Origin of the sequence: Pseudarthrobacter sp. lyk4-40-TYG-27, from assembly GCF_030209295.1 — a bacterium.
GTDB lineage: Bacteria > Actinomycetota > Actinomycetes > Actinomycetales > Micrococcaceae > Arthrobacter.
Genome location: NZ_JARVSH010000015.1, coordinates 1 through 57,671 on the forward strand (window position 1 = coordinate 1; position 57,671 = coordinate 57,671).

Sequence of the window (57,671 nt, forward strand, 5' to 3'; positions counted from 1 at the left end):
ACCTGAAGCGGCGGCGGTTGCCTGGGTTTCTACTGTCATGATGACTCCTTTGTCTGCGTGCGTGTGATCTAGCGCGTGAACTGCCGGCGGAGGAAGGCCACGGCTGCGTCATGGATTTCGCTGCTGCGCGGCACTGCCCCGGACATCCAGTACGCGCCGTGGATGAGTCCTTCGATCCGGCGTGTTTCCGTTTCGGTGCCCGCTTCGGCCATGGCGGCTGCATAGGCTTCGGCCTCGTCGCGGGCCACCTCGTATTCGGTGGTGACCACGAGCGCCGGCGGCAGGCCCGCCAGTGATTCGGCCTTGGATGGCGTGGCCAGCGGGTTCTCAGCATCCTGCGGGGTGGAGAGGTAGCTCCCCCAGAACGAATCGAGGTCCGCGGCGGTGACGATGTAGCCCTCACCAAACTCGGCGCGAGAGCCGAGCCTTGCGTTGGCATCGATGATCGGGTAGATCAGGATTTGCCCGCTCAGGTGGGGGCCGCCGTCGTTCTTTGCGCGCTGAGCCGCCACGGCGGCGAGGTTCCCGCCCGCGCTGTCCCCCATCACCACAATCTTCGATGCATCACCGCCGTACTGTCCGATGTTGTCCGCAGCCCAATGGAGGGCGGCGTACGTGTCATTCGTCGCTGCCGGGAAAGGGTGCTCGGGTGCGAGCCGGTAGCTGGCGGCGACCACGATGACTCCGGCATCATTGGCCAGTGCCCGCATCGGTTCTTGCGCCACTGCAAGGTCGCCGCCAATGAAGCCGCCACCGTGGAAGTAGACCACCACCGGCAGCACCTCATCGGTCCGCGGGATGTAGATCCGGAGGGGCTGGTTGCCGCCGGGGCCCTCATAGGCCTCGTCTATCACCTTGGCGATGTCCTGGTGCGGCTTCTGAAGCCCCACGAAGGAACCCACTGCGCCACGTACCTGCTCCGGGGTCATGGAAGCGAAGGCCGGTGAACCCTGGAGTGCGTCGATGACTCCCTGTGCTGCTGCATCTACACTCATGTCAAAAGTCCTTTATATGGAGGCGGCTAGTTGGCGGTCGCGGGGACTTTGGCACCGTCCAGGACGAAACCTTCGTACCCGCCCTCGACGACGTCGGCGCAGATCTTCCGGTAGGTTGGCGCACCGCCGAGATAAACCAGGCATTTGCGCGGCTTCCCGGGGATGTTGGCGCCCATGTACCAGGAATCCGTGCCCGGCAGCAGGGTGGCTGCGGCCAGTTCGTTGGCGTGCTGCACCCACTGCGCTTCGGAGGTTTCGTCCGGCTCGATCGCGTCGAGGTTGCGGTCCCGCAGGTACTGGATGGCATCGGTGGCGAAGTCCACGTGGTCCTCGATGGCGAGCGGCATGTTATACAGCACCGACGGGCTCTGCGGGCCGGTGATGAGGAAGAGGTTCGGGAACTCGCTGACTGAAATGCCCAAATAGGTCTGCGGGCCGTGGGCCCACTTCTCCTGCAGGGTGCGCCCGTTCCGGCCGACAATCCCCAAAGCCATCAGCGGCCCCGTCATGGCGTCGAACCCGGTGGCCAGGATGAGAACGTCGAATTCGTACTCGCCCTCAGAGGTCTTGACCCCGGTCCGGGTGACACTGTCGATCGGAGCCCGGCGGACATCAACCAGTGTGACGTTGTCCTGGTTGTAGACCTCGTAATAGTTTGTCTCCAGCGGCGGACGTTTTGTGCCGTAGGCGTAGCCCTTGGGTGCCAGGAGTTCGGCGACGGCGGGGTCGTTGACCCGTTCGTGGATACGTTCGCGGATGTAGTCCGAGATGGTGTCGTTGGCGTCCTTGTTGACCAGGATGTCCTGGTAGCTGTCGATGAACAGCCGGAACCCGCCGCGGTCCCACCGGTTGTCGAAGGTGGCTCGGCGTTCATCCGCCGTGACCGCCAGTGCGGAGGGCTGGACGTCGCTGTAGGGAACGCCGAGAAAGTGGTTGCGCGAGGCCTCACGGATGGCCGGGTAATTGGCCTTCACTTCGCTGATCTCCTGTGGATCGGCCGGACCGTTGCCGATGGGGGTGGCGTAGTTCGGCGTTCGCTGGAAGACGGTGAGGCTGCCTGCTTCCTTCGCGATTGCGGAGATGGCCTGGATCCCGGTGGACCCGGTTCCGACGATGCCCACCCGCTTGCCGGCAAAGTCAACCGGGGTGTGCGGCCAGTTACCGGTCAGGTAGACCTCGCCCTGAAAATCATCGATGCCCTGGAACTCCGGGGTCTTGGGCACGGACAGGTTACCGGCACCGGAAATGATGAAGCGGGCGCTAATGCTGGCGCCATCTTCAAACCCGACCTGCCAGTGCTTCTGCTGCTCGGACCAGACCATCGACGTGATCCGGGTGTTGAACTGGATGTCGCGGCGAAGGTCGAACCGGTCCGCGACGTGGTTAAGGTACCGCAGGATCTCAGGCTGCGCCGCGAACTTCTCGCTCCATTCCCACTCCTGCTGGAGTTCATCAGAGAAAGAGTACGAGTAGTGGATGCTTTCGATATCGCAACGGGCCCCCGGGTACCTGTTCCAGTACCAGGTGCCGCCGACGTCGGACGCAATGTCGAAGGCACGGACGGTGAGGCCCATCTGGTCACGGACTTTATGCAAGGCGTATAGGCCGGCGAAGCCCGCCCCCACGATGAGGACGTCGAGAACAGCATCGCCGGGAAAAGCCTCGGTCATGCTGCTGCCGGAAGTAGTTTGATTCTCCCTTGAATCCGCCATGAGTAGCTCCTGCTTGTATCGAATGGGACCTAATAGCTGGTGTTGCTCCAGCATGGCTGCGGACACCTACCCGGACACGGGGGAAACCACCCCCCTGACTACCTGTATTGTGTTTGGAGTCACACGGGAATCGCTGCCAACCGTGTATGACGGGCGAAATGGATGAAGTGGACCCCCAATGACTAACGGTATTTTGAGACGCGGTGCCGGAGGCGCGTCTTCCATGACGAGCTTCGTAGGCCGGCGACGCGAGCTCGCCGACGCGAAGGCCCGAATGGCAGAATCCAGGTTGGTCACGCTCACAGGACCGGGCGGAGTGGGGAAAACCAGGCTGGCACTGGAACTGGCGGACCGCTCTCGGAAGGCGTTCCGCGATGGAGTCTGGGACGTTGGGCTGGCGAGCCTCGAGGACGAGGCGAGCGTGGCGTCGGTGATACTCGGAGCCCTTTCGGTGCCGGACCAATCCGCCCGTCCCGCCGTCGAGAAGCTGCTGGACTACCTCCGCGAGCGTGAACTCCTGGTGGTCCTGGACAACTGCGAACACCTCCTCCAGGCCGCCGCCGAACTGACGGCACGGATCCTGCAGGAGGCCCAGGGGGTCCGGATCATCGCCACCAGCCGCGAACCGCTCGGAATCGCCGGGGAACGGGTATGCCTGATTCCGCCGCTGGCTGTCCCGTCACCCGCCGAGGAACACACCCTGGAGAGCCTGGAGCAGTTCGAAGCGGTGAATCTGTTGATTGACCGGGCGCGGAGCATCATTCCGGACTTCGCCGTCACGGCTGAAAATGCCCCGGCCGTGGTCCAGTTGTGCAGCAGCCTGGACGGGATACCGCTGGCCATCGAACTGGCTGCGGCACGGCTGCGTTCCCTCTCGGTGACCCAGATGGTGGAGCGGCTGGAGCGGAGATTCCAGCTGTTCACTGGCGGAGACCGGGCAGGGCTTCCTCGCCAGCAGACCCTGCGGGCGCTCGTGGACTGGAGCTACGAACTCTGCAACCCGGCCGAACAGTTGCTCTGGGCCCGGTTGTCGGTGTTTCCGGGAAGCTTTGACCTGGAAAGCGCCGAGCGGGTGTGCGGCTTCGGCGAGCTAGACCCGTTGGAGGTCATCGACGTGCTGGACAGGCTCGTGGCCAAGTCGATCGTCCTCATCCAGCGCACCGGTGAGCATGTCCGCTACCGCCAGCTGATGACCATGCGAGAATACGGCGGTGAACTGCTGGCCAGGGGAGGCGGGTATCCGCTCCTGAAGCGGCGGCAGCGCGACTACTACCTTCAAAGGTCCGCTGACATGGTGGCCGGCTGGTGTGGTCCGACACAGGCCAGGGCGCTTGCCGCCATGCGGGACGATCACGCGAACCTGATCTCCGCCTTGGAGTGGTCGGTCAACAGTCCGGAAGAGCAGCCCGCCGCGGCCGGACTGGCGTCCCTATTGCGGTACCACTGGATCGCCGGAGGATTCCTCAGCGTGGGACGGCGGTGGCTGGACCGCATCCTGACTCAACCCGGAGATCACAGCCCTGAGCGCGGTGCTGCCCAGTGGGTGGCGGCCTGGGTGGCTCTCATCCAGGGTGACCGTGACGCTGCCGCGGCCTACCTTGACGCCTGTGAGGAGACTGCTGCCGCACTGAACGACGGCGTCCTGGCAGCGCATGCTTCCCACTGGCGCGCCCTTCACCGCTACTTCAGCGGCAACCTGGCAGAGTCTGTACCCCTTTACGAATCAGCCATCGCCGCCCAGCGAAAGGCAGGCGATACAGCCTCCGTCCTGACGGCCCTGTTCCAGCTGGCCCTCGCACAGGCATACGGCGATGTGAACGACGGGTTGGCCACCTGCCGGCAGTCCATGGAGCTCAGCAGCCGCCACGGCGAACGCTGGAGCCATGCCTATTCGCTCTGGGTTTCCGGGCTGTGCCATTGGCGCCTGGGACAGTACGCAGAGGCCAGGCAGGCGGCCCTTGAAGCCCTGCAGATCCAGCAGGAATTCAAGGACGCCATCTGTACTGCCCTGTCCATTGAACTGCTGTCATGGACGGCCGTGTCCGAGTCGCAGTTTGAGCTGGCGGCGGAGTTGGGGAATGCCGCTTCCGGTGTCTGGACCGGCCTGGGCACCACCATCGACGCCTTCGGGCCACACCTGAAAGCCGATTCCCTGCGTGCCAGCGCGGCTGTCCGAAAGCATCTGAGCCCGCGGCGACTGGCGGAACTTGCGGCGACTCGCCCCCGCGTCACCAAAGTGGACGCCATCTCGCTGGCTCTCGGGTCGCCGTCGGCGGCGGCCCCGGACGAAACGAAATCACCCCTCACACCCCGCGAAAGTGAGGTGGCCAGGCTCGTGGGCGAGGGCCTCAGTAACCGGTCAATCGCCCAGACCCTGGTGATTTCCCCCCGCACGGTGGACGGCCATGTCGAAAACATTCTGGGGAAACTGGGTTTCAATTCTCGCGCCCAGATCGCAGCGTGGGAAGCAAGCCAGATGCGTGGCAAGCACCACGCGTCCTGACCGCACCCTGTCCGGATTCCACGGGGAATGCGGCCCCCGCAGGAAGTCAGGTATAGGGCTAGGCAATCCCACCCTCCTTTGCCCGTGCCGCAGACGCCAGCTTTAAAGGGAGAAGTTCCCCACCCATCAAGGACAGCGACATGAAGCGCATATCAGCACCAAGGATCCGGCACGAGAGTGCCCTCGCCCATCTTGCCGGAAGCGGCGCCTTCCGGCCCGCGCATGCTGACAGCCTGGCTGCAGGCTTCTGGCCGGCCAGGGAAGCGCTGCCCTCCGGCACGTCCCGCGTCCATTCTTTGAGCCAACAGCCCGCCATGACCAGCTGGGACGACTGCCAGCTCTGGCCTGATTGCATCGAAATGACCGACCGGCGCCCGGGACCCCGGGCGCCGGTCGGTCATTTCGATGCGGCCACTGCCGGGCTCCTGGGATCCTGGGCCCTGATCGGCGTGCTGGTGGTGTCGCCGGCATGCGGGGCGGTCTGTGACTTCTTCGGCCGCCGCCGGCTGATGCTCGCGGGCATCGCCTGGTTCTCCTTGGGCATGTTCGCCACTGCCCTGGCCACGGACGTCACCGCCTTCGGCGCCCTCCGGTTTGCCGCCGGGCTGGGCCTGGGCGTCGTTATCGCCAGCGCCGGCGCCACGATGACCGAGTTCGCGCCCGCGGGACGGCGGCAGTTCTACAACGCGATCGTGTACTCCGGGGTCCCCGCGGGCGGTGTGCTGGCGTCCGTCCTGGGCATCGCCTTCCTGGAGAGCATCGGCTGGCGCGGTCTCTTCATCATTGGATCCTTGCCCCTCCTGGTCATCCTGCCCATTGCCTGGCGGAAGCTTCCGGAATCCCCGCGGTGGCTGCTGGCCCGGGGCCGGGAAGAGGCCCTGGCCGCCGCCTGGCGCACCGGGGTGCCGCTCGCCCAAGAGCAGGTGATCCGGGAGGCCGGCGCCGCACCACGGAAGTCCGGGTTTGCCGCCGTCTTTTCCCGCCAGTTCGCCGTGGCATCCATCCTGCTGAGCCTGATGTCCTTCTGCGGGCTCCTGCTGACGTACGGGCTCAACACCTGGCTGCCCAAGATCATGGAGGGCCACGGCTACGGCCGGACCTCCGCTCCTGTTCTTCCCGCTGGCCCTGAACCTCGGTGCCGTGGTGGGCGGACTGGTGGCCTCCCGGATGGCCGACCGGAAGGGACCGCAGAGGGTTATCGCTGCCACGTTTGCCCTCGCCACCATTTCCCTGGGATTGATGACGTTCAGCTTTCCCCTGCCGCTGCTCTTCACCTTCATCGCCACCGCGGGGGTGGGAACCCTGGGCACCCAGGTGCTGGTCTACGGTTTTCAGTCCAACTACTTCACCACCAATGCCCGGGCCGCCGGCGTCGCCTGGTGCGCCAGCGTGGGCCGGTTGGGCGGTGGCCCTGCTCGGCGGGGCCGTCACCGTCCTGGTGCCGCGCCAGCACAGGCTGGAGGAAGCCTTGCCCGTCGTTGAAGCGCCGCAAGATTACATCGAAAAAGTATCTAAGTAGGGCTCTTTATGGTTACTCTATGAATCAATGAGGCCGCGCCGCGCCTCCTCCGGCCAGTTGGAAAGGTGGCACCGGATGGATATCCGCCAGCTGAACTACTTTATCGCGGTCGCGGAGGAGCGGCATTTCGGCAGGGCGGCGAAGCGCCTGCACATGGCGCAGCCGCCGCTGTCCCAGCAGATCCGCCAGCTGGAAGACCAGCTGGGCGTCCAGCTCCTCAACCGCACCACCCGCCGGGTGGACCTGACGGCGGCGGGCCAGCTTCTGCTGGACCGGGGCCGCCAGATCGTCAACGACGTCGAGACGCTCCGCGCGGATGTCTACCAGGTGGGCAAGGGCGCCACCGGCGTCCTCCGGGTGGGGTTCTCCGGTTCGGCTACCTACGGTGTCATGCCCCGGATCGCGCGGCTCACCAAGCAGGTCCTTCCCGGCCTGTCGCTGGCGCTGAACGGAGAGATGCTGACGCCGTCCATGGAAGCGGGGCTGCGGAACGGGACCCTGGACGCGGCGCTGCTGCGTCCCCCCGTTGCCTCCGAGGAGATCGACTACCGTGTGGTCACCCAGGAACCACTCGTCGTCGCCCTTCCCTCCTTCAGTGCCCTGGCGGTGGACCGGCCCGTGGCCATGCACGAACTGCAGGACCAGGACTTCATCGCCTACGCACCGGAGTCAGTGCTGAACCGCATCACCTCGGACCTCTGCCGCCAGGCAGGCTTCCAGCCGCGGATCACGCAAGTGGTGGGTGAGACCTCCACCATGCTGGCGTTCGTGGCAGCGGGCGGCGGCATCGCCGTCATGCCCTCCAGTGTGCGCGCCTTCCAGCTCGAAGGCGTCGCATACAGGGAAATCGACAATGCTCCCCCGGTGGAACTCGCCGTCGCCTGGCTGCGCGGCCACCGCTCCGCGCTGCTGCAAAATTTCCTGGACGTCGTGGCCACGGCAACCTCTGACGCCGCCACCCCCGCTCCCGCTGATGAAAGGCACCTCCCATCATGAAGATCGCAGCCATCGAGGCGATCCCCTACTCGATCCCGTACCGCCACCCGCTCCACTTCGCCTCCGGCTCCGTGCACGAGGCCGACCACGTCCTGGTCCGCGTCCACACCGACGACGGTGTGGTGGGAACCGCAGACACCCCGCCCCGCCCGTACACCTACGGTGAGACGCAGAAGTCCATCGTCGCGGTGGTGCAGGACGTCTTCGCCCCGCAGCTGGTGGGCCTTGACGTCTTTGACCGGGAAAAGATCCAGGCCGTGATGGCCCGGACCATCCACAACCAGACGGCCAAGGGGGCGGTGGACATCGCCGTCTGGGACGTCATCGGCAAGACGCTGGGGCAGCCCGTGACCAAGCTGCTGGGCGGCTACACCGACTCGCTGCGCGTCTCCCACATGCTTGGCTTCAAACCCGCCGAGGAACTCCTGGCCTTGGCACTGGAGTTCCGGGAAACGTACGGCATCAACACCTTCAAGCTGAAGACCGGCCGCCGTCCGCTGAACCTGGACATCGAGGCCGCCAGGGTGCTGCGGGAAGGACTGGGCGGGGACGCCGAGCTGTACATGGACGCCAACCGCGGCTGGACAGCCAACGAGGCCGCCGATGTGCTGCGCCGCACCGCCGACCTCGGCCTGCAGTTCCTTGAGGAACCGGACGACGCCCGCGAGGTCCTGGGCCGCCGACGGCTGGTCACCAACTCCCCCATCCCCATTGCCGCGGACGAATCCGCCGCCAACCTCGGCGAGGCGGCCCGCGAAATCCTCACCGGCGGGGCCAACCTGCTGTCCGTCAAGACCGCCCGGTCCGGCTTCACCGAAGCCGCCAAGATCGTTGGCATGGCCGAGGGCATGGGCATCGACGTCTACATCGGCAACCAGATCGACACGCAGGTGGGCACCGTGGCCTCCGTGGTGTTCGGCGCAGCCTTCGCCCACACGGCCAAGCGTGCGGCGGAGCTGTCCAACTACCTCGACATGACCGATGACCTGCTGGCCCAGCCGCTGGCCATCACCGGCGGGCGGATCCACGTTCCCGAAGGCCCCGGCGCCGGCACCGACGTGGACGAGGACAAACTCGCCCACTACCGCACCGACTGACACCCTTCCCTTCCAATTCCACCGAGAGGTCACCATGAAGTACCTGGTCCACATGGACGTCAACCTGCCCGCCGGCATGCCCGCCGAAGAAGCCGCAGCAATCAAGGCCACGGAAAAGGCCTACTCCCAGGAACTGCAGCGCTCCGGCAAATGGCCCGAAATCTGGCGCGTGGTGGGCGAATACGCCAACTACTCCATCTTCGACGTCGAATCGAACGACGAACTGCACGGCATCCTGCAGGGCCTTCCCCTGTTCCCGTACATGGACATCACCGTGGTCCCGCTGGCCAAGCACCCCTCGGACGTGAAGTAGCCGGCTCAGTCCTTGGCCCGGAACGCCGCCGCGAGTTCGCTGCGTGACCGGATTCCCATCTTCCGGTACAGCCGCGTGAGGTGGTACTGCACCGTCTTTTCGGCCCGGAACAGGGCCCGGACCGCCTCCTTGTTGGTTGCCCCCGCAGCCACCAGCTCGGCCACGGCCTGTTCCTGGGCGGTGAGCTGTTGATGGTGGCTTCCCACCGAAGAAAGCACCGGGTCCGCCGGGTCCGGCCCGCGGGCCCCCGCCGGAGCCTTCGCGACCTGGCCTGTCGTATGTCTCCAACGGTGCCATCGGGCTTATTCTCGCGGCGTCCGGGCCCATCGCCGTCACCCTGGCCGTCGGAACGGCCGGTGGCCTGACCCAGGGCCAGCTGTCATCCTGGCTTTTTTTGGCATCCTCCTTTCCGGCGGAGCCGCCACGCGGCTGATGTCGCTGATTTACCGGCAGCCACTGGGCTTCGCGTGGTCCATCCCCGGCACGGTACTCCTGGGACCCTCCCTGCAGCACTTGTCCTTTCCCGAAGTCGTGGGCGCCTTTTTCACCTCCGGCGTGCGGATCCTCGCACTGGGTGCCGCCGGCGTGGTGCGCAAAGCCATGGCGCTGGTGCCCATACCGCTCGTGATGGCCATGGTGGCTGCGGTGTTCCTGAACTTCGGCACGGACATCGTTGCCTCCACCCAGGACAACCCTGCGGTGGCAGCTCCGATGGTGGCTGCGTTCCTGGCCCTCACCGCAATTCCCAGGTTTGGCAGGCTCCTGCCGCCGGTCCTAGGCACCCTGGTGGCGGGCTGCATCGCGGTGGCGGCCAGGGGCCAGTTCAAGCTGCTGCCCGGCGGACCGCTTCTGGCCACCCCAGTGTTCACCGCCCCTGAATTCACGTGGGCCGCCCAGCTTGAACTGGTGGTTCCGCTGGCCATCAGCGTGCTGTTCGTGCAAAACGGCCAGGGCATCGCCGTCCTCCGCGCCGCCGGCCATCAGCCGCCCGTGAACGCCTTCGCCATGGCCTCCGGTGCGTTCTCATGCTGAACGCAGGCGTCGGAGCGGTCTCGGCGTGCGTGACAGGTCCAATGAACGCCCTGTTGACCTCGTCCGGGAAGAGGGAGCGTCAATACACGGCCGCCGTGGCGTACGGCCTGCTGGCCCTGGTGTTCGCAGCGTTTGCCCCCACCCTGACCCGGCTGATGCTGGCCGCTCCCAAGGAATTCGTCCTGGCACTGGGTGGCATCGCGATGCTGCGGGCCCTTCAGCAGGCCTTCGTCACGGCCTTCTCAACCAGCCTCACCCTGGGCTCCCTGGTCACGTTCGTGGTGACCATCTCCGGAATGAACCTCTTGAAAATCCATGCAGCCTTCTGGGGCCTGGTGATTGGCTACGGAGTGTGCAGGCTTCTTGAGCATAGGGACCATTTGGGCCCCTAACTCGGCCAACCTGCAGCATCATCCGCGTACAGGCCCGTCGTCCATCAACTCCTCCTCCCACAAGGCCTGGCCCTGAATGCGGAGCAGCTGGAGCATCGCGGCAAAACGCGGCTAATGTTGATGCCGGGGCACTCACTCAGTTCAATCAACGACTTTGCGCCGCCCGCCGTGACACGGTGATCGAAAAGACCCGGAGGTTCGGCTCCAACACCGTTGGGGCCGAGGCGGCTGCCAGTAGGCCTGGATCTGGGGCGGCAAGAACCGGTGAACAGAAAGCTAATGGAGTTCCGGCGTTAGATGGCGTCGTTTTGTGTCGCTTCGTGTCGGTAGTTCCCGATGACCAACACCCTTGCTGCTGCTTACAGGACATCATCGGTGATGGTTCCGAGCTGGTTGGTTTTGAGGACGCGGATAATCTTCGGCACAAGCCGTTCGGCGATCCGGTAGTAGCCTCCAAAACAAAGAGGGCTCTCCCCGGCTCGAGGGTGCGGCATCGATGCGAGAAGCCGAGACGCGATCGCAGAACGCCGCCGCTTACCGGCAAAATTCACAACACAGAGCGCCCGGTCGTGCCGTTCCGCGGGACATCCGCGGAAGCAAAAGGGCAACCCCGCCCGCAGGCATCAAGGACGACCAGTTTGGGCACACCCCAACCTGACGTCAGGCAACCAAGATATGAGCGTCAGGATAGGACCCTGATGAGACTTTCGACACACCAGGACGAAGGGTTCTTAGAGTCCAACCGGACGGTCGTGCTGTCACCCCTCCTGCCCAGGGCCTGCCCATCCCGGGCCCTCACTCCCCGCCTTCTGCAACTTCCGGTTCCGGTTCCGTCCATTCGAGAGCAGCGACGAGATGCCCCTCGTCAGGAAGCGCCTTCTGTTCGGCTGGCGGTAATTTGTCATAGGTATAGGCGGCTACGGCCATCGGAGAAGTTGATCGTCCGAGGCTGTACCGGACGCTGCGGTCGTTCTTGGTGCCGCAGATGAGAATGCCGATGGTCTCGTTGTGGTGGTCGCGGCGAAGCACGTCATCGACCAGGGCGACGTAGAAGTTCAGTTTGCCGGCGTATTCGGGCTGGAACTTTCCCGTTTTGAGCTCGATGACGACATAGCCCGTTAACCGAACTAACTGTGGGGGAAATAAGCTCCCTCCCTCTTCATCTATTTCTCTTGCCGCCTGGCGAGGTCCTCAACGGGAGTCGCCTGTAAAACCGAGGACGCCGGGTCCGTGGTCGCGTCGTCCTGGTACAAAATCCGCTCGCTGGCACTGAGTGCTTTTATCTCCTCTCGGAAGCTCTCAAAGCGAGGGACGTTGTTTGTGCTGAGGTCCCCGAGCTCGAAATCGCGGGTGATCGTCGATAGTCGAGGGCGGATCTCATCCCCGACTGGCGAGGCGTCGAGAGCGGAGTCGAGTTCACGGATCAACTTCTTGGCGTCATGCTTCCTCATACCTTGCGGATGATTGCGCAGGAAGTTGTTCACTGCCCGCTTCATTCGATCATCGCTGCGGTTTCTGTCTTCTTCGGCCGACGCATCATCTAGACGCTCAGCAAGGAAGCTCAGAAGGGCCGCGAATCGCTTCCGGAGTTCCTCCGCGCCTTGAGCATTGGGAGAGACCGCTAGGAGCGAGATAACTTCTCGCGCTAGCCCAGCCTTCTCTATGTGTTCTTCTGGGAATGCACCTGTATATGCCTCTTCCAACGCGTCCCAGAGGCGGCCGCCGGTCTCCAAAAGATTCTTCCGGATGCCTTCTGGCGTGAAGGACTGCGCGTCCTGCTCCTGAAGATCCTCGAAACGAGCCAGGTAGTTCAGCGCAGCCCGGTGTGCTATTTCAACCGGAAGAAGATCTTCGATCTCCAGAACACCTACCCCGTCCTCGAACTCCAAGCCAGACTGCGCTGCCCACGTATCGAGGCGAACTATGTATTCATCGCGAAGCACGCGCTTCCGTCGTGCTTCCCCGCGTCGAAGCACGTTCTCGGCTATCAGGCCTGATTTGTCACCGTCCAGGAGCGCAACACAAGGGGGTTTGATCACATCCCGTCCCCTCGCCAAATAGGCCATGTACGGAACACTGTCCGCGCCTCCGCAGGCTACGACCGTGACCTCATTCAAATCCAGAACCCCGGCAGTACTCTGTTCCCTTTTCGCGATGTGCGCTGAAATGCCGGCCAGTAGTATTTGATCCCCTGGGCCTTCAACAAAGAGATTCTTGCCGCCTATGAACGTGGTCTCCGCAAGATTGGTTCCGATTGAAGAACGCAAAGGTTCGTACCGGTTGTTGGCTGCGTCGCGGACCACACGCGTTCCCTCGTCTTCGGAGCCCTTGTCCAGCACTCTGATCCTGTGAGGCGCATTCTTGTCAATCAAGAACGGTGAATGCGTCACGTACACAACTTGACTTTGCTGTCCATCATCCTCGGGCAGAGCGTAGTCGTGCAGCACCCGCAGGAGGTCCTGTTGGCCGACGCTTGATAGGAAAGCATCCGGCTCATCCAAGAGGAGTATGTCTGGTTTGCCGTTCGTCAGCCGGTGGGCAGTGAGCTGCACGAAATAGCTCAGGAAGAAACGAAGTCCTTGGCTCCTTTCTCCAAAGGAATACTTCGACCCGGTCCGGTCCAAAATTGTGAAGGCTAGCTCGTATTCCCGCGCCTCAACGAGAAGCTCGAAGTCGCGGTCCTGTGACCACCAGCGCTGGACGTTGAGGTTCTCCTTGATTGCGGAGTTCATTGCCCCAATGATTGCCTCCACCTGGCCTTCGCGCCCGGACTTGATTGCCTCTTGCAACTCGGCGAACGCCTGTCGATCTATACCGGCGGCATCGATGAGTAACTGGCGTGCCAGCTCAAATTCCGCCCTGCGTCGCACTTCGGCTTCAACACTGGCGGGATCAGTACCTTCAACAAGCGCCGGCTGAACGGCTTCTCCAGCTGCTTGAGCCGTCGGTGCAACGAGGCTTCCCAAGCGTTCCAATATGTCGGTACGGGTTTTTCTGAGGTGTAGCGGACTGTGAGGCTGTCCGGCGAGTTCGGCTATGGAGACACTGTTCGGAATGGCCAGGTCAGTCCTCAGCTCGTGATACGAAGGGAGGACTGCTTCTAGGCGAGCAAGTTCGTCTGCATTTAGCGGAGTCTTCTCACCATTGACTAGCAGGAACGGCTCCCCCGCTCCCGGACGGTAGAAGCTGAATTCTGGGGCTCCGTCGAGGGCGCTGATGTCTGCTCGATCTTCCGTCGGATCGAGTTCGAAAGTACAGCCAAACTCAGGCAACCTGAGCTCGTTGGTCTTCACTGAATACAACTCGCTGTACCGACAAAAGTCTGAGCGATCGATTGGGGTACCAGTCAGGGCAGCCTTTATGGCAGTCAGCAACTGGCTCTTGCCAGACTCGTTGGCACCAACTATTGCCGTAATTTCCGGATCCAAAGGTATCCGAACGAAGGGATACCACGCTGGATCGGTGTCCTCCCACGGTGCTGGCAGGTTTTTGAACCGCGACTTCAGTTCGTAGTCGTAGTTGAACGAGCGAAAGAACCGGACATCCAGCCTCTTTAACTTCATGATCTCCCCCAGACACCGCGTTTTTCGAGTCATTACCTTTAATGGGAGCTTAGGGCATTCGGCCGACAACATCCGGACCATGTTGCTACAGGGCTACCTCCCGGGGGCTGGAGGCGCTGCGCATTATGATGACGCCTATGCCTGAAACAACAGACCGCAAACCAATGAAACTCTGGCTTCTGTTGTGCATAGGCTTCGCGGGATCCCTGCTTCTCATGGGTCTGCTCATGTGGGCTTTCGCGGCATACACCACAGGGAATACAAATCCCTGGAACCATGAACCTCCACTAAACCAAGACGAACAATTCGGTGTCATACGAAATGCCGTGACAGCCGCCGCTGCCCTGGGTATCGGCGTTACGCTCGTCCTGTCCTATCGACGACAGCGAACAGCCGAACGCAACCAAGAGACAGTGACCAATACCCAACGCACGGCGGCGGAGGCCCAAAAGACGGCAGCTGAGGCTCTTGCTTTGAGTACTCGTCAACACGAACTCGAATTGGAGCGGCGAAAGGACGCTTTCGTCTCCGAACTGCGCTCCAGGTACTCAACCGCAGCAGAACAACTGGGGGCTTCTTCAGTCGCAGTTCAACTTGCAGGGGTCTATGCAATGGCAACGCTTGCGGACGAATGGTCAGAGCAGGGATCGCGGTCGGACAGGCAGACCTGCATTGAGTTGCTGACCGGCTACTACAGGATGCTGGACGAAGAAGTTCAAACTCGAGGTGAAGACCTCAGCCGTCCCATCCGAACGGCCATTTGGGAGTCGCTCTCGGAGCGTTTCCACGAGGACTCCGGGCATGGGGGGCCTTGGGCACAGGCATCGCTCACCTTGTCGGGAACAAGACTAACTGGGCGAAAGATCAGCGGGATCGATGTTGATGCTTACTTTGATTTCTCGCATTGCTCTACGGATGAAGCTCGATTCGACATCATCAATACCGCAGTTCACTCAGGCGGGCTCAAATTTGTCGGGCTGAGGGCCGAACTGGTTGAGTTTCGGGACTGCTCATTCCTTGGCGGCACACTAGATATGACTTTCACTTCGGCGAGCAAAGGTATCCGCTTCATCGGATGCGAATTTTCGGGCAGTCACATCATCCTGGACTACGCGGCAGCAGATGCAAATGTCGAATTCGTAAATTGCGTATTCACGGATATGCCGCAACCTTTGCGGCGACTCTTCAGTGCAAAAAAACTCAAGTTCGTTGACTGTCTGATCAGAACGCTCGTTATCGACGACAAGACGTCCCGGACCCTGGCCCGTCACGAACGAATCGTTCGCGGATGCACGTACGAAAACGATGTCCCGAAAATCCAGCCGTATTCGCTGTCAAAGGAAGAACTCATGCATTTGGAGGAACGCGAGAGGGCTGCACGAGAACGCTTCGGTAGGAGCAGCGAACTGGAAGCGCCTGAAGTGAGTACTTGGGCTTGATACTAGGCGTTCCCCAGACGGTGGAGCAGTTCAGCATCATGGCTTAGGACAAAATCGAACCCCTCGGCGATTATCCGACGCCGCGATGCGTGCGATTCTGCGCTCTGCCGGCCTGCATCGTCATGTTGTCTCGGCTGTCCCTCGCAATCCGGGTCGTCGCCTTGAGCGGGATGCTTTATGGCCATTCCTCATGAGTCATCTGTTCCAGCCTGCTGACTGCCAAGTCACTTCGACGTAGCCTGTCGTAGTGGCCAACATTGTCACTCGGCCCCGCTCGGATGGAACCACGGCTTTTACGGTTCGGTGGCGGGACTATAAGACCCATCACCAACATCGCGCGACTCTGAGGTCAGAGGAAGAAGCCCTCAGCCTGGTTCAGTACCTCGATAACGGCGGGCGGATGCCCGCGTTGCCTCAGCCCGCCAACCATCTGGGGAAGCCGGGCATTCCCACGGTAGCTGACGTGGTCCAGGAACACATCGACCTTCTGGTCCGTCCCTCCCCCGGAACTATCGGGACGTACCAGCGAATTCTCGACTTACACATTCGGAACACGATCGGGCACATTCCCGTTGACGAATTCGGATACAGGGAAGTCACGTGCTGGATCAAGGGCCTTATGGTCCATGAAGTCGCGCCTAAAAGCATTCACAACATGCACGGTCTTCTGTCTGCTGCAATGAAGACGGCCGAACTGCTCGAGTACGTCTCCCGCAACCCCTGCCGCGGCGTTCCCCTCCCCACAGTTGAAAGGGCAGAGGACGACGTCATGTTCCTCACTCATGCCGAGTTCGGCCTGCTCATTGAAGGCATCCACGAGCCGTATAAAACCTTTGCTCAATTCCTGGTCATGACAGGGGCGAGATTTGGCGAAGCGACGGCACTCAGGGTCACCGACATCGATCTCCTCTCCAAGCCGGCGACCGCACGAATCAACAAGGCGTGGAAACGCGATGGACAGTCTCGCTACTACATCGGGCCGACCAAGACTTGTGCAGGAAAGCGCACCATCGGGCTCAATCCCACCCTGGTGGAGCTACTCATCCCCCTTGTTGCAGGCCGGTCGGGCGACGGGCTGCTGTTCGCCACGGCCCACGGCCGCCGCATCTCGCACAAACCGTTCTGGCAGCATCATTGGGTTCCAGCAGTCCAAGCCGCCTGCTCCCGGGGCTTGACAAAGTCGCCACGAATCCACGACCTGCGGCATACCCATGCCTCGTGGCTCATCCAGGACGGGGCAATTTCACTTTTCGCAATTTCCCGCCGGTTGGGCCATGCATCCGTGCGAACCACTGAGCAGGTCTACGGGCACCTCATGCCCCAGGCGCTCCAGGATGGCGCAGACGCCACGGAACGGTCCGTCCGGGGATTTATCTCATAGCGTTGGGTTCCCGTTTTGGTCCTCGCTACCGGCGTTCGGTACCGTTCCTTGCTCGAGTGCTGCAGTAATTGCTTCCGGTGATGGCAGTGCCGCCCGCTCCTCCGGTGGAAGGGAGTCGTAGGTGTAGGAACTAACTGCAACGGGCTGGGATGAGCCGTCCAGCGCGTAGCGGACTGTTGGCTCATGTTTGGAGCCGCACACGAGTATGCCCACCGTGGGGGCCATGCCTGGAAACTTCACTAGGTCGTTGACGGCCGCCACGTAGAAGTTCAATTGTCCCAAGTGTTCGGGCCTGAATTTGCCGGACTTCAGCTCCACAACGACAAAACGGTTGGTCGGCACGTGTACAAGGAGAAGGTCGATGTAGAAGTCCTCACCTTGGACATCAAGGTGGAATTGCCGGCCATAGAAGGCGAAGCCTCGGCCGAACTCAGCCAATGTCTGGGACATCCGCTGGGTCATGGCCTCCTCCATGGCAAGTTCTTCGACTTCCTTGGTCAGACCGAGGAAGTCGAAGACCAAGGGATCCTTGGCTACACTGCGCGCCAGTGCTGCCCCATCCTCCGAGAGGCGTTCTTCGAGGTTGTTCGGTGCAGCACCAGCTCTGCGATGAAGTCCTGTCGTGATTTGGTGCTCGAGGACTTCAAGCCTCCAGTTGTGTTCACCTGCTCGTTCCGCGTACCAATTGCGGATCTCGGGGTCTTTCAGTTTGAGCAGTTCGATGATGTGGCCCCAAGGCAGGCCGCCAACCCGAGCCTGGTCTGCAGGGTCGGATAGGTCCCAGGCTGCTGCGAATGCACGCATGTAGAAGAGGTTTGAACGAGAGAATCCACGCATGTGGGGAAACGCTGATTTCAGGTCTGCTGCTAGTCGCTGCAGCACCTTGGTTCCCCAGGGCTGGGCTGCCTGCCGTTGGATGATTGTGGACCCGATTTCCCAGTACATCTGGACCATGGCATTGCTTGCGGCCTGCTGAGCGCGTAACTGTGCCGAGCTGACGAGTTCCTTGAGGGAAACGAGGATGCCGGCATAGCTGTTGGGCAGTTCAGGTTCTATCTGGGGCACGCCCCCACCTTAGTCGTTGGAGCCGACAGGGCCCTCTCAGGACGGCCTTCGCCTTAATAGTCCAAAGAACTTTGGACAATTAAGAACCCGATCCAGCGCGGCTCCCCATCCTTGCAACAAATGGTCCAAAGAACTTTGGACAGTTGGCCGGCAGACAGCGGATCAGTCACCTTTGGCGGGCAGATGGCGGCCCACCCTAGGCGCATGTCGGAGTGTCGTACGGCCGGTGGCCTGCCGTTCTGCAAGGCTCAGCTATGGACTGGACCGATTCCCGTCAGGAGTTCCATTCTCCACGCGTTCTACCGGGGGCGGACTTGCCGAGGATCGGCCGCGTGACCAGGACGGCGGACGGCGCTTTGCCGTGGCGCATCACCGGCCTGACCGCCGATGCCAAGGAGATCGACAACTTCTTGCTCACGCTGGCCACTAATGACTGCAGCCCGCAGACCCTTCGTTCCTACGCATTCGACCTACTGCGCTGGTGGAGGTTCCTGGCCGCCGTCGGGATCCGCTGGAGTACAGCGACGCGGGAGGACGTACGCGACCTGGTCCTCTGGATGAGGCAGCCACGGCAGGAAGGCAGGCGCGCGTACAGTCCCACCTCGATCAACCACATGCTCTCGGTACTTTTTGTTTTCTACGAGCATCACGCCCGGCTAGGTCAGGGGCCGGTTGCGAATCCGGTACCTAGCGCTGCCATGGGCATGCGCCGGTACGAACATCACAACCCGCTGGCCCCTTTCCAGCCGCAGAAGCGGGCGCTTTACCGGCAGCGCGTCGTCACAGGGACACCCAGGGCGCTCTCCCACGACCTCGTAGACCGCGTCTTCACGGCCCTGACCTCTACCCGGGACAAAGCATTGGTGGCCATGTACCTGGCCACAGGTGCCCGGGCCAGCGAACTGCTCGGAATGAAGGCCCGGGACGTCGACTGGGGCAACCAGTCAATCGCGGTTGTATCCAAAGGGACTCGCGCGTACCAATGGGTGCCCACGTCCCCCGACTCATTGACTTGGCTGAGGCTTTACCTTGGCGAGATGCCCTTGGACTCGCCTGAGGATGCCCTGTGGCGTACCCTTCGCCGGCCTTATCGCCCACTGCAATACTCTGCTTTGCGGGCAATGCTGGTGCGAGTAAACAAGGCCCTGGGAACCGGAGTTACGCTGCACGATTTCCGCCATACCTGCGCTTCCCGGCTGGCCAATGACCCGTCCATTCCTCTTACCGATGTGCAGGCCGTTCTCAGGCACAAGCACCTAACCACGACGTCCAAATACATCCACACCAACACCCAGGACATGCTCCAACGCGTCCTGCAGCACCACGAGGCGCCTCCGAATTCAACACCAACACCCGCTTGGGGATACGACCCGTCAGACATGACCGAGCTCTTCGGTACCTTGCCATGACGGCCACCGTGACCGTCCCTGAAGCCGCGACCTCTTGGGAGTCGCGCTCCGCCCCTGAGGGCGCCCGGTGGAGCCTGAACGAAATTACCGCCCGCTCCACCGAGCTGCTCCCAGGGACCAAGAAAAGACAGGTGGAACGGGCAAAAGGTTTGGCCTACCTCTTGGAATGGCTTGGTACTTTCCCCGGCGATAACTGGCAGCAGCGTTGGATTGCGGCAGGTTGTGACCAGGCTGGCACGTCATGGGGGCAACAGGATCTCATTCCGTACAGGAAGTCGCTGCAGGGCAGTGCCGTGATCGCTCTCGTCGTTCTTGGCGTCGTCCGGCCTTCCATGCTTTGGCTGCGGACCGCCACCCCACCGCACATGTTCATCACCTACAGAAGCGTCGTCGACTCCGAAACGTTTGCCCTGTTGGATGAGAAGCTCAGCACTTTCCGCCTGTCGAAAACCTCCAAAATGTTGGCCCTGAACGCAATGACCCTCCTGAGGATCCGTACAGGTGTCCCGTTGCTAAGCGTCACGGCATCACAGTTCCTTCGTGCCGAAGCTGAATGGAAAGCCTTGAGGAGAACCCGGTCGGTCGGCGTGGTCTGGCAAGCCCTCCAGGCTTGCGGGGCTCTATCAGGAGAGCCAGCCGACTACCGCGCACTGCAGCTGGAGGGACGGCGCACTGTCCCACAGCTCGTCGACACGTACGGGGTAAGCAATCCGAGGATCCGCTCGTTGCTCATCGACTACCTTACGGAGAGAGCTGCCGCTCTCGATTACACGTCCTTGGCCGGGCTGACCCGCATGCTGGTCCGGAACTTCTGGACCGACATTGAACGCCATCATCCCGGGCAGGACACCATCAGGCTCCCGCACGACACCGCGACAGCTTGGAAGCAGCGCCTTCGGTACCTGTCTGGAGGGCGGGAACGCCGTGACTACTTTGCGCACCTGACCGCGGTGCGGGCGTTCTACACCGACCTTGCCCAGTGGGCGATCACCGAGCCCGAGCGGTGGGCGCTGTGGGCCTGTCCGTCGCCGGTCAGCGCGGCCGAAACCAGCAACCTAGCCAAGCAAAAGCACCAACGGCAGTCGCGCATGCATCAGCGCACCCGAACCCTCGCACCCTGGCTCAATGCCCTCGTCTCGGCGGCTGCGAAGGAGCACGCCGAAACGGCAGCTCTTCTCCAAGCAGCATCCAAGGCAGTGGAAGGTGAACTCCTGACCGTTCACGGGACGACATACCGCCGCGTTGTCCGCGGCTACTACCGGGACAACGGGTGGCCATCGGTTGAGAACCTAGAGACTGGTGCTGTCATACGCTTGCATAGAGCGGAAGAAACGGCGTTCTGGAGCTGGGCGATTCTCGAGGTCCTCCGTCTGACAGGACTGCGTGTTGAGGAACTCGTTGAACTGACCCATACCTCCATCCGGCGTTACGATCCGACTGCCGGAGAAGCGACAGTCCTGCTGCACGTCGCTCCATCGAAAACCGACAGGGAACGTCTCATCCCAGCCTCCCCGGAACTGGCCTCAGTCCTGGCCACGATTATTCGCAGGGTGAAGGGACCGGATGCCACCCTTCCCCTCGTAAGCCGCTTCGACCCCCTGGAACGCAGTTGGGGAGCCAAGCTTCCTCACCTCTTCCAGCTCAGGCTCGGCGGAGTTCCCCGGGTACTTTCCACCGCAGGTGCCCGAAGCCTCCTCGGCGCGTTGGCCGCCAAAGCGGACTGCAAGGACATCGACGGAACCCCGCTAACTTTCACCCCTCACGACCTGCGCCGCATCTTTGCAACGGAGACCGTCAACAGCGGCCTGCCCGTCCACATCGCCCAACACCTACTCGGTCACCTGAACCTCAACACGACCCAGGGGTACATCGCCGTCTACCCCGAACAGGTCATCAGAAACTACCGCAGCTTCATCGACAACCGTCGAGTCTTCCGCCCCGCCCAGGAGTACCGGGATCCCACCTCGGAAGAATGGGCGGAATTCGAGAACCACTTCACTCTCCGAAGGGTTGCCCTCGGAACATGCCACCGCCCCTACGGCACGCCCTGCATCCATGAGCATGCTTGTGTGCGGTGCCCCATGCTCCAAGTCGACCCTGCCCAGCTGCCTAGACTTCACGAGCTGGAGACAAACGCAGTCACGCGACTTGAAGAGGCCAAGCAAAAGACGTGGCTAGGCGAAGTCGCCGCGCTCGAGGAATCACTGCGCCACATCCGGGAGAAACAAGTCCAAGCCACCCAAATCAGCGACCGGGTCAGCAGGGGCGCCGAGCTATACACCGGACACTAAGTCAGGCAGCTAAAGCGAACTGCTCCCCCAGCCGACGCAAACCCTTAGTGCAGTTAAATCGATCGGTTGGTATGTGATACAGCAGAAGGTCGATGTAGAAATCGTCACCGCCGACCTCAAGATGCACTTGGCGGCCAGCGAACGCCATTCCTGTCCCGAACTCCATGAGCGTTTGAGACATGCGCAGAGTCATGGCTTCTTCGATGGCAGCCTCGTCGGCTTCTGCGCTCAGGCCGAGAAAATCCAGTACCAGGGGGTCTTTCGCGACCTCACGTGCCAGCGCCGTGCCCTCCCCCGGAAGACGCGCCTCGAGATTGTTGGGCGCCGAGCCTTCTCGTTCATGTAGTCGGGAAGCTATTTGGTGTTCCAGGACAGCAAGGGACCAGCCATGCCGGAAAGATCGCTTGGCGTACCATTCGCGCAGGTCTTGGTCTTGTAATCGCTCGAGGAGGGCGACGTTGTGACTCCAGGTAATTTGTGCAGACACCGTCTGCACAAACTCATCTGGGGCGCTCCATGCCTCCGCGAAGGCGCGCATGTAGTACAGATTCCTGCGAGAGAAGCCTTTCATGTGCGGGAATTCCCTGCGCAAATCATCGGCCAGGCGCCCCAGCACCTTACTCCCCCATGGTTCAGCCTGCTGCCGCTCCAAGATGGTACAGCCGATCTTCCAGTAGAGCTCGATCATGGCCGCGTTGACGACTCGCTGGGCACGCAGCTGAGCGGAAGCAACCAAAGCCTTCAGCGACTCGAGTGTTACGGCGTAGCCGCTTGGCAGTTCAGGCTCAATCACAGACACGCTTCCACCCTAACTGCCCTTCCCGACACCATACAGATCCACGCGGAGGCCCCAGTCCAAAGAACTTTGGACTACTGAACCAGCCGGATTGCGCCGCCCAGCGGCCATAGAAGCTGCGTCGAGCAGGGCCGCGGGATCCTCCCGCTCGATGGAACCTCCCGACCGGACCGACCGTAATTATCTGGGGCGGATCAGGTTAGCGCCTCCGCTTGCACGCACTCGGGCAGGAACGCTGGCAACGGGCGCACTCTTTGGGATGCTGCGTGAGAAGGTGATCACCCGTCGGCTGACGTCAAGGTTGCCGTAGAGCCGGGACGGCGGAGCTGGACCACGGATTCTGCCTCGCACGCCGGTAACGGGCCGCACCTGCAGAGCGGCATTATGTGCGCGCCATGAGCCAGGATAGTGAAGCCTGTCCGCCATGGGAGACCTGAGCAGCCGCCTCGGGACAACCCACAGGCCCGTTACCAGCCAGCGCGCCTCATCGGAAAGTCCTCCGGCCATCGGTTCGCACAGTACACCGTGCCAGGAATGGGCGTCTTCGTCGCCCGGCAATAGGACTGACTCCGCTTGAACGCCAGCAGCGCGCGGGGCATGAAAGTCCCCATCGCGCGGAAGTGCAGAGGTCCGGTGACCTAGGACATTACGCTGTGGCCGCATGTGGGCTCATTGCGTCCGAGAAGTGCGGAATTCTTCTGTTGTGCTGTATGTTGCAGTCGCCGACAACCCTCATGAGAAAAGAGATGAACTTCCGTGGCCACTGATTACGACGAACTGCGCACCGACGTCAAGGAATCCCAGGACAGCTCCTTGGAGGCGCTCAAGTCCGCCAAGGCGCCCGACGCCAAGTCAGTCGTTCTCGAACTCGACGAAGCCGATGTCCTGGATGGGCTTACCCCTGGCGGGGAGTTTATTTCCGAGGAGTTGACCGTTCAGGTCATCCCGCAGGCCAGCGACGAGTTCACCTGCTACTCCTGCTTCCTCGTACGCCACCGCTCCCAGAAAGTCCGCGAAAAGGACGGCCACGGGTACTGCGTTGAGTGCGAAGGCTGAGCCTTGCCCTTGGGCCTTATCGACCGGCACTGCCGGCCCCGCCGGCTCCACGACACCCAGCAACAGCATGGCGGAAGCCACGCCCTTCTGGATGACGCTTCCGCTGCGAATACGAAAGGGCTTGTCCCCTCTCAACAATGCGGGATTATGATCATTCCAGCCGAAGGGGAATCGGCGTGGGGAAAGTGAAGGGCGCGCTCTGCGAACGGGGTGCGCCTTTCCCTGCCGTGGGGACGGGCCTGGCGTTTCCGGATTGCTGAACATCGGCCAGCATGGTCCTGAACATCGGCCGGCATGGTCACCGCCGCCAGGGTCTTCTCCATTCGCCCAGAGGTAACGACGACCATGGGTAGTGATGGCGGAGCTGGCACCAGCATGAGAACGATGGAATACACCTGGTATGGCGTAAGTACGCCAAGCATCGAGTGCCTCCACCTCACGAAGGAGCGCGGAACACTACGTGCTTTATCCACCGGCGCTAACCACGACGGGCATTACGCCTATGCGGTGACCCTTACCCCCGGGTGGGTCTTCCGTGAGCTTACGCTCCATGGGTACGACGATCGGCAGCTTGAAGTCCGCCGGAACCGCGATGGAACGTGGAGCGTCAATCAGAAGCCACGCCTGGATCTAAAGGGCGCCGTTGACATCGATTTGGCGTTCAGCCCCTTCACGAACACCCTGCCGGTCCGGCGGCTCAGCCTGCCCGTAGGGGGTCGTGCGGAAATCATCACGGCGTACGTTGACGTTCCCTCCTTACGGGTGACGCCCGATCCGCAGGCATATACAAGAACCGCCACCAATCTCTACCTCTACGAGTCACTGGACAGCGACTTCACACGCCAGATCACCGTTGATGCTCACGGGTTCGTCATTGACTACCCCGGCCTGTACTCACGCGATCCCGCGGCCGGAAAGCCGCAGCGCCCAAACGCCTAGCCAAACCCCTGTCGTCGAACACGCCGCGGCACGATAGCTGCACGGTCAGAAACGCTGGAAAAGCAGGGTCTGCGGACGCGGGTGCGCCGGCGTTGCGTCGCGGGGGAACTGGAAGTCGATGACCTCGCCGCCGTCCTCCCATGCGGGCGGAATCCCCTTTGCCTATGGGATCTCCTCCGGCGCCGCTCTTGCCCTCGAACCAGCGGCCGCAGGTGTCCCGATCCGCAAACTCGCCATGTACGAAGCCCCTTGCACAGGAGTCGGGGACGTCAATGGAATGCCCATCGACCACGCGGGCCACCTGAACGCTCTCCTCGCCCAAAACAAACCCGGCGCCATGGTCTCTTACTTCCTGGTTAAAATGATCGGCGTCCCGGCGTTCGTGCCTGATGCTCCGCCTCATACCACGCGCCTAAACTCCTGATCATGATCACAGAGGAAAAGCAGAGCGGAGCGGAGCATCGCTGGCCTGCCGTCATTGGCCTCATCGCCGCGCTGGGTCTGTACGGGACGCTGCCGACGACGTTTCTGCCAGGTGTTCGCTACATCGTCGTCTTCGTCGGGTTGGGCCTCCTGATTCCGCTCGTGGCCTTGAATCCGCGGCGTCTTACCCGCGAAACACGTTGGTCCAGATTTCTTTCCGTTGGCCAGGCACTTCTGCTGGTCGTAGCAAACGAAGCTGCCTTGGTTCAGCTGGTTATCGCCCTCACAAATGCAAAAACCAGCGAGGGCCCAACTCTTTTGCTCGCCGCACTTCAGGTATGGGTAACCAACGTCATCGCTTTTGCCTTGGTCTACTGGGAACTGGACCGGGGCGGACCCGTATCCCGCCGACACATGCCGCGGCATGAGCTGCCCAGAGCAGACTTCCGCTTCCCCCAAGATGAAGACCACGACGCGGTAACGGAGGTTGCCGTGAGATCTTCGGTAAAAACCGGCTGGACCGCGGCGTTCATTGACTATCTATACTTCTCGCTGTCCAACTCCATGGCTTTCAGTCCCACGGACAGCATGCCGCTTTCAGCCCGGGCGAAAGCGCTTATGGGATTGGAAGCCTTCGGCGGCTTCGTGCTCTTGGCACTCGTCATAGCCCACGCCGTCTCCATGCTCGGCCAATAACAGCCCAGCGGCTTGACGATAAGGAACAAAGGAGTTCCTGCAGGGCTGAGTCAGAAATCCGCAAGGGCCTCGTCGGCGAGGTGGACTATACCGCCGTCTCGAAGGTCAATCCGGACACCAACTCGCTGCTGTAGCGGTTACTCGGGTCCAGGAACTTGCTACCAGATGCAGCTCTGAAGTGGTTGCTTGCTTATCTGCTGGCACCGGGACTTGCCGGACGAAGCACGGCTTCAGGGCTTATTGAGAGGGACAGGGCCGGCGCCGCCTGGAATTTATGGCCAGGAATCGGGCCGTAGAGGGACCGTTGGGTGGAATCCCGTCCGATGACAACTGCGACGTTGGCCGGGGACGGGTCTGGAAGAGAGCAGTGAACATCGCCGGACCTTACGACGGCCGCGGCGCAGCTGCTCCCCTTGGCGGGCAAGCGCCGGGGTAAGTTTTGGGTTGGCGGAAAGCAAGTTTGTGCCACACCAAACGACATGCGACAGGTGCTTTCCTCGGTAGCGTCGCACAATGATCTGCACTACAGCCAGCGATGAAACCATCGCCTCTCCTCGCCCATTTTGCCAGTCACTGTGGCGGGGCGCCCTGGGTCACTCCCGGTCCTGAACCGCCGGATAACGTCTGCGGCAAGGAGGGGGTCCTTGACACGGCGAATTTCCGGCTAATACGAAAGCCCGCATCATGATGCGGGCTTTCGAAGCATCGTCATGGTTTCAGACGCGGGACCTGCCACGGACGAAGTGGACAATCAGGACGATCACGGCAACGACCAAAAGGATGTGAATCAGTCCTCCGCCGATATTGGCCAGCAGACCAAGCAGCCAGAGAACGGCGATGATGATGGCGATCCAAAGCAACATGAGTGTCTTCTTCAGTTGTTACACACCGAAATGTGGTCCCGCGGACCGGGCGCCTGGCTTGGCGCTTGGGTCCGGGCAGCTTCAGCTTAATACTAAGCATGCTTAGTGCAAATGGTGTGATCTGTTGGGGGTCTAATGGTGTCGTGTCGACAGGCCACCTTACGCCCGTCGTAAAGCGTTCGTTTGTGATAGCAACAACGGTAGCTGTGCAAATAATAGAAACCCCGGCTGTCGGCCGGGGCGATGTCCTGTGATTGCCGAGGGCATTCAACGGACTGGAGATTGCTGATGACACCGGACCTGGAGACCTACCTGTTCCCCTTAACGGCTGAGGGTGCGTGCCCGGCGGGGACCCTTGACCTCGAGTTGGCGTCCGGGCAGATGATCTGGTCTGACGGTTTGTATAAGATCCATGGATTCCATCCCGGCCAGGTCGTGCCCACCCTGGATTTGTTGATGGCGCATCAGCATGCTGATGACCGCGGACCGTTCCAGCAACTGCTGCGAAGCCTCGCGGACACTGGCCGTCAAATCGCACTGCTGCACAGGATCATCGACAGCAGAGGCAGGCAACGCCAGGTTTTCTCCTCCCTCCACGCCACGCTGGACGAGTCCGGCAGACCCGAACATGCGGCAGGTTTCATGGTGGACCTGACCCGCACCATGCACGAAGAGACCCGCCAGGCAGCTGATGAAGCAATTCAAGGTGCACTCGCCCACAAAGCCGTGATTGAGCAGGCCAAGGGCATCCTCCGTGGACTATTTCTTATCAGCGCCGAAGAAGCCTTCGAAATTCTCGCCGCCCAAAGCCAGCACACGAACACCAAACTCCACACGGTAGCCGCCACCTTCATCGAGGCCATGGACAACGGTCGCGCCACCCACCTGCTGAACGACTGGAAGACCGGGCACCTCCAGCCCTGACACTGCTCCCGGCAAGACCGACCTTTGATCCTTCAGATGTATAGAACGCCGCCCCGGGTATTGGGTCCGGATCGGGAGCGGAGTGAAAAGGGTATCCGCCCCCTGTTTCGGCGGTGCCGGCCGCCCAGTCTTGAGCGAACCTTGTGGCTCAAAATGCGCCGCCGTGTAAGAACCGGTCCTACCCTTAAACCAAGTTCCCGCCCCAAGTAGGGACCCACAAATGGGGGGAAGGGCCGGCGACCGGGGCATCACTGAGATCGGATGACAATGCGGCTGCCGGCCCTTTACGTAGGCGCTGGTGTCAGCGGCTCAGACCGTTCCTTGCCCGCTCCGCGCCGATGGCTGCACCTGGATGGGACTTGCGGGCCTTCGCCGCACGCTTGCCCCGGGAGACCGCGGCGCTGGGGTGCGTGCCTTCACTGCGGGCCGCGGTCAGGCGGCCGCGGATCTGGGTTTCGCTGGTCCCGGTGTTTTCCAGGGACTCGGCAAACCTCTTACGGTGTTCGGCTGAACCGTAGTCGGCGGCCGCCGTGCTTTCGGCTATCAGTCCTTGGTCTCTGAACCGGCTGCTGTCGTTGCCGGTGACGCGGTTTTCGATGCCCCGGCCGACGCCTTCGAGGCGTGCGAAGAGTTCCTTTTCGGCCCGCTCATACCGCTCCTCCATGGATGCCCACTGCGAGCCAGCAAAGCCGCCCTCGGCAAGGAGCTTTGCTTCGTGCATGTCCTTGGCCGCTTTGACGAATCCGGGGTCCTGGAAGTGTGCGTCGCCGGCTCCGTTGAGGTTCGCTGTGGTTTCCTTGCGGAGTTGGTCGATGTCGGGCCCGTTGATGCCGTCTTTGCCGATGAGGAACAGCCGCTCCTTGATATCAGCTTCCGCGGCCGCGGCCGCTGTGGGGGTCTTGGCGTTGAGGGCGCGCTGCAATGCCTGGCCGAGTTCGGGGTTTGCGAGGTATTCGACGGGAACGTGGTGGCGCTCCATAACAGGTGCCAACTTGGCGGCTTGGGCTTTGAGTTCTTCTGCCTGCGCGGCCGCGATCAGCTGTGTTGCTTTCTCCTGTTCGGCGGCGGCTTTGCGCGTTTCTTCTTGGCTGCGTGCCAGCTCGTCCCGCCGGGCGTTTTCGGTGGCGATAGTCGTGATCCCGGATTCAAGGTAGGCGGTGTCCGCGCCGACGTCGTGTGTGTCGATGCCGTACCTGGTGAGGACTTCCTGACGGATTTTCGTTGCTGCTTCGAGGGCGGCGGGGTCGTAGTCTTTCCAGCCTTCTGCGGTGGCGTGTGCCGTTGCGATGTCGGCCGGCTGCGCGTTGTCCCACCACTCATCTTTCTGGACGGGTGCGAGGACGGCGCGGGCTGAGCTGCGTTCGGCCGTAAGGCGTGCTTGGGCTTCCCGTGCAGCTTGGGAGTCCAGGTGTTCCTGTTGTCGCTGGGCTTCCTGCCGGCGCCGTGCCAGCGTCTCGGCGATGCGTGAGGCGACCATCAGGGATTGCCGCATGCCGTTGTCGAGAAAGTCGTCGATGCCGTCTGATTCACTCATTGGTGTTCCCCTTGCACTGGTGGTGTGATTCTTATCGGTCGAGTCCCGAACCGGTGCCCCGGTTCAGTTGTGTGGTCTTCGCTGGTGTCGCCGGTGTAGGTGTCGTGGGAACCACCGAACCCGGGCGGATCGGGGCCATGCCGCGACGTGCGATATCAACTGCCCTCGGTGCGACCGCAGCCGCTGCGGCGGGCTGCCGTTCAGCTCCGGCAGTGAAGGCCTTGGGCATCGTCGCGGTGAACGGTGCCAACTGGTTCTCGACTACTGCCCGGATGCGCTGGGCTTCCCGGGCACGGCCGGATTCGGCGTGCATCTCATACACGGCAAAAGCGGTATTGATCAGCTGCACCATGAGGGCTGTCTGAGCCGCTGTTTTGTTCTTGCTCGACGACGCCATGAACAACATCGCGGTCCCGGCAATGGACGGCAGGGCAACGGGTTTACCGTGCTGCCGTGGGGCGCGGAGCTGGGCTGTGCGGGACAGTTCGGCGGCGGTGGCGGAAAGTGGCCCGGGGGTCGGTTCCAGCCGGTAGGACCATGCCGCGAACGCGCCGGAAACATCGCGGGCTGCCTTGGCCCACGTGGCGTGATCATCGCGCGGGATCTTGCGAAGCTCGTCCGCCAGGGCGGTGGCGTTCCGGGTGTAGTCAACCCAGAGCTGCGCATCCGGTGTGGTCTTCTCCGGGCCGCGGGGGTTGGCTTTGCGTTTGTTCCGTGCGGCGGCGTTCCACTCGGCCGCTGCCTCTATCGAGGCCTGCGGGGTGTCTGTCCATTCCTGCCGTAACTGGCCGAGGCGGAGGTCGGTGGCGAGGGTGCCGCCGCCGAACCAGATCGGTCGTTCCCCCGGTTTCGGGCGCTCGGCTACCGAGTAGCCGACGATGACGTCGGTGGTGTTCTTCGCATACCGGGGACGCACCAGCAGGCCGGTGTCTCTGGCGCGGCGGATGAACTCCGCCTCAGTGCCCGACGCGGTGGCGCTGGCACGCACCTTCCTGGCCAGGGAGGCGCGGTGCATCTCCCGTTCATCGCGTGCCGCGGTGGCCTTCTCGGCCCGGTCATACCCGCGGGTGGCGTGCACGCTGGAAAGCTCCTCAAGCCCATACTTGGTTTCCAGTTCCCGGCAGGTCTGCTGTGCGCGTTTGTAGTCACCATGGGTGGAGGCCTTGGTGCCGTCTTCCCGGACCAGGGACACGGCGATGTGGATGTGGTTGTTCCCGTTCTCACTCGTTCCGTGGTTGATCGCGACCCACCGGCACTGGGCTTTGCCGCTGGCTTCGGTGAAGCCCATCGCGTCCACGAAGTCGTTCGCGATGTCACCCCACTGCTGGTCCGTGAGGGCACCTTCTTCGGCCCGGAGACTCAACGAGCAGTGCCACACGTCAGCGTGCTTGTGCCCGTTCGGCACCCGTTCCTTCGTCACCGGGTCCCAGCGAAAATCCTTCTGCAGCACCTCAACGCCGAACGCCTTACGCGGCTGGTCCAGGTGCTTGGCGATCGCGACAGCATCATCGGCATCCAGGACGCCGTCGTCGTACCAGGCCATGATCGCCGCGTCCCCGGCAACCAGGTGCGGGTCAGTGTGCGTGTTCTTCGTCTTATCCGCGTCCGTCGACGCCAGATACAGGATCAGCCCGGCCATCCGCGACCCGCGGGTGATGTTCGGAATCATCGCCTACATCAACCCCTCGATCGCCCGGTCAATCCGCACAGCTACCTCGCGCACATACGCCAGCACCGCCGACGCGTCCTGCGGGAATTCATCACCGGCGTTCGCGTGCCGGGCGATCTGGTTCACGTTGTTCGACACCCGCGCCAACAACCTATGGATCGCCATCAGCTCCGCCATCGCAGCTTTCCGCTGCGTCGGCGTCTCCGACCCGTCCGACAAAGCGGCCGTGAGCAGCAGGTTCGGGACCGTGACCTTCTCCCGCGCCGCACGCGCGACCAGGGCCGCTTCCTCCTCCGCGGTCACCCACACATCCCGGCGCTTCTTCGTCCCCGCCGGCGAATTCGCCCGCCGCCGACGAGACAACGGGGAACGCGGCACATCCTCCTCAGACACCCACTCCCCCAATCCCCAAAAGCCCAGCGCAGCGACCCCGAAACCCGGGGACCCACAAGCCAGTGTGCCAAACCAAGCCGAAGGAGCCGTGCAGGACACGCCCATTTACACCCGTGTAAATGTATAGCTTGCTCCGCTGACGCAGACCGGGTGGTCCAATGCGGCGTGTTGCGTGGTTGCCCCGGCCTCCGGCGGCTAGGGTGGGTGGCACGTAGAGACACTCCAGGGGGAAAGTTATGCGTCCGAACGAATCAAGCTCCGACCGCCTCCGCGGCGCCATAATCACCTATAATTCGGTGAGTTCGGTCCCGGAAAGGTCACCATCGAAGTTCCCGTTGACACGCCTGCTCCAAGAGCGCACCTGATCCACGCCGCAGCAGAGCAAAGGAAGTACGACAGTGCTGACGCCATCGCCTGGAGCGTTGACAGCGTGGCCGAACGTCATCTGGACGACATCACAAACACCACCGTCTTCATCCGGAACGACGCCCAACAGATCCGAGCCGTAGCGTACGTGGGACAAATCCCGCCGCTCACAGCCATCCCACCACTCAGCGCGGCCCAGGAAGCCCTCCTCCCCCATCTCATCCACACCGTCCGTGACGTCCTTCCGAGCCAGCTCCTCCCCTACGCCGACGACATCGCTCAACTCGCTGCGCAAGCAATCCCCAGCGAAGCGGACATCCTGTGCGCCTACCAACGGACCTCCGTCACCGAGGTCGTCAAAGACCTCGACAGCTATGACGAACCCATGGAGCCAGACACGTCAGTCCAAGAGTTCCTGACGGCCCTCAGCTTTCCCACCCACCCCCAGACGGCTCTTCGTTACCATCAGGGCACTCCGTCCGCCTCATCCAACAAGACGAAAAACCCTCACATCTCAACCCACCTCGAACGCTAAAACCACCAGGAGAAGGAACCACAAACGCCATGACGAGCATCAACATCGAAGCCACCAAAAACCAGGCACGCGCCCTCCTGAACTCGCGCATCAAATCCGTCGAACAACTCGTCCACGCCCGCCAGCGCGTGACGGACCTGAAAGAACAGCTGGCCGCCGCCGAGCGCGACGACAAGCGCGCCTACGTCAAGGCCACCCGCGACGGCTGGAGCCCGGACGAACTGAAAAAACTCGGACTGGAACCGGCCGCCGCAGGCCGCCGGCGCAAAGCCCAGACCAGGCCCTCCGACTCCCCCCACCCGTCCGATACGAACGACGCCCAGGGGAACTAACCCTTCGTGCACATGGGCACGGCAAAAGCTAAATCCTTCGGGCTTTTCCCGCACCCATGTGCACGACGGGACCCACCTGACCGGCTGCACACAGAGGCCAGATCACCGCAGTCAGGAGCCCCACCACCGGGTCCGGCGAATGTGCACAGCCTCGAACGTGCCGACATACCAACGGACACGTTCCCCATGGTCTGTAAGTCTTTACCCGGTTGCTCAGTGAGCGGCTGGCAGGCTGGTGCTGTGGCCGGGCTGGGATGTGACTCACCCATGGGTTTTGCCTCCGATCTCAGTATTTCGGAGTGCGCTTTCTTGGATATGTCCGCCCTGGCCGGGCCCAGCATCGGTTGTGTCTACAGCGCTGGCCTGATTAGAAGCATGCCCGCCCGTGCACCGGGTGTGGCCCATTACAGACCTGCCACGCCGTAACCCACCAACGCGTTTCCATTCTCGGAACTCAGGAGGAAAAGATGATTGTGGCAGACTACTTCGGCTTCGTCGTCGGCATAGATACCCACGCCAAAACGCATACATTCGCCATCATCGAAACCGGCAGCGGTGGAGAAATCGCGAACGAAACATTTCCGGCCACCGCAGCCGCAGGCAGTCGCGCGCTGTCCTGGGTCCTGCGCCGCACTGAAGCATCTCCTGAACAGGTTCTACTCTCAATGGAGGGAACGGGTTCGTACGGTGCCAAGCTCCGGCAGCAGGCCACAGACGCCGGATTTCAAGTTACCGAAGCTCCCGTCCCGAGCCAGCGGCTTGGCAGATACCAGGGAAAATCCGATTCCATCGACGCAGCGCGCGCAGCGCGAGGGACGCTGAGCATTCCTATGGACCGCCTCCGAGAACCCCGGTCCGGGCAGAACCACATGGCGCTACGGATCCTCTCCAACGCACGCCGCACCATGGCACGGGAACGCACCGCAGCCATCAACGCCCTCACGGCTCTCCTACGCGTCGTAGACCTCGGCATGGACGCCCGGAAACCATTGACCGTCACCCAGACTCGTACCATCGCAGGATGGCGGGAAGGAGACGAGGAGTTCGGAGTCCAAACCTGCCGCCGCGAAGCAACACGCCTCGCAAAGCAGATCCTCACACTGCAGGAGCAAATGATCAGGAATCACACGGAACTTGAGATCCTTGTGAAGCAAGTCCAGCCGTGTCTCCTCGATGTCTATGGTGTTGGTCCGGTCCTGGCAGCAATCATCCTCACAGCGTGGTCACACACTGGAAGAGTGCGCTCCGAAGCCGCGTTCGCAGCTCTTGCCGGCACCTGCCCGGTCCCGGCCTCATCAGGCGGCACCATACGATTCCGACTAAACCGCGGCGGCGACCGCCAACTGAACAAAGCGATCTACACTATCGCCCTCATCAGAATGAACCGGGACCCTGCCACCAAAGGCTACGTGACGAAGCGAACAAGCCAAGGTAGAACCAAGAAGGAAATCATCCGAAGCCTCAAGCGCTATATAACGCGGCAAATCTATCGAACCCTGAGTGCGGCACAGGAATCCTTATGTCCAGTGGGATGAACATGGCAGGGAGCTTCCTAGATCTGCTAAATGCCTAAAAGAAAAGGGGTCCTCGCCGCTTTCCTGAGTTGTTTCCACCTTGACCTGAAGCCGGCTTAGCCTTCGAAGCGACCGCAGCTGCAAGCCCAACGAAAGCAGCGATCAGCAGTAGATTAAAGAGCAATTCAGTAACATCGGAACCGCGGCCCAGCGCAACCAACGTGACGATGATAAATATGACGCCACATGCAAGGCAGGAAAGACATAGAATCTTCGCCCAAACAGGCAAAAAGTTAAGTCGACTAAGCATTTCTCCCCCTATTTAGTAAATAGATCCTAGCCCCTACGGGACGAGAAATCTAGGTTTACCCGACTGTGCGGGGGTTTGTCGCAGATTGGACTGGCCCAGGTCCTCCACGCGCTTAGTCGCGGAAAGAGCTGACGAACCCACGGTGGGAGCGACGCGTCAGTCGGCCCCCACCCTGGATCCTCCTCGGCTACGTCATCCGGAACTGCAGGTAATACTCTCCGAAGGCACCACCTACGTGGGTACAGGGCGTGACGATCACCGCGTAATTGTTGAGCAACTGCTGGTACCGATCCTGACAATTGCGCTCGGCCCTGAATGTTTCGGTTTGGAGAACCCCTACGACATCAGGGGAAGGCGAAGCGGCGCTGGCGACTGCCATACCGGACAATGCGGACCCTCCGATAATCGTGACGATGGCAGCGGCGCGCGTGATTGCATTTCTCATGATTTCCCCCAAGGTTGTTCACCGATATAGCAACGAGCTTTTATCCGTAAGACTTCTCCGTCAAGAATGAGACCTATATAGGAGCCCCCTGAGGGGTTTGTCCCGCGAAGTGATAAAAGCCTATCGGCGGGACACTTTAAGTCAAGGGCGATTTCGTCCCTTTTCTTGGCATCTCGGGATTGTTATTGAGCAAGACCCTCGCCTCGTGGTCGGCCTGCCCTCGCCGTGTTCGATCTGAATACTGTGGAATGCGTCCTGATTGCCCCGCGCGGGTTGCTTGATCACCTGCCGATATCTAGAGGCCACGCCCCACTAACCTTGTCCTCGTTGCCACCGCCAAGCGTGCCAGAACATGAGTCCGATAACGGTAGCGACGCCAATGAAGACACCTTGGGGTGCGAAGGTGAAGAGAACGTAGGCCATGCTGACCCGCTCGGTCATGCTCACCTCCAAGGAGCCAGTCAGAAGTGCCAATAGTCCGCCCAGGATCAAGACTCCTGACAACGTCCACAGGATGATGATGAAGGGATTTTTTGTCCGGGGCGAAGGCCCGATCTCTTCGGACGTTGCCGCGTTCATGGTCTCCCGTACCGTACCGTCCCCATTGCTCACCTCACGGAAACCAATGCCTTCATGCTGCCCGCTTCCCATGCCCGTCCCCCAATTGTTTGGCCGCAGTTCCTATGACTGCTCGAAGCCCAAGCCTAGCTCCACAGGATGCGCGGGGTGCTGGGCACACGTTCCGGTCCTTCCCCTATGCGTTGGCGTCCCAGGATGGAGTCCAGCAGCTGCTTGACGAATATAGAAGTATCCAAGACCAACGCTGCCGTCGGACCCGAAGGGAACGACTGGGTTTTTTCAGCAGGGACGACACGGGACTACACAACGGGGCATCCTGGAGTTCATACGGAACCATTCCCGGGGCTGGCCTTTAGGGCACAGGATGGCTTCCCGGGCCGGTACAAGGCGGTGACAACCACAAGCTGCAGGGCGGCGCTCATCACCACCAGCTTTCCCTAGACCCGCGTGATCCAAGCAATGGCACCAGCGGCAGCAATAAGCTTCACAAGGACTGTTTCTGACTCGGGAACTGAGGAAGGGCGGCACCCGTCAGGGTGCCGCCCTTCACTGCCTCAACCGCCCGCTGGTTACTCGTCCGCCTGGGCGTCGCCGTCTGGGAGCTGGCCTGACGCAATCCGTTCCGCTGTCTTCTCGTAGGCGGCATCAATGTACGCTGCCAGGTCATCCTCCCGAACGCGCCAAATCCCCTTCTTATCTTGCCCCAATTACGGCTGTCGGGATTGTTTGTTTGAGCACGGCGCCCTTCGTTACTCAGGCTTTTTGCGGTCCTTGTAAGTATGACGTCCCTCCCCTGCAGCTGGCCGCCTCCTCCACGATCGATAGGTTGGCGTCTGACAAATCAATCGGGTTGAGTCAGCTACCTCTAACTGATCACCAGCGGCAGGTGGCAGCAGCGCCATGCCCAGGTCGCCGCATGGCTGGCCGCCGGCCAGGACTAGCCCCGGCACACCAAGACCGACGACCAGGAGGAACGCACGCTGGGCGTGTGGCTGCACACCCAGCGCATCGATGCCCGGGCCGGTAAGCTCACTGTGGCCAAGGAGAAGCTGCTGAACGAGGTCATCCCTGGCTGGCGGCAGGGCCGGGTGCGGCGGGGCGGGACAAGCCGGAGAGGCAGAGTTTAAGCGTCGGGCATTTTCCAGACGGGGCGCCTCGGCTCCTTAGCCGCCAGCCCAATGGCTAAAATTTCCCCCGCCCACAGCCCGTTCATCGTCGTCTTTGCCACACCGCAGACAGCGCTTGTACAACCGGCCGTCTTCGGAATGTTCGACGTGCCACTTATGGCTGATATTCAGCTTGCACAACAGCGCCCCAAACATGACATTCTCCGTTCGGCGCAGACAGCTACTGGCAATCTAATGATGGCACTGGTCCAGCGCGGCCGGAACCGGTAAATACTGGCCCTTTACCGGTGCCAGAACCGGCAAGACTATGCCTCAGTCAGGAAGGGTGAAGAAGCTGGCCGGATCCTCAGCGCCCAGCAGGTCGTGATGGAACACGATGGCGTCCACCGGCCGCGTGTCCACGAAGAGGACGGCTACATTCCTTGAGTGGACCACCGTGTACCGGGTGAGGTCTTCGACCCAGGAGTGGATGCCGGTGTACTCCCCGACAAAAAGTCCGTCACCGAGCAGCCCCCGCTGATCGAGCAGGTCGTAGACAAGATTCCAGGCGAGATCCATGAGTTCATGGATGGCCGCCTCCACCGTTGGAGCCGTCATGGTTCCATGGTCCTCCCGGGCACCGACAGGTTTGCGGACCAGGGCACGTGTGTCCCTGTTGCGCCTGCATCGGAAGGGCCGGGAAACTACTCCGGCCGGTGGCCGCCAACTTCTCGATGCCAGTACCTTGCGTCCTCGCTCCCGATGCTGAGTATTGCATCGGGCTGCCACGGCGCCGGCCACAGCTGCAGGAGATACTCGTCGACGGCGCCCTCGGCAAACTCCCCGTGGTGCCCCTCATCCCGGCCCTTGGCGCTAACACGCAGCCTGTAGCAACCTGGCGGAAGTCCTACGGGCCCGGTGTGGCCCCACCAGTCGCTCCAGACCATCTCATGCCGGTTCGGCAGCGCGATAGATACCTCGACGACGTCCTCCCACTGCCCGTCAATGTTTCCCGGCGGTGCATCCACGAGGACGATGCGGACGGGTGAGCCGCCCGAGCGCCGTGCGAGGTTAACATGAACCCCTTGCAAGTTGGCTGCGCCCACTAGACCGTTGATCTGTCCCCGGTAGAAGCGGTCAAAGTCTCCGTCAAAGGTGCCCTCCTCACCCCAGGAAAGATCGAACTGGCCGTAATCAGTCTCGATCACCTGGTCAAGGAGTACGTGTTCCACAGCCCCAGCGTAGCGCCACTACTGCCGGTCATCGTTCCCAGCGTCGTTCGGGAACCGTTCCGGGTGTTTGGGGTCCCTGCCCCGCTCTCGCCAGTACTCGTCGCGGTGCCGGAGCGAAGACCGGATCACTGCCCTCCCGTAGACGATCACGAAGACCACCTCAACTGCCAGCATCGCGATCCGCCACGGCCATGGGATGTTTGGGATCAGGTTAAGCACCGCAAAGACGCCGACGAATGGCAGCGACCAATACGTGAGACGGGTGATCCTTCGCCGGGCTTCCTCTTTGGACGCCGGAGGGTTGCCACCCTGGGGTTCTTTCGCCGGTGCTGGCATGGATGAACTGAACCACCGGCCGGCGGCAGGGGCAAGGTCCTTAAGCTGATCTTTCGGTGTCGGCTATCGAGAGGCTGGCTCGACGGCTTCCTGGATCTTCTGAAGCGTGTCAGGGCTGGCTGCGATTTCGATGGGACCACCGTCTGAGTCGAAGGTGATGACCTGGAAGCCGTACGGCACGGCCTGCTTGATATCCTGGCGGTCAGCCTTCCGAGGCTGTAATTGGGTGGCATGGAGTCCGGTGAGAGCCCTACTTCGGCCGCTAGGCACCAGGTCTTCGTAGACGGCCGGCTGGAAGTCAATCCGGCCCTGCGAAGGCGTGGCAACGCCCATCTGCCAGACTCCGCTGAGGGACCCTGGCAAAGAGTCCGGGTACCGCAGAAACATGAGCGACTGGCCCTGCTCGTCGAGCCTGGCCTTGGTCTTCCGGACACGTTTCCGCCCGAAGTAACTGCTGCCCCAGAAAAATAACGTCCAAAACACCGTATTCGCGATAGCGGTGTCCAGCTTTCGCCCGAGGAGCATGTCAACGATCAGGACGACGACGCCGGCGAGTATGGCGAAAAGTGCGGACGACAGGACTGGATGCTTAGCGGCCCACTTCCTCATGGCGAGAGTCTAAGGGCGAACCCGGTCCGCCCCTACGACTCTTCACCGTCCGGCCCAGCGTCCACGAGCTCGCCGGCCGCAATGCGTTCGGCGGTGCGACGGTAGGCTGCAGCGATGTAGTCCTCAACGTCCTGGCGCCCAATGCGCCAGAGGCCCCGGCCCCCAATCTGGAAACCGCGCAACTCTCCTGTCCTTATCAGGCCCTGCACGAGGCTTTGCTTCACGTTCAGCTCGTCGGCGACCTGGGCCAAGGTCAGGAAACGGGGCTGGTTCGGTTGGTCAGTCACCGGGCCATCCTATGTGAGGGGCGATCCCGGGAGGCGTCATAGGCTCGGCCGCATGAGTGCCGGTCGGGGATCCTCGGCATTGCGTTATCGATCGTCATCACGCTGGCCTAAGTTGTCTTCGGCGTCCTCCGCCCAGCGACCGCTTACACCGGCGTTTAACACCCACAAGACATCAAGCCGGTGGGACACATCTGAGGGCAACAATCCTTACAAGCCTCGCAAAGACTTTGCACAGTTCAGAATGTTCCTCGCCCCGAATCTCAGCAAACAATCCTCATAAAACGCAAGAGGCGGGCAAGATAACCGCGGGGTCCGAACTGCGCGCCCCTCAGCTCGCCGCGGCGCAGCAGCGCGTAGACCATCGGTTTTCCGAGGTTCAGGATCTCCTGGACGTCGTCCATTGTGAGCATCTTCGGCAACGGCAGGGACGTCCGGAGGCCGATCTTGTTCACTTCTTCAGTCCCCTGACCCATCGTCTACGTTTCCTCGTTTCGGTGCTGCATTTCATCCATCGTCCGCTGCCCTCGCCGCAGCTCGCCGGCCAGCACCGGAGGCCACGGCTTGCCGCCGTTGTACTTGCGCTGCAGACGCTTCACCTCACGCATCGTCGCCCGGACAATGAGGTCCGAGACGCTGGCGTCGCCCTCCTGCAGGCCGGCTGCCGTGAACGCAGCCCGGACCTGCCCGGCCTGCTCCTCTGTGTAGTACGGGGTGAACGCCGGAACCTTCTTTGGTTTCGCCATCAAGAGCCTCTGCTTTCAGACGCGCAGTGCACTCTGACAAATCCCCAGGTTGCTGATCACGAGTCCCCCTCCGTTTTGTATCCCTGCCCCGCGATGGCGTTCTGCGCCTCCGCCAAATGTTCCCCGAGCTGTGCAGCCAAGCCAGCGGCAGCACGCATATGCTCAGCGGCCACGGCGGCAGACTGAGCCGGATCCCGGCCGTCATCCTCATAGACGTTGTACTCGGTAACTGACCTCTCCAGGCCTGCCGCGAGTTGCTGAAGGGCCTGGGCCAACATGTGCCCCGTGGCTCCTTTCAGATTTCCCAGCACCTTGTACACCGTGGGCGCCGGATGAGTCTGGCTCATGTGGCAGATCGCGCGTACCGCGTCATAGATGGCATCGGCTTCCTGGACAACGGCAGGCGTTTCATCACTCATGGGGGGGCTCCTAGCTTCTTGCGGGAAGTGGTTTCAGGCCACGCGTCCCTGGTGTTCTTTGACCGGGATTCGGGCAGTAGTGCGTCGGGGTCAGCGTATCGGCTGCCCCCGACGCTTGGGCTGGTTTAGAAGGGGGGTTCGGAATCGGGGCCGTTGCCCCATCCCCCGGCTGTGTTGCTGGTCGCCGGCACGGCCCAGGGATCATCCTGCGGCCCGGTCTGTGGCTGGTTGTTACCGGTTCCCTGGAAGCCGCTCCCCCTGCCGCCTTGGGTGCCGCGCTGGGTTCGGTTGACCTTGGCGTTGGCGTAGCGGAGTGAGGGGCCGACCTCGTCTACCTCGAGCTCGATGACGGTGCGCTTCTCGCCTTCCTTGGTTTCGTAGGAGCGGGACTTCAGCCGGCCGGTGACGATTACGCGCATGCCCTTGGTCAGGGACTCGGCTACGTTCTCAGCTGCTTCCCGCCACACACTGGCGCGGAGGAAGAGTGTCTCGCCGTCCTTCCACTCGTTGGACTGACGGTCGAAGGTCCTGGGCGTGGAAGCGATGGTGAAGTTCGCGACGGCGGATCCACTCGGTGTGAATCTGAGCTCTGGATCTGATGTCAGGTTTCCAATGACAGTAATGGTGGTTTCGCCGGCCATGATGGTTCCTTTTCCTCGTGTGCTGGTGATGGTCTCGGTGCCTGTTGTGGGTTCGTTCGCTGGTTCGGTGCCGCCCGGTTCGTCGTGGTTGAGGTCGTTGGGTTGGTAGTGGTTCGCGGTGTGTTCGTCCCAGAGTCCACCCTCCCCGAGCGGGGCGCGGTTGATCGCGTTAAGGTACCTGTCGTCCCCTGCGTTGCCTTGGGTGGCGTAGCCCTCGTACAGGTCTTCATTGAACGGTTCCACGATCGCGGGTTCCACAAGGTAAGGGTCCACTACGTCGGGGGTGATCCTGCCGCTGGGGTTGACCTGCCGGAACAGGTCCACCTCCAACGGGATCCGTGGGCTGAGGTTGAACCCGACGACTGGGCGCATGTTCTCCATGGTCCTCACGCCGCCTTGTGACTCATGGCCGCCTGGACGAGCTTGTCGCGGCGCAGGCCGGACCAGTGGTCCTGGTCATCTGTGTTGTTCACGACCACGGGCGCTTGGGAGTAGCCGAGTTCGGCGGTGATGTACTCCAGTGCAGCTGGGACTTCGGTGATGTCCACGGCTGTGTAGGTGATGCCCTTGGAGTCGAAGTAGTCCTTCGTCTTCTCGCAGTTCGGGCAGTTGGGCTTGGTGTAGACCGTGTAAGCGGCCAGTGTTGCAGTCATTTTCAGCACCTGGTTTCGTATCAAATAAGTTTCGTTCGTCTGGCTGACTTGCTACCTCAAGTCTAGCAATCATTCAACTGAATGAATAGAGCTTTTACCGCTTATTCTTGGGCTTTTTGGGGAATACTTTTACGGCAAATGTGCAATTCCCCCGCGCCGCGGATTTCCCTTACGATTGTCATTTTCAGAAGCTGATTGCACAAATGTTAGAAGTCCTCTTCACATGGCCCTGTTGGAGGGCCCAAATCCGCTGTTGTCAGAAGCTGATTGCACAAATGACCACACAGTTGGGGATCTACGCATATGACTTCTGACCTATGGCTAGTCGGCATATCCCTGCACTAAGGTGCTTTTGTTCGGTACTCCTGTTCCCAAAAGGAGGCAGTCATGGAGGCTGATCCGGACCGGATTGTTGCCGATGGGCAGCTGACAATGACGGACGCTTCATGGGAACAGGCCAAGAGCCGTGCCGCAGTGATCGGTGCGCTGGCGAAGCGTCGCGTGACGGGGATTGCTGCAGCTGACGAAGCAGCTATGAAGCTCGGTGTTTCCCGGCGCCATGTTTATTTATTGCTTGGCCGCTACCGCCAGGGGTCAGGTCTTGTAACTGATCTCGCGCTCCATCGTTCGACGGGCGGCAAGGGCGGAAACCGTCTGCCTGAACAGGTTGAGGAGATTGTGCGCGGCCTCATTCGCCGGCGGTTTTTGACACGGCAGAAATTGAGTGTGGCGGCATTGCATCGGGAAATCATCCGGGCCTGTGGGTTGCAAGGAGTGAAGCCTCCGACGAGAAACACCGTCAGCCGTCGCATCTCGATGCTGAACCCGGTTGAGGTTGGACGTCGCAGGGAGGGTCCGGATGCTGTGAGGCCGCTGCAATCGGCTGGTGGTGACGTGTCGATGATCAGGTCGATCCTGGAACAGGTGCAGATCGATCACACGGTTATAGACGTCGTCATCGTGGACGAACGGGAGCGTCAACCTATTGGCCGCCCATATTTGACCGTTGCCATCGATGTCTTTAGCCGAGCTCTTGTTGGGCTGGTTCTCACGCTGGAACCGCCGTCGGCCGTGTCGGTTGGACTGTGTCTGGCTCACGCTGTTGCTGATAAACGTCCCTGGCTAGAGCACCTCGGTGTCGAAGCAGAGTGGCCAATGAGCGGTAAGCCCAAGTCGCTATTTCTCGACAACGCGGCAGAGTTCAAAAGCGAGGCGTTGCGGCGTGGCTGCGAGCAACACGGCATCCATTTGTCCTATCGGCCCCTTGGACAGCCCCACTATGGAGGCATTGTTGAACGCGTCATCGGCACGGCCATGCGTAAAATCCACGAGCTCCCCGGAACTACCTTCTCAAGTCCGGAAGAACGGGGCCGGTATGACTCGGAAAGGATGGCGGCACTGACCTTGCCCGAGCTGGAGAAGTGGCTGGCGCTGGCCGTCGCCAGCTACCACGGCAGCAAGCACAGCACGTTGGGTCAGACACCGGCCGCTGTTTGGGCTGCGGGAATTACTGCCACCGGCATGCCTGCAGTAACGGCAAATCAGACGGCATTCCTCGTGGACTTCCTACCGGTCATCCGCCGCACACTGACCCGCACCGGTTTTGTCATCGACCACGTCCACTACTTCGCCAATGCATTAAAACCATGGATCAGCCGACGTGACAGCCTAGGCCAGTTCATCATCCGACGCGATCCCCGGGACATCAGCAGGATATGGGTCCTGGAACCGGACGGCCACCACTACGTGGAGGTCCCTTACCGGTCGATCTCCAACCCTTCCGTCAGCCTGTGGGAACACAGGCAAGCCCTGACCCGATTACGCGAACGTGGCGCAGCCCAGGTCGACGAAGCAACCTTGTTCCGGATGATCGATCAAATGCGCCAAGTCAGCGATACGGCTGTGAAAACGACCAGACGTCTCCGGCGGGAAACGGAGCGCCGCAAGCAGGCCAAAGACCCACACCACCCAGGAACCCAATCCTCACAAATCCCCCCGACACTGGCGGTGCCGGCAGACGGAGAGTCGGGTAAAGAGACTGCCGTTCAACCGTTCGAGCAAATTGAGGAATGGTGACCGTGGATAAAAGGCAGCCCCAGGTTCCGGCGCATCTTCACCTTGCGGCGCGTGAACTTTCAAAGCTTCCAACGGAAGAGCGCTTGCGGCGCATTCGCGCGGATCGGTGGATCGGCTATCCGAAGGCCGTTGCCGCTGTGGAGCGCCTGGAGGTGCTCTTTGGCTGGCCGAGAAAGCAGCGCATGCCCAACCTCTTGCTGATCGGGCCAACGAACAACGGCAAATCCATGATCGTCGAGCGGTTCCGCAGGGCACATCCGGCCGTGACGGGACGCGCCGGTGAGACCATACCCGTCTTGTGTATGCAGATGCCGTCGGAGCCATCAGCGCTGCGGTTCTATACGGCCCTGCTCTCGGCGATTGGCGCGCCGTTGCGACCCCAGCGGCGCCTCCCCGAGGCTGAACGACTGGCGCTGTCCCTCCTTCGTGAGGTGGGAGTCCGGATGCTGGTGATCGACGAGATCCACAACGTCCTGGCAGGACCAGGTGAGAAACGACGCGAGTTTCTCAATCTGCTGCGGTTTCTGGGTAACGAGCTCCGCGTTCCCCTGGTTGGAGTCGGCACCCGCGAGGCCTATCTTGCCGTGAGATCCGACGACCAGCTTGAGAACAGGTTTGAACCGTTCATCCTGCCGCTCTGGGAAGTTGGCGATGAAGCCCGGTCGTTGCTGGCCAGCTTCGCTGCTTCATTTCCGCTGCGCCGTCCATCTCTGATCGATACGGAAGACATGACCCGGTATCTGCTCGCACGCAGCGAGGGCACCATCGGGGAGCTCGCCCGTCTGCTGACGGCCGCGGCCATCGCCGCTGTGGAGACGGGCGAAGAGAGGATCAACCACCGGACGTTAACACTGGCCGATTACTTGGGCCCTTCCGAACGACGCAGGATTTTCGAAAAACAACTGCTGTGACCGCTGCCCGACGCTGGCCTGTCCACCCTTCGCCGGTACCAGGTGAGGCCCTGACATCGTGGCTTCGCCGCATCGCATCACGCTACGGCGCCGACCTGGACGACCTCGTGTCCGACTTGGGGTTCTGGCCAGACGGGGCAAATGACCTCGACGCCTGCCCACCCGACGGGCTGGCTTGCGAGTTGTCGGAGCGGACCGGGGTGGGCGTGGAGCATATCCGGAGGATGAGTCTCACTGGCTGGTCACCCTGGTTGATAGACCCAATCAAACCGGGTCCTGACACGTTTGCGGTCTATACGCAGCAGTTCTCCGTGCTGCTGGGGGTAGGAAGGCGGCGAGTGAGGGAGATCCCGGCCTGGCTGCCCTGGCACTCATCGCGCCCGGTCTTGCGGGCATGCCCTCAGTGCATTGCCGCGACGGAATCACCGTATCCCTACCAACTGTTGTGGCTGCTTCCGCTGACACTCAGCTGCCCGTTCCATAAATGCCTCCTCGAAGTGCGTGAAAAACCGGTCAGCCACTTCGCGGACTGGAAGAACAAGCCACCGGTTGCGAAACCTGCTTCGCCGGCGGTCCTCGAGATGGACGCCAGGACGTGGCAAGCCATGGCTATAGGTTTCGCTGACCTATCCGGGCGTCGGGTCCACGCTGAAACATGGTTCCGACTTCTTAGGGCGATCATCGACGAGCTGGAGGCAACGATAACCGAGTGCACGACCGCGGCGCGCATGATCAAAGGGATCTGGAAGGACGCCGGATATCCTGCGCGCATGGGACCTCTGAGTTGGCAGCCCCATGAAAACTATCCGGTCGACATTCAGGTCCGTGCACTCCAAACCGCCGTGACGGCCATCCACTTTCTTGAACAGGGAACTCTCACCGGTCGAGGGCCCGACGCTACATTCTTCATGCCTTTGGAGTCCTGAGCGCTTGCGAACGTCTATAAAAAGATGCCCTCGACATGCCCAGGTCGCGGGCAACTTGGGCAGCTGGTTCGCCGTCTTCGACCAGTCGGAGAGCGGTTCGGATCTGGCTGTCGGTGATCCGGCGGGGCCGGCCACCCAAGTCCTTGCCTGCTTCACGCCTTTTGCTGATGGAGTCATTGATACGTTCGCGTTTGATCTCGTGCTCCATTTGGGCCAGGGCGGCCATGACCGTGAAGAGCATCGACCCCATAGGCGTGGAGGTGTCGACATCGCCTCCGCCCAGGTTTAGGACCCGCAGCCCCGCGCCCCGGCCGCGGAGTTCATCCGCGAATGCGAGCATGTTCTGCGTGGATCGCCCGAGCCTGTCCAGAGTAGTGATGACAAGGGTGTCCCCTTCCAGTAGCGCATCGAGGGCCCGGTCGAACTGTGGCCGTGAGGCTCGCGCTCCGGTGACTCCGTGGTCGATGTAGAGATCATCGCGCCGGACACCGGCGGCCAGCAGGTCCGCCTGCTGCCGGTCTGTGGACTGCTGACGGGTCGAGACACGCGCGTAGCCGATAAGCTTCGTCAAGGTCAGCTCCGATGTGTCTCATAACTAATGGTTAACACTGCGATTCAAGCAGAAGGTTACAAGACATAGTTACGAGAATCGGCGCCCAAGCCGAAATTGGCGTGCTCTAGCTAAAAGCAGGACCTCCAGACCTCGCCGGTTTTTGGATGGCTGAGACGTCTCGTATCTTAAGGGTTATGAGACGCTAGCACGACAGTCGTCATGGCCAGAAGAACCTTCCAGGCCGCCTGCAGCAACCGTGCCCGGTCCTCCGAGTAGGCCAAAGGAGTGAGCGGAACAACGTGATTCAGGACCACCAAAGCTGCTTGATTCGGGGCCACCCTGGTTCGAATCCAGCAGATTACCGAACCCTCCAAAGTGCCAGGATGCCGTGCTGGCAGAGGATCACCCGATGGTCGAGTTCTAAGGCGCGCAGTTCCTGCGGGGCGCCTGGCGGGGATTACCACAGCTGACAACGGTAACCACGCCCGCCCCCTAACGCGGGTAGCGAGCGACGGCGCCAGGGGCATCATTTTGAACCGGTAATCTCATGATTTATGAGTCATGACAATACTGCCGAGCAACTGCGGAATGCGCTGCTGCGGCGTATCACTAAACAGTTCGATAAGTCCGATTGGATCGCCCTCGGCCTAGAAGTTGGCATGGTGGATGCGATCCAGAAGCACGACAGGCTGCTCCGTTCACTTGACTGGGGGGACGACGATTATGCCGGCCACGCCGTAAAGTTTGGCGGCGATGCCCTCGATAAGTTGGGGCTGCCTTCTTCGTCACACTCCAACTCGTCGTCCAACGTCAGCGCCGATTTGCTCGCCAAAATCGAAAAGGTCTTCCGGACAAGCTATTGGCTAGAGTCTGAAGAGCCTGAGCTGTACAGCGAGCTGTACCAGTCCCAGGGTGCCGTTGATGCCACCGCAGGCCTGGAGAAGGCCGCCCAGCGGTTGAGCATAAAAGAGGTCGATGAGCATTCACGGAGAATCCGTGAAGGCTTGATTAACGATCCACACCAAGCCATCGGGCAAGCCAAAGACTTACTAGAGACCATCTGCAAAGAGATTCTCGGCCTACATGGCAATGACAAAGCATCCAGGGCTAAGGACCTCCCCGAGCTGATCAAGGATGTTAAGGCAGAACTCAAGCTAGAAGTCTCAGGGAAGCCTGGTGACGAACACCGCGTGCGGATCTACTCTGCCCTAACCCAAATCACCGCTGCCGCTGCTGAGCTAAGAAACTTAGGACTCGGAACTGGCCACGGCGTTGCCCGGGGGCCAAAAGCGGATGCAATTCTTGCCGAACTCGTGGTGACCTCAGTGGCTGGCGTCTGTCATTTCCTACTGGCAACTTTCGAAGCCCAACCCGCCCAGACGTCAAAATGAGCTCGCCGAGTTCGAAAGCACGCCGCGCGGCGCACGCCGCAAAAGTCACAGCCCGAAGTGCGCAGAGTTCCGGCATGATCAAGTGTTATGTGGAGCCCTTTGAAGGCCCTGACGGAGTGCGTAACCTCCGCTTTCGGGAGAAGTTGACTGGGCGGAGGGTGCGGGTTCTTACTGGCGAACTGATATATCGTGATTTCGCGCCAATGTCGAACCTGTTGCAGGACTGCTACGCCCACGGCGGCGGGCTTATCGAGCCGCGAAACCGCAAGGAACACGTCGCTATCATCGCGCCAATCTACGATCAGAACGCGCAAGAGATCGCGGTGCTGTTCAGTGAAAAGCTCTCCTTGAGAGTGAACATCTTGTCTACACGCATGGTGTCTCCGCCCGCCTCCGTCTGGTGCTACGTCGAGGAGTACTCTGGCGAGAATGAGAGTCTGGGCCTCCGCCTCCGGGAGAAAGTTACCGGCCGCAAGGTCGAGATGTATGGCAAAGCTAAGGACCACTTGATCGACTTCCTTACCAGCCCTCGCTTCACTGGTGCGTACAAGTTCATGCCGAACCTCTATGAGAAGGACGGATACGACGATTACGTGCTGGTGTCTGGCGGGACTGCCGTGGATTCATATGACGTGCTCCTCTTCGATGACGACGCGCAGCTTACATACCTGCTGGGCCCCACACCGGATACCGCGTACAGGGATGCGTTCCGGGTTCTGAAAGCGGAGTCTGCGGCCGCGGCGCACTCACGCACGGCCATGACGCATTTCGAGGGGGGTCGGTACCGTGAGGCTGTGCTCTCCGCACGTCTCGCCGTCGAGATGGCCAGCGGCGGCCGGGGTGCAGACGTGAAGCGTAGTCTCGCTGGTGCACCACAAGATATTTCGGCAACCGCAGACGCCCTTTTCGCGAAGCGCAATATCGCTGTCCATGAGGGCGGAACAAGAGTCGAACAGCAGGATGCCTTGGAAGCGATCCGTGCGATGAAGCATCTCCGTGACTATCTGGAGCTTAAGGGCGGCCAACAGTGACTGTCGAAGCGGCGGCTCGCGCGCCTCGCACGCCACCACCAAAAAAATATAGGCGCTGATTGCCGGTTTGAATCGTGGGGCCGTGCCCAAGCTGCACTGAGTGCTTGGCGTGGGGATACGCTGCGTAAGGTCCGTCAGGTAGCGCACAATGCAGAATGCAGAATGGTCCAGTGAGCAAAGACGAGTGGAATTTTGCAGCAAATGGGTTTGCGCAGTTGCCGACGCCTGAAACTGAGGCTGATTTCGCAACGTTGAGAACGCTTGGGCGGACCATTGTGGGCAGATCTTTCCCTTTACAATTTGGACGTTCGAACGACGTCGGACAGTCCGCTCGAACGATCTGGCAAGTCATTGCTGAAAATGCAGACCGACAGACGAATTACGGCGACGAGGGGGAAGAAGTGGAGATTCACCAAAGTCCCGGCGGTCGCGTCCAAGTGAAGGCTCGGGTTGTGCGCGACCAAGGACGAGTTGTCGAAATCCGATTTGAAAAGGTGACTGGCCGATCGAACGTAAACGCACAGCTCACCCGACTTCTGAATCTCGACGAAGAAGCATCGAAGCGGCTGATCGATTTATGCATAGCCTTGCGAAGCATCGACCCTGGCGGAGACGAAACGATCCGTATTGATGAGGCAGCACTGGCAACCGCACTACGGGACCCTCGAACGCTATCCACCGCGTACCAACTTAACCCGGACCAATTCAAAGCGGTTATCGAAGGGGATGTATCGGCTACAGATGTCGTCGCTATTGCTGCGCGTCGGAAGACACTTGAGCGGTTCGAAGAGTTGCTCAGCGATCCTCAAGCCTTCGAAGACGCCCGAGCAGGCGGAACGAGGGAGGCTGTCTGGCAACGATTTTTTGAAACTAATCCATGGCTCCTAGGCGTAGGCCTGTCAGGTCACCTTTTCACTGCCTGGGATGAAGGGCGCCTCGAGCGGGTGGTAGCCGGCCATAGCGTCATTGATGTTGGCAAGCGTGTGGACGCTCTTCTCACCACGACCGGCATTGTGCGGTCGCTTGTATTCGCCGAAATCAAGCTCCATGACGACGACCTCCTCGAAGGTAACCCATATAGACCTGGCACGTGGGCGCCATCCAGGGCCGTTGTTGGCGGAGTTGCACAATCGCTCGTTACTGTTCAAAGGGCCCGCGACGATATCGGTTCATGGCTCTCTATGCGCGATGCTGAGGACTTCGAGACTGGGGAAAAAGTCTTCTCCGGCTCGCCACGCTCCTATCTCATTATCGGAACATTAGAGAGCTTTACCAGGGACGGGCAGATTCACACTGAGAAGGTCCGGTCTTTCGAGCTACACCGAAACAACATCAACATGCCTGAGATCATCACGTATGACGAAGTACTAGCTCGAGCAGGTGGGTCCTTGATCTGTCCACACAGTCGACAGATCGAAGATAAAAACATGGAGCAAACTCAGGGTGCCGCCGGTCCTAAAGGCGACCCCCTTACAGGACAGCCGAACGGGGTGTCTTAGTCCACCAGCGGTGTCTCCTAACTCAGGTGCCAGGGTCATGAGAAGAATCTAAGGGCGTCGCAGACAAAGCGGCCGCCCGCTGAGGCCCGGTTGGATTGGCCCGTGGAGTCAATGCCAAGATGAACCCACTCAACGATCGGAGATGAAGTGGTGCGTGTTCGGCCGGCGGCAAACGTCAGTGGCTGGCTTTTATCGGTGGCGAAAGTTCTTCCCCTCCCGCATCGGGCTGTCCCGCCGTACACCCTCGGTGAAGCGGTCGCCGAACTCGGCGACTATGCTCGAGTGGTTGCTGCTTCCGAGTGGAGTTGGGAACGGCCGACAAAAAAGAATCGCCGTTCCCTGCAAACTGAGATTCAGACACAAGCAGGAGCCCTCGGGCGACGGCTTGGCGCTTTAGTCGCTCCTCTGCTGGATGACCTTCGCGATGACGCTAACCAAGAAGCCGTCGTTTCAACGGCTACTCGATTCCGTGATGTGTGGCACTCGGAGATAGCGATCACTGAAGCGTTCGGGGATCTTTGCGCAGCAGCGAAGATCCCTGGTACGGGCAGCGGTGCGTTGCGGCGACTTTCGGCGATTATCGCATCGCAAATAGGCCCCGCCTCGCGCAGTGCCTTCTCGTTGCTCAGTTACGCAGCCGATGCACTTGTCAACACCGAGGAACAACTTGCTTGGGAGCGTGGCGCACAGATCCCTGAGCCGCTGACCGAAGAGCACCGACTTGAGATGGCGAGAAAAATTCTTGTTGCACCACCCATGGGACGGGTAGTCGTATGGACGGTGTATTCCCGCGCTCTTCTTTTGGGGATGCGGGAGGTTATAGGCCCAATGACGTTCCTCAGAGCGGACTGGGCGCTTCCGAACGCTTTTGAGCACAGACGGCACGACTTTCCGGAACGCGCAGAATTGCGCGAACTTCGCGAAGATGTCCGCTGGCTCGACGATCTCCAAAGAGAAGCGCTGAAACGGGAAAATAGACTCACCCTCGTACGCGTAGATCTCGGGGAACGGCAAGTGGCAGGCGCGGCGGAGGAAGCCAGACGGCGAATCGAGGCGCTAGTAAGTATCGCTGTCGAGGCGGGCGGCGTTTCATGGCGAAGTGCAGGAGCAACTGCCGTCCTCCTTGACGGAAAAGCGCGCAGCTCATCGGGCGGACTCACTGTCCGCCAGTCTAGGTCGGCTGACGATGACAGTTATGGGATTGGCGGCACAGGTGAGATCCTCAGCATCGTCGCAGATCAGTTTGCCGATGTCCTAGCCAAAAAGCCTATGCCAGATCAGCTTGTTGAGGCGCTGACGTCGCTGCGTGAAGCACGGATGACTGATCATCGTGACGTTTCCATTTATGGGGCCCGTCGTGCCACGCCCCGGGTAGCAACAGCGCTTGAGGATCACGCGATGGAGCTCTTCGCATCTGTACTTAACGTGCGTGCGTCAGATTTGGCTAGGTCGCTCCAACGTCGAGAAGCCCTCAGGCGCGCTGACGGTCGGATCGCGGACCAATTGATGGCTCCATTGGAGGAAGCCTGGTCACGCGGACCAAACGCAGCCCGAGATGAGCTCGAACGTAAGATTTCCAAATACAGCCGAGGTGGAATCCGTTTGGTGTCCGTCGCGAAGGCTGTTGCACTTCAAGAAGAAATCCGCGCGCTTCCAATGACCGAGCTTAGGCGCTCAGATCTGGAGGAAGCGCTTGCAATTTGCACCGTTCCCGACCGAGAGCGGCGGCTCCTTGATGAGACGTGGCGCGAAACAGCCTTACTCCGTGCTCGGCATCGGCGCGTTCGGAACGCGGTCAACCATGGCCTACCGCTGGACGAGACAACTCTAAACAGCATTCGCAACTATGCCGAATCCACCTCGAAAACTGCTTTGGACATCACCCTCACTTGGTTCAAAAGTGGTGAATCAGGCGCGGCCCTGATTCAGCGAGAAGAGAAGGCCTGGACCGAACGTATGAATCGGATCAGCGCAGGCATGAGCTTTGCGGACGAGGAGGCTTGGGCCGACAACGAATCGTAACCCTGATTCCCAGCAAATTCTGGCCTACCCCGGCGCCGGCAATTTTGGCGCGCTGCCTGCGTGGCGGCTGTCGGTGGACCCGGCATACGGACGGACAGAACCGCGGCCTAGAGGACGCGAAGTCCGCCAGGAGGAAGCTGGCAACCATTTCACCGGAAGGCCCGGGTCAACCGGATTCCAGGCCGTAAAGACTCGATACGAGGCCGACAGTCGGTGAGTAGTACATCCACCACTCGACCGGATCGTCTGATCGCACCCGAAGGTCTTCATCTATTGTTCCGGGCCAGTCTGCTGTCGACACGACTGTCTCGAATAGCTGAACAGATTGTGTCACCAGGTCTTCTATGAGCGACACCGGCTTCAGAATTAGACCGTACTCGTCAAAATCCTTGGCAATCCATTGTGGCGTCTTCCGGAGGGTTGCTGCGTGCTGGCGAAACTTCGTGGCCTCCGATGTGGGAAGAACGACATAATTTTCGCTGACCTTCCCTGACCCGTCGGATTCTGCTGCGTGCGACAAGGCAATGTGATGGATCGTATTGCGGAGAATGCTCATGGCGCGGAGCAGTGCAAGGCTGTCTGATGTTGCAACCGCGGCCTTAACCGACGCAGGAAGGCGCGCCCTAAAACGGTCGTTGGTGAACGAGCATTTGGTCTCGTCTGATTCGATGGGGCTGACGGCGTTGATCGCTCGGGCCAGTGCGTCAAACATGGCCGAAAGATTCAGCGAGATCCGTTCCACGAGTGCGTCGTTGGCGTCGAACGGGAAGCTCAAGGTGGGATGGATACTCTGGACCAGGATCTGGTCGCGAGCCCGGAGACATCGTTCCAGCCTAACGCGCGCAACTCTGACGAGATCCTTCCACCGCGTTGGATCGGCGGGTGGAGGCACGCGTCTGGCAAAGAGATCGAGAGTATTCGGAAGTAGTGCCCAAGCTTGCACATACTCGGCTTCTGGTAGACCGAGAGTCTCAGGGAACAATCCGGTGTCGACAAGGATGCGGCCCCGAAGGCGCTGGTGGAGTCCAACGATTGCCATCGCCTCGCTAGGAGAGCACGCGAAAACGTCTCCCGTGAGTTTCTGGGTGAGCGCGAACCTGCTGTCGGTGACGTATATGTCGGCCTTTAGGGCGACGGCAGCTTCGACGTCAAGCTGCCGATCCCGCGCTTCGTCCGGATCCAAACCGGCCGCCTTGGCCCACTTGAATGCGGCAGTTGAGTTGTTCCTCGCATAGAACATCGCGCGATTAGTTAGGCCAGTCGCCGTCCTTTCGCGCACCCCCGCATGTTGCCCTTCCGCCGACGCATCATTGGGAGGGACTACCTGGTAATCCCCCACCATAGAGGGCGAGCCTTCGAGAACCCGAGTTAGAACTTTCACGTCCTTGCTGTTGCGTCGCAGAAAGGCGAAGTACTGCATTATTCTGTGATCGCAGGAGAGCTCTGGATCGATGACCATTCGAAGATCAGGCCAATCGGTTTTAAATTGAAAGGCATCGCCGCCCCGTCGAAGGTCACCTTGGACTTGAAAGTTAGGCCACATCCATTGATTGTTCCAGTGATGGCTCGTGTTGCCATCTCAATCCGAATCGCGCCAAGCACTTAAGATTTGCTCCCTCCTGTCGGCCATTTGACCACCGGAGGTCAAAAAGCTAACCAGCGAGTTCTGCAACTTTGTCTGATTATCTCCGGACAGCGATACCTGGGGCGGGCGGCCTATCCATTGGAGAATCGTGGGTGTCTGATGAAGGATCCTTCGCGTTCGGCGGGCGAGTCGACGTAGGCGACTTGTGAACACGAGTGGAGAGCAAAGGGGCACTTATGCACAGGGGTAGCGGGCAGCCTCTGATCACAACCCGACTTCACAAAGCCCGGAATTCAGCGGGCAGTTGTGCAATCAGCTCCTGAAAACAACAATGGATGTCATTTTCCGAAGTCGTCTGCACAAATGTCCAAAGTCCTCTGCACAGCCCGCACTTATGAGGACCGTCGTTGGAGTTCGCGGTACACCGTGGTCCTGGATACCCCGAACAGCTCTGCGAGTTCCGCCTGCGTGTGCTCCCCGGCGTCGTGCAGCATGAAAAGATGCTTCCGCTGCGTCTTGGACAACTTAGGCTGCTTTCCTTTCAACCGCCCCTTCGCCTTAGCAACCGCCATTCCCTCACGGGTGCGCATCCGGAACAGGTCCGCCTCGAACTCGGCCACCATTCCCAGGACGTTGAACAGCAGCCGGCCCACGGGGTCAGTTGGATCATGCGTGCTGCCGCCGAGACTGAGGACTACCCCTTTGACCGTCAGTTCGTCTGCTACGTCCCTGGCATCGGAAAGGGAGCGTGCGAGCCGGTCCAGTTTGGTCACCACGAGAGTGTCACCTGCGCGGCACGCTGCCATAGCTTCGCGCAGCCCTGGACGAACTCTATTCGTTCCAGTCAGTCCTTGGTCCACGTAGATCTGCTTCTCATCGACGCCCAAGGCGAGGAGGGCATTTCGTTGGGCCGTTAGGTCCTGACCCGTTGTCGAGACGCGGGCGTAGCCGATCTTCATTCCCGTCATAGCTGATCGACCGGCTTACGGGCAGCTACTGCTCGCTGGTCGGCCATACCTTTAGTTGCTGCCAAGAGACCATGACGTAATGAGGTCATGAGCTGCGCGCATGTCAGCGACCACGGTGCCGAAGTGCTGGTCGGGGCTACCGTCGCGGAACTCCACTACAAACTCTCCAGCGCCATTGCGGATGGACTGGATATACGTCTGGCGGGTTGTGTCAGCTACGCGCCTCGATGACCAGAAATTGCTTGCGTCCTTTGCTCGATGTCCTCCAGCAGGAAAAACAGGGCGTCCTCGGAGGGATCATCCCATGTCTCGCGGGACCCGTTCATTGCTTTCAATAGCGCCACCGCAGCTCGCCCCTTCTCTTATCTCGGGCAGTTGTCCCAGCCCCTCGGGAATGTGTACGGGCATCGCGGAATCGGCGTTGACGGGCTTCCTGTGCCCGCAAAGCACGCAACTCTCCAGCCGCCCGGCAGAGGATCGACGGTCAACCGGCCACGATTTCATCCGGCTGATCCATCGGAGCCCGTGACGGCGGCATACCTCCAGATCGCCGCCCGCAGCGCCGACACTGATCTGGGCACCCAAAAAACGGGCACCATCGCGGCTCATCTCGTTCACGGAATTGACAGGCGCTACGATCCACTTGTGGGTACTTCTGGGCACGTAACGAGCGGCATCTCATTAATCGAGGAGTACTTCGGGGAACGCCTCGACGGAGAGTTGCTCGGCAGGGTGAAGAGTGCGCCTATGGAGCACCTGGTGGCTTTCCGGGAGGCGGCGCGTGATCGAGGCATGCCTTCGTTCAGCACCTGGACGGAGCAGCCGCTCGAGGAAGAGGTTCGCCAGCGCCTCCATAGTGAACTCGCATCCGAGACGCTCCTTTTGGATCACAAGCTGCCGCTGTCGGCTCGATCGGGATTGTCGCAGCTCCTTCTGCTCGCTCGGACTGTGGTCGTTGCAGATCCGGTATGGGCATGGGTGGGGTCGCTCGATGATCGAGGCGAATGGCGCCATGGCACTGCTTGGTTCAGGGATGCAACATCTCCGGCGGACGCATTAGTTCAGTTGCTGTCGGGACTCGCACCGCTTCGTGAAGCCATCGATCTAGGGGTCGTGCAGCTGGTCCGGCCGCCGGCAGAGACCACGATCGAAATGAACCGGCTATTCGTGAACCCGACAACACGTAGCAAGTTGCAGGAAGCCTTCCCAGGAGGATGGGGGTTAGACCATGACGATCTTGGAAGAGATATTCCCGGTACCTTCAGTGTGCTCACACTAATGTCGGACCTGGACTATTACTTCACTGCAGAGGCACGCTGGGAGGCCGTCGCATCAGTGATCTTCCCGGAGCTGAAACCTGAGGAAGGGGTCCCTCGACTGCGTCGTTCCATTGCGTTCGACGACTACACTGCCCTCAACGGCCTCACGCCCGCGCCGTCCGCCGCGGTAGAAGACTTCTTCACCCTAGCGACCCGCCAGCAGGCGGAGTCATCGCACGCTTTCAAGCTCGAGCTTCCGATCATGCATCTCACGCTGGCAGACGCACTCAGTATGCGAGGCACCGACGAAGTTTTCGCTGTGGTTCGCAGTGCTCTGCACGAGACCATCAATCGCGTAGGCGATTCTGGAGAAGGGGAGACGGCAAATGAGTACGCCAGCCGGCTAAGCTCGGCCGCTCGGGTAACATTCGCGGACGCTGAGGACATCATTCGAAGAGAGAGGTCGCGGAACTGGATGCTGGGCCACGGCTTGCCGGTCGCCACCGGGCTTGCGTTTGGAGTAGGCATGAAAGCGGTTGGGGTTCCGTTCCCTGGTGGCTCCGCGGCTGTCAGATCGGGCCTCGGCTGGTTGCTCCGCAGCAGGAAGCGCCGGGCCCAAGCTGCTTCAACCGCGCTTCGATATGTGTCCAACGTGCGGCTGTCAGGATATTTGTGAGGCAGAGGCAGGCTGCGGCTAACCATCATCGCCAACTCGCGTCGACAACGCGGTCCTCAGTGAACAGCGCCAACTCATGCGGGATCGACTCGTCAGTCGCGCCGCGCTGGATTTCGGATCCGGTAGGCGATCCCTAATCGGGCTGGCGTCTCCTGGTCCACCATCTAGAGAGCAAGCACACCTTGAAACGCCATCCAATGACATTCTGTGCAGGCGAGTCCCGATCAAAGTGAAGCTTTGTGCAGAGGACTTCGGAAACCAGATGTCCATACTCGACTGCACATCTCCCGGAACATCAAGGCAGTTCGCGCAGACGAGTTCGGAAAATGACATTACGGATGGCAAGTCCTGCCGCTGGCGACTGTGGTGATCCCCGCAGGCTCCCACGGCGGAAGCCCCCATGCGCCGTGGACGGTTCGTGTCGGCTGTGGTGACGTACGGGTCCTTGGGCAATGGGCGATGTGAATAGGTGTCGTCCCGGCTGGAGGAATGTCTCGCATGGTATTTCTGTTCACCCGGAGGCGTCGGTGGTGGACCATGGGGAAGGTATCCGGCCGGGCGGGGTGCCCGGCTGTGGGTAGCCTAACGATGAGGCGTGTGAGGGCCGGAGGTCCGGGCAGGGGAATCGGGGGGTGACGTATGGGCGGGGCGCGGCGTTCTGCACCGGATGCGGAGTGGGTGCAGATGTATCGGATGGGCCTGCCTGCTTCCAGGATCGCTTCGTTGTCGGCGGCCGCGGAGTCTACGGTCCGGTATCACCTGCAGATCGCTGCCCGGGAAGAACCGTCCCTCCGGGCCGAGCATCGACGTGCGGTGCCGCGCCCGCCGGCGAAGATGGACAGCCGGAGCCTGCAAAACCTCGAGGACATTATTGCCCTGTATCGGTCCGAAGGCCGGCTGCCCAGTCCACGGGCGAAGTCCGCGCGGGAACGCGCCCTGAGCACCTGGATTGGGCGCAGGCGCCAGGACGCCGACAACGGCACCCTCTCCCCCACTGTCAAAGCGCGGCTCGGGGAAATCCCGGGCTGGGACGCGCCGCGCCGGCAGAAAGAAAGACGCGAAGCGCTGTGGAATCAGCGTCTGGGCGAACTCATCGCCTACCGGGCCGAGGGCAGGGACTGGCCACTGCATAAGAAGGCCGGTACCGAGCAGGAGCGTGTCCTTGGGGTGTGGATCCACGGCCAAAGAATCACCTACCGCCAAGGCACACTGGCCCCGGCCAGGCAGGCAAGGCTGGACGCCGAGTTGCCGGGCTGGCGGCAGGGCCGGCCCCGACGGGGCGGCCGCCAAAAACCTCCCCCGTTTGAAAACTAAGCATGCTTTCTATTAGTTTGGTGTCGCTTGCGCAGCAGGTGTCTTGGAACCAAACGGCAAAGGGAGCGTGCCATGGCTCAGGGTGATATCGAGACGTACTACGAAGACGGCCAGTGGAAGAACAAGCGCGAAGGCACTGACCGCGCGCTCGGTGCCGGCTACGGCACCAAGGACGAAGCGCTGGCCGCCGGCCGCGACGCCGCGAAAGCGGACAAGGTCGAGCACGTCATCAAGAACCAGGACGGCCAGATCGGGGAGAAGAACAGCTACGGCCACGATCCCCGGAACGTCCCGGGCTGATTGCTACCCGTCAATGGCCCGCGGTGGCCTGGAGACACAAAGAAGGGCCGGCT

The 57,671-nt window shown here is 61.2% G+C and carries 53 protein-coding genes and 2 pseudogenes; 29 read left to right on the top strand and 26 right to left on the bottom strand.

Going from position 1 to position 57,671, the window contains the following annotated elements; translation table 11 throughout:
* Positions 1-68: 68 nt before the first annotated feature.
* On the bottom strand, positions 69-995 hold the full coding sequence (locus QRM96_RS19730; RefSeq protein WP_285320660.1) for an alpha/beta hydrolase: 927 nt from the start codon (positions 993-995) through the stop codon (positions 69-71).
* 26 nt (positions 996-1,021) lie between these two features.
* The gene (locus tag QRM96_RS19735; RefSeq protein ID WP_285320661.1) at positions 1,022-2,707 is read right to left on the bottom strand and encodes a flavin-containing monooxygenase; all 1,686 of its coding nucleotides are present in this window, start codon (positions 2,705-2,707) and stop codon (positions 1,022-1,024) included.
* 223 nt (positions 2,708-2,930) lie between these two features.
* On the opposite strand from QRM96_RS19735, the gene QRM96_RS19740 reads away from it, so the two are divergent.
* The 5 genes from QRM96_RS19740 (at position 2,931) to catC (ending at position 9,135) form a co-directional block, all read left to right on the top strand.
* On the top strand, positions 2,931-5,210 hold the full coding sequence (locus QRM96_RS19740) for an ATP-binding protein (protein WP_285320662.1): 2,280 nt from the start codon (positions 2,931-2,933) through the stop codon (positions 5,208-5,210).
* A 140-nt stretch (positions 5,211-5,350) separates the two neighbouring features.
* Entirely contained in the window at positions 5,351-6,760 is a 1,410-nt protein-coding gene (locus QRM96_RS19745) for an MFS transporter (RefSeq protein WP_285320663.1), read from the top strand.
* Positions 6,761-6,804: 44 nt separating this feature from the next.
* The gene (locus QRM96_RS19750) at positions 6,805-7,725 is read left to right on the top strand and encodes a LysR substrate-binding domain-containing protein (protein ID WP_285320664.1); all 921 of its coding nucleotides are present in this window, start codon (positions 6,805-6,807) and stop codon (positions 7,723-7,725) included.
* Entirely contained in the window at positions 7,722-8,822 is a 1,101-nt protein-coding gene (locus tag QRM96_RS19755; RefSeq protein ID WP_285320665.1) for a mandelate racemase/muconate lactonizing enzyme family protein, read from the top strand. Before QRM96_RS19750 ends, QRM96_RS19755 begins: the two co-directional genes overlap by 4 nt.
* Before the next feature lie 34 nt (positions 8,823-8,856).
* On the top strand, positions 8,857-9,135 hold the full coding sequence (catC, locus tag QRM96_RS19760; RefSeq protein WP_275180556.1) for a muconolactone Delta-isomerase: 279 nt from the start codon (positions 8,857-8,859) through the stop codon (positions 9,133-9,135).
* Between the two features lie 5 nt (positions 9,136-9,140).
* Here the strand turns inward: catC and QRM96_RS19765 are convergent, their stop codons facing one another.
* Positions 9,141-9,341, bottom strand: coding sequence for a response regulator transcription factor (locus QRM96_RS19765; protein ID WP_285320666.1), 201 nt, complete (start codon positions 9,339-9,341; stop codon positions 9,141-9,143).
* A 226-nt stretch (positions 9,342-9,567) separates the two neighbouring features.
* On the opposite strand from QRM96_RS19765, the gene QRM96_RS19770 reads away from it, so the two are divergent.
* Entirely contained in the window at positions 9,568-10,167 is a 600-nt protein-coding gene (locus QRM96_RS19770; protein ID WP_285320667.1) for a benzoate/H(+) symporter BenE family transporter, read from the top strand.
* Entirely contained in the window at positions 10,161-10,559 is a 399-nt protein-coding gene (locus QRM96_RS19775; RefSeq protein WP_502934909.1) for a benzoate/H(+) symporter BenE family transporter, read from the top strand. The genes QRM96_RS19770 and QRM96_RS19775 overlap by 7 nt, the downstream gene beginning before the upstream one ends.
* Positions 10,560-11,354: 795 nt before the next feature.
* On the opposite strand, the pseudogene QRM96_RS19780 reads toward QRM96_RS19775, so the two are convergent.
* Both QRM96_RS19780 and QRM96_RS19785 read right to left on the bottom strand, forming a co-directional pair.
* Positions 11,355-11,672 (bottom strand): annotated as a pseudogene (locus tag QRM96_RS19780) (PDDEXK nuclease domain-containing protein); the annotation flags it as partial.
* Positions 11,673-11,722: 50 nt separating this feature from the next.
* On the bottom strand, positions 11,723-14,155 hold the full coding sequence (locus QRM96_RS19785; protein ID WP_285320669.1) for an ATP-dependent nuclease: 2,433 nt from the start codon (positions 14,153-14,155) through the stop codon (positions 11,723-11,725).
* Between the two features lie 104 nt (positions 14,156-14,259).
* Here QRM96_RS19785 and QRM96_RS19790 point away from each other — a divergent pair, with 104 nt between their 5' ends.
* Both QRM96_RS19790 and QRM96_RS19795 read left to right on the top strand, forming a co-directional pair.
* The gene (locus QRM96_RS19790) at positions 14,260-15,561 is read left to right on the top strand and encodes a hypothetical protein (protein WP_285320670.1); all 1,302 of its coding nucleotides are present in this window, start codon (positions 14,260-14,262) and stop codon (positions 15,559-15,561) included.
* A 247-nt stretch (positions 15,562-15,808) separates the two neighbouring features.
* On the top strand, positions 15,809-16,942 hold the full coding sequence (locus QRM96_RS19795; RefSeq protein WP_285320671.1) for a tyrosine-type recombinase/integrase: 1,134 nt from the start codon (positions 15,809-15,811) through the stop codon (positions 16,940-16,942).
* Here QRM96_RS19795 and QRM96_RS19800 read toward each other — a convergent pair.
* The gene (locus tag QRM96_RS19800; RefSeq protein WP_285320672.1) at positions 16,937-18,007 is read right to left on the bottom strand and encodes a PDDEXK nuclease domain-containing protein; all 1,071 of its coding nucleotides are present in this window, start codon (positions 18,005-18,007) and stop codon (positions 16,937-16,939) included. The two genes, QRM96_RS19795 and QRM96_RS19800, sit on opposite strands and share 6 nt — an antisense overlap.
* Before the next feature lie 332 nt (positions 18,008-18,339).
* Here QRM96_RS19800 and QRM96_RS19805 point away from each other — a divergent pair, with 332 nt between their 5' ends.
* Together QRM96_RS19805 and QRM96_RS19810 are read left to right on the top strand one after the other, a co-directional pair.
* The gene (locus QRM96_RS19805; RefSeq protein ID WP_285320673.1) at positions 18,340-19,416 is read left to right on the top strand and encodes a tyrosine-type recombinase/integrase; all 1,077 of its coding nucleotides are present in this window, start codon (positions 18,340-18,342) and stop codon (positions 19,414-19,416) included.
* On the top strand, positions 19,413-21,707 hold the full coding sequence (locus QRM96_RS19810; protein ID WP_285320674.1) for a tyrosine-type recombinase/integrase: 2,295 nt from the start codon (positions 19,413-19,415) through the stop codon (positions 21,705-21,707). Before QRM96_RS19805 ends, QRM96_RS19810 begins: the two co-directional genes overlap by 4 nt.
* Before the next feature lies 1 nt (position 21,708).
* On the opposite strand, the gene QRM96_RS19815 is transcribed toward QRM96_RS19810, so the two are convergent.
* The gene (locus QRM96_RS19815; RefSeq protein WP_285320675.1) at positions 21,709-22,506 is read right to left on the bottom strand and encodes a PDDEXK nuclease domain-containing protein; all 798 of its coding nucleotides are present in this window, start codon (positions 22,504-22,506) and stop codon (positions 21,709-21,711) included.
* Between the two features lie 753 nt (positions 22,507-23,259).
* On the opposite strand from QRM96_RS19815, the gene QRM96_RS19820 reads away from it, so the two are divergent.
* The 4 genes and pseudogenes from QRM96_RS19820 to QRM96_RS21075 form a co-directional block, all read left to right on the top strand.
* Positions 23,260-23,559, top strand: a complete 300-nt coding sequence (locus QRM96_RS19820) for a DUF4193 domain-containing protein (protein ID WP_285320676.1) — start codon at positions 23,260-23,262, stop codon at positions 23,557-23,559.
* A gap of 375 nt (positions 23,560-23,934) precedes the next feature.
* Positions 23,935-24,498, top strand: coding sequence for a putative glycolipid-binding domain-containing protein (locus QRM96_RS19825; RefSeq protein WP_285320677.1), 564 nt, complete (start codon positions 23,935-23,937; stop codon positions 24,496-24,498).
* A gap of 426 nt (positions 24,499-24,924) precedes the next feature.
* Positions 24,925-25,617 (top strand): hypothetical protein, encoded by a 693-nt coding sequence (locus tag QRM96_RS19830; protein WP_285320678.1) that lies wholly within the window; start codon positions 24,925-24,927, stop codon positions 25,615-25,617.
* Positions 25,614-25,848 (top strand): annotated as a pseudogene (locus QRM96_RS21075) (hypothetical protein); the annotation flags it as partial. The gene QRM96_RS19830 and the pseudogene QRM96_RS21075, both read left to right, overlap by 4 nt.
* A 485-nt stretch (positions 25,849-26,333) precedes the next feature.
* On the opposite strand, the gene QRM96_RS19835 reads toward QRM96_RS21075, so the two are convergent.
* Positions 26,334-26,480, bottom strand: a complete 147-nt coding sequence (locus QRM96_RS19835; protein ID WP_285243205.1) for a lmo0937 family membrane protein — start codon at positions 26,478-26,480, stop codon at positions 26,334-26,336.
* 288 nt (positions 26,481-26,768) lie between these two features.
* Here QRM96_RS19835 and QRM96_RS19840 point away from each other — a divergent pair, with 288 nt between their 5' ends.
* Complete coding sequence (locus QRM96_RS19840; RefSeq protein WP_285320679.1) at positions 26,769-27,404, top strand: PAS and ANTAR domain-containing protein; 636 nt, start codon at positions 26,769-26,771, stop codon at positions 27,402-27,404.
* A gap of 301 nt (positions 27,405-27,705) precedes the next feature.
* Here QRM96_RS19840 and QRM96_RS19845 read toward each other — a convergent pair whose 3' ends face one another.
* The 3 genes from QRM96_RS19845 to QRM96_RS19855 are packed head-to-tail and all read right to left on the bottom strand — an operon-like array spanning position 27,706 to position 30,910.
* Positions 27,706-28,938: a hypothetical protein gene (locus QRM96_RS19845; protein ID WP_285320680.1), complete on the bottom strand. Its 1,233-nt coding sequence runs from the start codon at positions 28,936-28,938 to the stop codon at positions 27,706-27,708.
* A 31-nt stretch (positions 28,939-28,969) separates the two neighbouring features.
* Positions 28,970-30,607, bottom strand: a complete 1,638-nt coding sequence (locus tag QRM96_RS19850) for a relaxase/mobilization nuclease domain-containing protein (protein ID WP_285320681.1) — start codon at positions 30,605-30,607, stop codon at positions 28,970-28,972.
* Between the two features lie 3 nt (positions 30,608-30,610).
* Positions 30,611-30,910 (bottom strand): MobC family plasmid mobilization relaxosome protein, encoded by a 300-nt coding sequence (locus QRM96_RS19855; protein ID WP_285320682.1) that lies wholly within the window; start codon positions 30,908-30,910, stop codon positions 30,611-30,613.
* A gap of 520 nt (positions 30,911-31,430) precedes the next feature.
* Here QRM96_RS19855 and QRM96_RS19860 point away from each other — a divergent pair.
* The 3 genes from QRM96_RS19860 (at position 31,431) to QRM96_RS19870 (ending at position 33,768) form a co-directional block, all read left to right on the top strand.
* Positions 31,431-31,901 (top strand): hypothetical protein, encoded by a 471-nt coding sequence (locus tag QRM96_RS19860; protein WP_285320683.1) that lies wholly within the window; start codon positions 31,431-31,433, stop codon positions 31,899-31,901.
* Between the two features lie 29 nt (positions 31,902-31,930).
* Positions 31,931-32,233, top strand: a complete 303-nt coding sequence (locus QRM96_RS19865) for a hypothetical protein (protein WP_285320684.1) — start codon at positions 31,931-31,933, stop codon at positions 32,231-32,233.
* Positions 32,234-32,700: 467 nt separating this feature from the next.
* Positions 32,701-33,768 carry an IS110 family RNA-guided transposase gene (locus tag QRM96_RS19870; RefSeq protein WP_285320685.1) on the top strand — a complete coding sequence of 356 codons (1,068 nt, stop codon included), beginning with the start codon at positions 32,701-32,703 and terminating at the stop codon, positions 33,766-33,768.
* 476 nt (positions 33,769-34,244) lie between these two features.
* Here QRM96_RS19870 and QRM96_RS19875 read toward each other — a convergent pair whose 3' ends face one another.
* The 12 genes from QRM96_RS19875 to QRM96_RS19930 form a co-directional block, all read right to left on the bottom strand.
* Positions 34,245-34,502, bottom strand: a complete 258-nt coding sequence (locus QRM96_RS19875; protein WP_285320686.1) for a hypothetical protein — start codon at positions 34,500-34,502, stop codon at positions 34,245-34,247.
* 312 nt (positions 34,503-34,814) lie between these two features.
* Positions 34,815-35,114, bottom strand: a complete 300-nt coding sequence (locus QRM96_RS19880; RefSeq protein ID WP_285320687.1) for a hypothetical protein — start codon at positions 35,112-35,114, stop codon at positions 34,815-34,817.
* Positions 35,115-36,520: 1,406 nt separating this feature from the next.
* Positions 36,521-36,805 carry a hypothetical protein gene (locus QRM96_RS19885; protein ID WP_285320688.1) on the bottom strand — a complete coding sequence of 95 codons (285 nt, stop codon included), beginning with the start codon at positions 36,803-36,805 and terminating at the stop codon, positions 36,521-36,523.
* A gap of 86 nt (positions 36,806-36,891) precedes the next feature.
* The gene (locus QRM96_RS19890) at positions 36,892-37,419 is read right to left on the bottom strand and encodes a hypothetical protein (protein ID WP_285320689.1); all 528 of its coding nucleotides are present in this window, start codon (positions 37,417-37,419) and stop codon (positions 36,892-36,894) included.
* Positions 37,420-37,437: 18 nt separating this feature from the next.
* The gene (locus QRM96_RS19895; RefSeq protein WP_285320690.1) at positions 37,438-37,755 is read right to left on the bottom strand and encodes a hypothetical protein; all 318 of its coding nucleotides are present in this window, start codon (positions 37,753-37,755) and stop codon (positions 37,438-37,440) included.
* A 63-nt stretch (positions 37,756-37,818) separates the two neighbouring features.
* Positions 37,819-38,364, bottom strand: a complete 546-nt coding sequence (locus QRM96_RS19900; protein WP_285320691.1) for a hypothetical protein — start codon at positions 38,362-38,364, stop codon at positions 37,819-37,821.
* Positions 38,365-38,396: 32 nt separating this feature from the next.
* Entirely contained in the window at positions 38,397-38,651 is a 255-nt protein-coding gene (locus QRM96_RS19905; RefSeq protein WP_285320692.1) for a helix-turn-helix domain-containing protein, read from the bottom strand.
* Positions 38,652-38,911: 260 nt separating this feature from the next.
* A complete protein-coding gene (locus QRM96_RS19910; protein WP_285320693.1) occupies positions 38,912-39,124 on the bottom strand; it encodes a helix-turn-helix domain-containing protein in 213 nt (70 codons plus the stop codon).
* A 3-nt stretch (positions 39,125-39,127) separates the two neighbouring features.
* Positions 39,128-39,394, bottom strand: a complete 267-nt coding sequence (locus QRM96_RS19915; RefSeq protein WP_285320694.1) for a ParB family protein — start codon at positions 39,392-39,394, stop codon at positions 39,128-39,130.
* Positions 39,395-39,450: 56 nt separating this feature from the next.
* Entirely contained in the window at positions 39,451-39,813 is a 363-nt protein-coding gene (locus QRM96_RS19920) for a hypothetical protein (RefSeq protein WP_285320695.1), read from the bottom strand.
* A gap of 125 nt (positions 39,814-39,938) precedes the next feature.
* Entirely contained in the window at positions 39,939-40,835 is an 897-nt protein-coding gene (locus QRM96_RS19925; RefSeq protein WP_285320696.1) for a single-stranded DNA-binding protein, read from the bottom strand.
* Between the two features lie 5 nt (positions 40,836-40,840).
* On the bottom strand, positions 40,841-41,107 hold the full coding sequence (locus tag QRM96_RS19930) for a glutaredoxin family protein (RefSeq protein ID WP_285320697.1): 267 nt from the start codon (positions 41,105-41,107) through the stop codon (positions 40,841-40,843).
* A gap of 387 nt (positions 41,108-41,494) precedes the next feature.
* Here QRM96_RS19930 and QRM96_RS19935 point away from each other — a divergent pair, with 387 nt between their 5' ends.
* Genes QRM96_RS19935 through QRM96_RS19945 form a run of 3 tightly spaced genes read left to right on the top strand, consistent with a single transcriptional unit; the run spans position 41,495 to position 45,020 of the window.
* Complete coding sequence (locus QRM96_RS19935) at positions 41,495-43,183, top strand: TnsB C-terminal domain-containing protein (protein WP_285320698.1); 1,689 nt, start codon at positions 41,495-41,497, stop codon at positions 43,181-43,183.
* Positions 43,177-44,094, top strand: coding sequence for a TniB family NTP-binding protein (locus tag QRM96_RS19940; protein ID WP_285320699.1), 918 nt, complete (start codon positions 43,177-43,179; stop codon positions 44,092-44,094). The genes QRM96_RS19935 and QRM96_RS19940 overlap by 7 nt, the downstream gene beginning before the upstream one ends.
* Positions 44,091-45,020 (top strand): TniQ family protein, encoded by a 930-nt coding sequence (locus QRM96_RS19945; protein ID WP_285320700.1) that lies wholly within the window; start codon positions 44,091-44,093, stop codon positions 45,018-45,020. The genes QRM96_RS19940 and QRM96_RS19945 overlap by 4 nt, the downstream gene beginning before the upstream one ends.
* On the opposite strand, the gene QRM96_RS19950 is transcribed toward QRM96_RS19945, so the two are convergent.
* Positions 45,001-45,591, bottom strand: a complete 591-nt coding sequence (locus QRM96_RS19950) for a recombinase family protein (protein WP_285320701.1) — start codon at positions 45,589-45,591, stop codon at positions 45,001-45,003. The two genes, QRM96_RS19945 and QRM96_RS19950, sit on opposite strands and share 20 nt — an antisense overlap.
* A gap of 536 nt (positions 45,592-46,127) precedes the next feature.
* Between QRM96_RS19950 and QRM96_RS19955 the strand changes: the two genes are divergently transcribed.
* The 4 genes from QRM96_RS19955 to QRM96_RS19970 all read left to right on the top strand — a co-directional run bounded on the left by QRM96_RS19955 (position 46,128) and on the right by QRM96_RS19970 (position 51,516).
* The gene (locus QRM96_RS19955; RefSeq protein ID WP_285320702.1) at positions 46,128-46,964 is read left to right on the top strand and encodes an abortive infection family protein; all 837 of its coding nucleotides are present in this window, start codon (positions 46,128-46,130) and stop codon (positions 46,962-46,964) included.
* A 203-nt stretch (positions 46,965-47,167) separates the two neighbouring features.
* Positions 47,168-47,995, top strand: coding sequence for a hypothetical protein (locus tag QRM96_RS19960; RefSeq protein WP_285320703.1), 828 nt, complete (start codon positions 47,168-47,170; stop codon positions 47,993-47,995).
* 170 nt (positions 47,996-48,165) lie between these two features.
* On the top strand, positions 48,166-49,494 hold the full coding sequence (locus QRM96_RS19965) for a Shedu immune nuclease family protein (protein ID WP_285320704.1): 1,329 nt from the start codon (positions 48,166-48,168) through the stop codon (positions 49,492-49,494).
* A gap of 195 nt (positions 49,495-49,689) precedes the next feature.
* Positions 49,690-51,516, top strand: coding sequence for a hypothetical protein (locus QRM96_RS19970; RefSeq protein WP_285320705.1), 1,827 nt, complete (start codon positions 49,690-49,692; stop codon positions 51,514-51,516).
* Between the two features lie 166 nt (positions 51,517-51,682).
* On the opposite strand, the gene QRM96_RS19975 is transcribed toward QRM96_RS19970, so the two are convergent.
* Both QRM96_RS19975 and QRM96_RS19980 read right to left on the bottom strand, forming a co-directional pair.
* Entirely contained in the window at positions 51,683-52,975 is a 1,293-nt protein-coding gene (locus tag QRM96_RS19975) for a hypothetical protein (protein WP_285320706.1), read from the bottom strand.
* Between the two features lie 518 nt (positions 52,976-53,493).
* Complete coding sequence (locus tag QRM96_RS19980; RefSeq protein WP_285320707.1) at positions 53,494-54,069, bottom strand: recombinase family protein; 576 nt, start codon at positions 54,067-54,069, stop codon at positions 53,494-53,496.
* Between the two features lie 525 nt (positions 54,070-54,594).
* On the opposite strand from QRM96_RS19980, the gene QRM96_RS19985 reads away from it, so the two are divergent.
* From QRM96_RS19985 to QRM96_RS19995, 3 genes are all read left to right on the top strand, one after another.
* Positions 54,595-56,004 (top strand): hypothetical protein, encoded by a 1,410-nt coding sequence (locus tag QRM96_RS19985; protein ID WP_285320708.1) that lies wholly within the window; start codon positions 54,595-54,597, stop codon positions 56,002-56,004.
* A gap of 693 nt (positions 56,005-56,697) precedes the next feature.
* The gene (locus tag QRM96_RS19990; RefSeq protein ID WP_285320709.1) at positions 56,698-57,318 is read left to right on the top strand and encodes a helicase associated domain-containing protein; all 621 of its coding nucleotides are present in this window, start codon (positions 56,698-56,700) and stop codon (positions 57,316-57,318) included.
* A gap of 72 nt (positions 57,319-57,390) precedes the next feature.
* Positions 57,391-57,618, top strand: a complete 228-nt coding sequence (locus QRM96_RS19995; RefSeq protein ID WP_285320710.1) for a DUF2188 domain-containing protein — start codon at positions 57,391-57,393, stop codon at positions 57,616-57,618.
* Positions 57,619-57,671: the final 53 nt, after the last annotated feature.

Coding starts and splice junctions, on each gene's coding strand:
- QRM96_RS19730 (WP_285320660.1), bottom strand. CDS start 995: ATGAGTGTAGATGCAGCAGCACAGGGAGTCATCGACGCACTCCAGGGT.
- QRM96_RS19735 (WP_285320661.1), bottom strand. CDS start 2,707: ATGGCGGATTCAAGGGAGAATCAAACTACTTCCGGCAGCAGCATGACC.
- QRM96_RS19740 (WP_285320662.1), top strand. CDS start 2,931: ATGACGAGCTTCGTAGGCCGGCGACGCGAGCTCGCCGACGCGAAGGCC.
- QRM96_RS19745 (WP_285320663.1), top strand. CDS start 5,351: ATGAAGCGCATATCAGCACCAAGGATCCGGCACGAGAGTGCCCTCGCC.
- QRM96_RS19750 (WP_285320664.1), top strand. CDS start 6,805: ATGGATATCCGCCAGCTGAACTACTTTATCGCGGTCGCGGAGGAGCGG.
- QRM96_RS19755 (WP_285320665.1), top strand. CDS start 7,722: ATGAAGATCGCAGCCATCGAGGCGATCCCCTACTCGATCCCGTACCGC.
- catC (WP_275180556.1), top strand. CDS start 8,857: ATGAAGTACCTGGTCCACATGGACGTCAACCTGCCCGCCGGCATGCCC.
- QRM96_RS19770 (WP_285320667.1), top strand. CDS start 9,568: ATGTCGCTGATTTACCGGCAGCCACTGGGCTTCGCGTGGTCCATCCCC.
- QRM96_RS19775 (WP_502934909.1), top strand. CDS start 10,161: ATGCTGAACGCAGGCGTCGGAGCGGTCTCGGCGTGCGTGACAGGTCCA.
- QRM96_RS19785 (WP_285320669.1), bottom strand. CDS start 14,155: ATGACTCGAAAAACGCGGTGTCTGGGGGAGATCATGAAGTTAAAGAGG.
- QRM96_RS19790 (WP_285320670.1), top strand. CDS start 14,260: ATGCCTGAAACAACAGACCGCAAACCAATGAAACTCTGGCTTCTGTTG.
- QRM96_RS19810 (WP_285320674.1), top strand. CDS start 19,413: ATGACGGCCACCGTGACCGTCCCTGAAGCCGCGACCTCTTGGGAGTCG.
- QRM96_RS19825 (WP_285320677.1), top strand. CDS start 23,935: ATGAGAACGATGGAATACACCTGGTATGGCGTAAGTACGCCAAGCATC.
- QRM96_RS19830 (WP_285320678.1), top strand. CDS start 24,925: ATGATCACAGAGGAAAAGCAGAGCGGAGCGGAGCATCGCTGGCCTGCC.
- QRM96_RS19835 (WP_285243205.1), bottom strand. CDS start 26,480: ATGTTGCTTTGGATCGCCATCATCATCGCCGTTCTCTGGCTGCTTGGT.
- QRM96_RS19840 (WP_285320679.1), top strand. CDS start 26,769: ATGACACCGGACCTGGAGACCTACCTGTTCCCCTTAACGGCTGAGGGT.
- QRM96_RS19845 (WP_285320680.1), bottom strand. CDS start 28,938: ATGAGTGAATCAGACGGCATCGACGACTTTCTCGACAACGGCATGCGG.
- QRM96_RS19850 (WP_285320681.1), bottom strand. CDS start 30,607: ATGATTCCGAACATCACCCGCGGGTCGCGGATGGCCGGGCTGATCCTG.
- QRM96_RS19865 (WP_285320684.1), top strand. CDS start 31,931: ATGACGAGCATCAACATCGAAGCCACCAAAAACCAGGCACGCGCCCTC.
- QRM96_RS19870 (WP_285320685.1), top strand. CDS start 32,701: ATGATTGTGGCAGACTACTTCGGCTTCGTCGTCGGCATAGATACCCAC.
- QRM96_RS19875 (WP_285320686.1), bottom strand. CDS start 34,502: ATGAGAAATGCAATCACGCGCGCCGCTGCCATCGTCACGATTATCGGA.
- QRM96_RS19885 (WP_285320688.1), bottom strand. CDS start 36,805: ATGACGGCTCCAACGGTGGAGGCGGCCATCCATGAACTCATGGATCTC.
- QRM96_RS19895 (WP_285320690.1), bottom strand. CDS start 37,755: ATGCCAGCACCGGCGAAAGAACCCCAGGGTGGCAACCCTCCGGCGTCC.
- QRM96_RS19900 (WP_285320691.1), bottom strand. CDS start 38,364: ATGAGGAAGTGGGCCGCTAAGCATCCAGTCCTGTCGTCCGCACTTTTC.
- QRM96_RS19910 (WP_285320693.1), bottom strand. CDS start 39,124: ATGGGTCAGGGGACTGAAGAAGTGAACAAGATCGGCCTCCGGACGTCC.
- QRM96_RS19915 (WP_285320694.1), bottom strand. CDS start 39,394: ATGGCGAAACCAAAGAAGGTTCCGGCGTTCACCCCGTACTACACAGAG.
- QRM96_RS19920 (WP_285320695.1), bottom strand. CDS start 39,813: ATGAGTGATGAAACGCCTGCCGTTGTCCAGGAAGCCGATGCCATCTAT.
- QRM96_RS19925 (WP_285320696.1), bottom strand. CDS start 40,835: ATGGAGAACATGCGCCCAGTCGTCGGGTTCAACCTCAGCCCACGGATC.
- QRM96_RS19930 (WP_285320697.1), bottom strand. CDS start 41,107: ATGACTGCAACACTGGCCGCTTACACGGTCTACACCAAGCCCAACTGC.
- QRM96_RS19935 (WP_285320698.1), top strand. CDS start 41,495: ATGGAGGCTGATCCGGACCGGATTGTTGCCGATGGGCAGCTGACAATG.
- QRM96_RS19940 (WP_285320699.1), top strand. CDS start 43,177: ATGGTGACCGTGGATAAAAGGCAGCCCCAGGTTCCGGCGCATCTTCAC.
- QRM96_RS19955 (WP_285320702.1), top strand. CDS start 46,128: ATGAGTCATGACAATACTGCCGAGCAACTGCGGAATGCGCTGCTGCGG.
- QRM96_RS19960 (WP_285320703.1), top strand. CDS start 47,168: ATGTCGAACCTGTTGCAGGACTGCTACGCCCACGGCGGCGGGCTTATC.
- QRM96_RS19975 (WP_285320706.1), bottom strand. CDS start 52,975: ATGGTCATCGATCCAGAGCTCTCCTGCGATCACAGAATAATGCAGTAC.
- QRM96_RS19980 (WP_285320707.1), bottom strand. CDS start 54,069: ATGACGGGAATGAAGATCGGCTACGCCCGCGTCTCGACAACGGGTCAG.
- QRM96_RS19990 (WP_285320709.1), top strand. CDS start 56,698: ATGGGCCTGCCTGCTTCCAGGATCGCTTCGTTGTCGGCGGCCGCGGAG.
- QRM96_RS19995 (WP_285320710.1), top strand. CDS start 57,391: ATGGCTCAGGGTGATATCGAGACGTACTACGAAGACGGCCAGTGGAAG.